Annotated in this window: 59 protein-coding genes and 1 tRNA gene (1 of these 60 cut by a window edge); 18 read left to right on the top strand and 42 right to left on the bottom strand. The window is 51.9% G+C overall.

Annotation, left to right across the window (positions count from 1 at the left end; all coding sequences use genetic code 11):
* The first annotated feature begins 407 nt into the window (after positions 1-407).
* Positions 408-932, top strand: a complete 525-nt coding sequence (gene mog / locus PSE_RS05385; protein WP_008552317.1) for a molybdopterin adenylyltransferase — start codon at positions 408-410, stop codon at positions 930-932.
* Between the two features lie 5 nt (positions 933-937).
* On the opposite strand, the gene PSE_RS05380 is transcribed toward mog, so the two are convergent.
* Complete coding sequence (locus PSE_RS05380; protein ID WP_008552290.1) at positions 938-1,522, bottom strand: nitroreductase; 585 nt, start codon at positions 1,520-1,522, stop codon at positions 938-940.
* A gap of 211 nt (positions 1,523-1,733) precedes the next feature.
* Here PSE_RS05380 and PSE_RS05375 point away from each other — a divergent pair, with 211 nt between their 5' ends.
* Entirely contained in the window at positions 1,734-2,954 is a 1,221-nt protein-coding gene (locus PSE_RS05375; protein ID WP_014283920.1) for a dipeptidase, read from the top strand.
* A gap of 72 nt (positions 2,955-3,026) precedes the next feature.
* On the opposite strand, the gene PSE_RS05370 is transcribed toward PSE_RS05375, so the two are convergent.
* The 4 genes from PSE_RS05370 to PSE_RS05355 form a co-directional block, all read right to left on the bottom strand.
* Positions 3,027-3,103: transfer RNA gene (locus PSE_RS05370), tRNA-Arg, on the bottom strand.
* 191 nt (positions 3,104-3,294) lie between these two features.
* Positions 3,295-4,821, bottom strand: a complete 1,527-nt coding sequence (locus tag PSE_RS05365) for a HAMP domain-containing sensor histidine kinase (protein ID WP_008552367.1) — start codon at positions 4,819-4,821, stop codon at positions 3,295-3,297.
* Between the two features lie 151 nt (positions 4,822-4,972).
* Positions 4,973-6,418, bottom strand: a complete 1,446-nt coding sequence (locus PSE_RS05360) for an NAD(P)/FAD-dependent oxidoreductase (RefSeq protein WP_014283919.1) — start codon at positions 6,416-6,418, stop codon at positions 4,973-4,975.
* A gap of 40 nt (positions 6,419-6,458) precedes the next feature.
* Positions 6,459-7,235, bottom strand: coding sequence for a TVP38/TMEM64 family protein (locus tag PSE_RS05355; RefSeq protein WP_008552392.1), 777 nt, complete (start codon positions 7,233-7,235; stop codon positions 6,459-6,461).
* Between the two features lie 443 nt (positions 7,236-7,678).
* On the opposite strand from PSE_RS05355, the gene rpmH reads away from it, so the two are divergent.
* The 10 genes from rpmH to PSE_RS05310 all read left to right on the top strand — a co-directional run bounded on the left by rpmH (position 7,679) and on the right by PSE_RS05310 (position 16,716).
* The gene (gene rpmH, locus PSE_RS26915) at positions 7,679-7,813 is read left to right on the top strand and encodes a 50S ribosomal protein L34 (protein WP_014283918.1); all 135 of its coding nucleotides are present in this window, start codon (positions 7,679-7,681) and stop codon (positions 7,811-7,813) included.
* Between the two features lie 62 nt (positions 7,814-7,875).
* Positions 7,876-8,280: a ribonuclease P protein component gene (rnpA, locus tag PSE_RS05350; protein ID WP_208609119.1), complete on the top strand. Its 405-nt coding sequence runs from the start codon at positions 7,876-7,878 to the stop codon at positions 8,278-8,280.
* A 49-nt stretch (positions 8,281-8,329) separates the two neighbouring features.
* Entirely contained in the window at positions 8,330-10,141 is a 1,812-nt protein-coding gene (yidC, locus tag PSE_RS05345; protein WP_014283917.1) for a membrane protein insertase YidC, read from the top strand.
* A gap of 159 nt (positions 10,142-10,300) precedes the next feature.
* Positions 10,301-10,951: a ribosome biogenesis GTP-binding protein YihA/YsxC gene (yihA, locus tag PSE_RS05340; protein WP_014283915.1), complete on the top strand. Its 651-nt coding sequence runs from the start codon at positions 10,301-10,303 to the stop codon at positions 10,949-10,951.
* Between the two features lie 284 nt (positions 10,952-11,235).
* Complete coding sequence (locus PSE_RS05335; RefSeq protein WP_014283914.1) at positions 11,236-12,162, top strand: EAL domain-containing protein; 927 nt, start codon at positions 11,236-11,238, stop codon at positions 12,160-12,162.
* Between the two features lie 146 nt (positions 12,163-12,308).
* Complete coding sequence (argB, locus tag PSE_RS05330) at positions 12,309-13,196, top strand: acetylglutamate kinase (RefSeq protein ID WP_037038074.1); 888 nt, start codon at positions 12,309-12,311, stop codon at positions 13,194-13,196.
* Between the two features lie 114 nt (positions 13,197-13,310).
* Positions 13,311-14,009: a pyrimidine 5'-nucleotidase gene (locus tag PSE_RS05325; RefSeq protein ID WP_014283911.1), complete on the top strand. Its 699-nt coding sequence runs from the start codon at positions 13,311-13,313 to the stop codon at positions 14,007-14,009.
* Between the two features lie 191 nt (positions 14,010-14,200).
* Complete coding sequence (locus PSE_RS05320; RefSeq protein ID WP_008552397.1) at positions 14,201-15,094, top strand: LysR substrate-binding domain-containing protein; 894 nt, start codon at positions 14,201-14,203, stop codon at positions 15,092-15,094.
* A 110-nt stretch (positions 15,095-15,204) separates the two neighbouring features.
* Positions 15,205-16,056 carry a 2,3,4,5-tetrahydropyridine-2,6-dicarboxylate N-succinyltransferase gene (dapD, locus tag PSE_RS05315; RefSeq protein WP_008552399.1) on the top strand — a complete coding sequence of 284 codons (852 nt, stop codon included), beginning with the start codon at positions 15,205-15,207 and terminating at the stop codon, positions 16,054-16,056.
* Between the two features lie 201 nt (positions 16,057-16,257).
* Positions 16,258-16,716 (top strand): DUF4265 domain-containing protein, encoded by a 459-nt coding sequence (locus PSE_RS05310; protein ID WP_008552477.1) that lies wholly within the window; start codon positions 16,258-16,260, stop codon positions 16,714-16,716.
* A 628-nt stretch (positions 16,717-17,344) separates the two neighbouring features.
* Here the strand turns inward: PSE_RS05310 and PSE_RS05305 are convergent.
* From PSE_RS05305 to PSE_RS05260, 10 genes are all read right to left on the bottom strand, one after another.
* Entirely contained in the window at positions 17,345-17,962 is a 618-nt protein-coding gene (locus PSE_RS05305) for an HAD family phosphatase (protein WP_014283910.1), read from the bottom strand.
* Positions 17,963-18,067: 105 nt separating this feature from the next.
* Positions 18,068-18,538, bottom strand: a complete 471-nt coding sequence (locus PSE_RS05300; RefSeq protein ID WP_014283909.1) for a dienelactone hydrolase family protein — start codon at positions 18,536-18,538, stop codon at positions 18,068-18,070.
* Between the two features lie 204 nt (positions 18,539-18,742).
* Positions 18,743-19,924 (bottom strand): acetate/propionate family kinase, encoded by a 1,182-nt coding sequence (locus PSE_RS05295; RefSeq protein ID WP_014283908.1) that lies wholly within the window; start codon positions 19,922-19,924, stop codon positions 18,743-18,745.
* 24 nt (positions 19,925-19,948) lie between these two features.
* Positions 19,949-21,370 carry a bifunctional enoyl-CoA hydratase/phosphate acetyltransferase gene (locus PSE_RS05290; protein ID WP_008552449.1) on the bottom strand — a complete coding sequence of 474 codons (1,422 nt, stop codon included), beginning with the start codon at positions 21,368-21,370 and terminating at the stop codon, positions 19,949-19,951.
* 274 nt (positions 21,371-21,644) lie between these two features.
* On the bottom strand, positions 21,645-22,271 hold the full coding sequence (locus tag PSE_RS05285) for a TadE/TadG family type IV pilus assembly protein (protein ID WP_014283907.1): 627 nt from the start codon (positions 22,269-22,271) through the stop codon (positions 21,645-21,647).
* A 21-nt stretch (positions 22,272-22,292) separates the two neighbouring features.
* A complete protein-coding gene (locus PSE_RS05280; protein WP_014283906.1) occupies positions 22,293-22,874 on the bottom strand; it encodes a TadE/TadG family type IV pilus assembly protein in 582 nt (193 codons plus the stop codon).
* A 12-nt stretch (positions 22,875-22,886) separates the two neighbouring features.
* Positions 22,887-23,396, bottom strand: a complete 510-nt coding sequence (locus tag PSE_RS05275) for a pilus assembly protein N-terminal domain-containing protein (protein ID WP_208998093.1) — start codon at positions 23,394-23,396, stop codon at positions 22,887-22,889.
* 139 nt (positions 23,397-23,535) lie between these two features.
* On the bottom strand, positions 23,536-24,405 hold the full coding sequence (locus PSE_RS05270; RefSeq protein ID WP_014283904.1) for a C40 family peptidase: 870 nt from the start codon (positions 24,403-24,405) through the stop codon (positions 23,536-23,538).
* A 63-nt stretch (positions 24,406-24,468) separates the two neighbouring features.
* Complete coding sequence (locus PSE_RS05265) at positions 24,469-24,819, bottom strand: MarR family transcriptional regulator (protein ID WP_037038072.1); 351 nt, start codon at positions 24,817-24,819, stop codon at positions 24,469-24,471.
* A 111-nt stretch (positions 24,820-24,930) separates the two neighbouring features.
* Positions 24,931-26,313, bottom strand: a complete 1,383-nt coding sequence (locus PSE_RS05260) for a M17 family metallopeptidase (protein WP_014283903.1) — start codon at positions 26,311-26,313, stop codon at positions 24,931-24,933.
* Between the two features lie 212 nt (positions 26,314-26,525).
* Here PSE_RS05260 and PSE_RS05255 point away from each other — a divergent pair, with 212 nt between their 5' ends.
* Positions 26,526-27,308, top strand: a complete 783-nt coding sequence (locus PSE_RS05255; protein WP_014283902.1) for a tetratricopeptide repeat protein — start codon at positions 26,526-26,528, stop codon at positions 27,306-27,308.
* Position 27,309: 1 nt separating this feature from the next.
* Here the strand turns inward: PSE_RS05255 and PSE_RS05250 are convergent, their stop codons facing one another.
* The 13 genes from PSE_RS05250 to PSE_RS05195 all read right to left on the bottom strand — a co-directional run bounded on the left by PSE_RS05250 (position 27,310) and on the right by PSE_RS05195 (position 40,016).
* Positions 27,310-28,284, bottom strand: coding sequence for a type II secretion system F family protein (locus tag PSE_RS05250; RefSeq protein WP_041768010.1), 975 nt, complete (start codon positions 28,282-28,284; stop codon positions 27,310-27,312).
* Positions 28,285-28,295: 11 nt separating this feature from the next.
* Entirely contained in the window at positions 28,296-29,315 is a 1,020-nt protein-coding gene (locus tag PSE_RS05245; RefSeq protein ID WP_041768009.1) for a type II secretion system F family protein, read from the bottom strand.
* Positions 29,308-30,789 carry a CpaF family protein gene (locus PSE_RS05240; RefSeq protein ID WP_014283899.1) on the bottom strand — a complete coding sequence of 494 codons (1,482 nt, stop codon included), beginning with the start codon at positions 30,787-30,789 and terminating at the stop codon, positions 29,308-29,310. Before PSE_RS05240 ends, PSE_RS05245 begins: the two co-directional genes overlap by 8 nt.
* Positions 30,790-30,818: 29 nt before the next feature.
* Positions 30,819-32,099 (bottom strand): AAA family ATPase, encoded by a 1,281-nt coding sequence (locus PSE_RS05235; RefSeq protein WP_014283898.1) that lies wholly within the window; start codon positions 32,097-32,099, stop codon positions 30,819-30,821.
* Positions 32,100-32,110: 11 nt separating this feature from the next.
* Positions 32,111-32,845 carry a CpaD family pilus assembly protein gene (locus PSE_RS26910; protein WP_083841549.1) on the bottom strand — a complete coding sequence of 245 codons (735 nt, stop codon included), beginning with the start codon at positions 32,843-32,845 and terminating at the stop codon, positions 32,111-32,113.
* A gap of 10 nt (positions 32,846-32,855) precedes the next feature.
* Positions 32,856-34,226 (bottom strand): type II and III secretion system protein family protein, encoded by a 1,371-nt coding sequence (locus PSE_RS05230; RefSeq protein ID WP_014283895.1) that lies wholly within the window; start codon positions 34,224-34,226, stop codon positions 32,856-32,858.
* 91 nt (positions 34,227-34,317) lie between these two features.
* Complete coding sequence (cpaB, locus tag PSE_RS05225; protein WP_014283894.1) at positions 34,318-35,097, bottom strand: Flp pilus assembly protein CpaB; 780 nt, start codon at positions 35,095-35,097, stop codon at positions 34,318-34,320.
* Positions 35,098-35,327: 230 nt separating this feature from the next.
* Positions 35,328-35,840, bottom strand: a complete 513-nt coding sequence (locus PSE_RS05220; protein WP_014283893.1) for a prepilin peptidase — start codon at positions 35,838-35,840, stop codon at positions 35,328-35,330.
* A 108-nt stretch (positions 35,841-35,948) separates the two neighbouring features.
* Positions 35,949-36,164, bottom strand: coding sequence for a Flp family type IVb pilin (locus tag PSE_RS05215; protein WP_014283892.1), 216 nt, complete (start codon positions 36,162-36,164; stop codon positions 35,949-35,951).
* A 131-nt stretch (positions 36,165-36,295) separates the two neighbouring features.
* On the bottom strand, positions 36,296-37,240 hold the full coding sequence (locus PSE_RS05210) for a glyoxylate/hydroxypyruvate reductase A (protein ID WP_041768888.1): 945 nt from the start codon (positions 37,238-37,240) through the stop codon (positions 36,296-36,298).
* Positions 37,241-37,332: 92 nt separating this feature from the next.
* Positions 37,333-38,328 (bottom strand): carbon-nitrogen hydrolase family protein, encoded by a 996-nt coding sequence (locus PSE_RS05205; protein WP_014283890.1) that lies wholly within the window; start codon positions 38,326-38,328, stop codon positions 37,333-37,335.
* 223 nt (positions 38,329-38,551) lie between these two features.
* Complete coding sequence (locus tag PSE_RS05200; protein ID WP_014283889.1) at positions 38,552-39,550, bottom strand: carbon-nitrogen hydrolase family protein; 999 nt, start codon at positions 39,548-39,550, stop codon at positions 38,552-38,554.
* Between the two features lie 10 nt (positions 39,551-39,560).
* Positions 39,561-40,016, bottom strand: a complete 456-nt coding sequence (locus PSE_RS05195) for a VOC family protein (protein ID WP_014283888.1) — start codon at positions 40,014-40,016, stop codon at positions 39,561-39,563.
* Positions 40,017-40,156: 140 nt separating this feature from the next.
* On the opposite strand from PSE_RS05195, the gene PSE_RS05190 reads away from it, so the two are divergent.
* Positions 40,157-41,074, top strand: a complete 918-nt coding sequence (locus PSE_RS05190; protein WP_014283887.1) for a LysR substrate-binding domain-containing protein — start codon at positions 40,157-40,159, stop codon at positions 41,072-41,074.
* A gap of 3 nt (positions 41,075-41,077) precedes the next feature.
* Here the strand turns inward: PSE_RS05190 and PSE_RS05185 are convergent, their stop codons facing one another.
* On the bottom strand, positions 41,078-42,301 hold the full coding sequence (locus PSE_RS05185; protein WP_208998091.1) for a DNA recombination protein RmuC: 1,224 nt from the start codon (positions 42,299-42,301) through the stop codon (positions 41,078-41,080).
* Between the two features lie 231 nt (positions 42,302-42,532).
* Between PSE_RS05185 and def the strand changes: the two genes are divergently transcribed.
* The 4 genes from def (at position 42,533) to truA (ending at position 45,756) form a co-directional block, all read left to right on the top strand.
* Positions 42,533-43,060: a peptide deformylase gene (gene def, locus PSE_RS05180; RefSeq protein WP_014283885.1), complete on the top strand. Its 528-nt coding sequence runs from the start codon at positions 42,533-42,535 to the stop codon at positions 43,058-43,060.
* Positions 43,061-43,242: 182 nt separating this feature from the next.
* A complete protein-coding gene (fmt, locus tag PSE_RS05175) occupies positions 43,243-44,181 on the top strand; it encodes a methionyl-tRNA formyltransferase (RefSeq protein ID WP_041768886.1) in 939 nt (312 codons plus the stop codon).
* A 55-nt stretch (positions 44,182-44,236) separates the two neighbouring features.
* Complete coding sequence (locus PSE_RS05170) at positions 44,237-44,776, top strand: GNAT family N-acetyltransferase (protein WP_014283882.1); 540 nt, start codon at positions 44,237-44,239, stop codon at positions 44,774-44,776.
* Positions 44,777-44,925: 149 nt separating this feature from the next.
* Positions 44,926-45,756 (top strand): tRNA pseudouridine(38-40) synthase TruA, encoded by an 831-nt coding sequence (truA, locus tag PSE_RS05165; RefSeq protein WP_014283881.1) that lies wholly within the window; start codon positions 44,926-44,928, stop codon positions 45,754-45,756.
* A 61-nt stretch (positions 45,757-45,817) separates the two neighbouring features.
* Here truA and PSE_RS05160 read toward each other — a convergent pair whose 3' ends face one another.
* The 13 genes from PSE_RS05160 to PSE_RS05100 form a co-directional block, all read right to left on the bottom strand.
* Positions 45,818-46,639 carry a DUF2189 domain-containing protein gene (locus tag PSE_RS05160; RefSeq protein WP_008552355.1) on the bottom strand — a complete coding sequence of 274 codons (822 nt, stop codon included), beginning with the start codon at positions 46,637-46,639 and terminating at the stop codon, positions 45,818-45,820.
* Between the two features lie 94 nt (positions 46,640-46,733).
* Positions 46,734-47,342, bottom strand: coding sequence for a hypothetical protein (locus PSE_RS05155; protein WP_014283880.1), 609 nt, complete (start codon positions 47,340-47,342; stop codon positions 46,734-46,736).
* 24 nt (positions 47,343-47,366) lie between these two features.
* On the bottom strand, positions 47,367-48,536 hold the full coding sequence (dapE, locus tag PSE_RS05150) for a succinyl-diaminopimelate desuccinylase (protein WP_014283879.1): 1,170 nt from the start codon (positions 48,534-48,536) through the stop codon (positions 47,367-47,369).
* 102 nt (positions 48,537-48,638) lie between these two features.
* A complete protein-coding gene (locus tag PSE_RS05145; RefSeq protein WP_041768007.1) occupies positions 48,639-49,076 on the bottom strand; it encodes a DUF805 domain-containing protein in 438 nt (145 codons plus the stop codon).
* 250 nt (positions 49,077-49,326) lie between these two features.
* Complete coding sequence (locus PSE_RS05140; RefSeq protein ID WP_014283876.1) at positions 49,327-50,376, bottom strand: histone deacetylase family protein; 1,050 nt, start codon at positions 50,374-50,376, stop codon at positions 49,327-49,329.
* A 46-nt stretch (positions 50,377-50,422) separates the two neighbouring features.
* Positions 50,423-51,415, bottom strand: coding sequence for an aldose epimerase family protein (locus PSE_RS05135; RefSeq protein WP_014283875.1), 993 nt, complete (start codon positions 51,413-51,415; stop codon positions 50,423-50,425).
* A gap of 145 nt (positions 51,416-51,560) precedes the next feature.
* On the bottom strand, positions 51,561-52,070 hold the full coding sequence (locus PSE_RS05130) for a TIGR02281 family clan AA aspartic protease (RefSeq protein ID WP_208609125.1): 510 nt from the start codon (positions 52,068-52,070) through the stop codon (positions 51,561-51,563).
* Positions 52,071-52,234: 164 nt separating this feature from the next.
* A complete protein-coding gene (locus PSE_RS05125; RefSeq protein ID WP_008552456.1) occupies positions 52,235-52,897 on the bottom strand; it encodes a phosphoribosylanthranilate isomerase in 663 nt (220 codons plus the stop codon).
* A 169-nt stretch (positions 52,898-53,066) separates the two neighbouring features.
* Positions 53,067-53,696: a uracil phosphoribosyltransferase gene (gene upp / locus PSE_RS05120; RefSeq protein WP_008552496.1), complete on the bottom strand. Its 630-nt coding sequence runs from the start codon at positions 53,694-53,696 to the stop codon at positions 53,067-53,069.
* A gap of 128 nt (positions 53,697-53,824) precedes the next feature.
* Positions 53,825-55,087, bottom strand: a complete 1,263-nt coding sequence (locus tag PSE_RS05115; RefSeq protein ID WP_014283874.1) for a DUF1688 family protein — start codon at positions 55,085-55,087, stop codon at positions 53,825-53,827.
* Between the two features lie 213 nt (positions 55,088-55,300).
* Positions 55,301-56,302 (bottom strand): adenosine deaminase, encoded by a 1,002-nt coding sequence (locus PSE_RS05110; protein ID WP_008552500.1) that lies wholly within the window; start codon positions 56,300-56,302, stop codon positions 55,301-55,303.
* A gap of 3 nt (positions 56,303-56,305) precedes the next feature.
* The gene (locus tag PSE_RS05105; RefSeq protein WP_014283873.1) at positions 56,306-57,181 is read right to left on the bottom strand and encodes a phytanoyl-CoA dioxygenase family protein; all 876 of its coding nucleotides are present in this window, start codon (positions 57,179-57,181) and stop codon (positions 56,306-56,308) included.
* Positions 57,182-57,329: 148 nt separating this feature from the next.
* Positions 57,330-57,338: the 3' end of a phosphopentomutase gene (locus tag PSE_RS05100; RefSeq protein WP_014283872.1), read on the bottom strand. 1,212 nt of this gene lie beyond the right edge of the window; 9 of the gene's 1,221 nt are visible here — the last part of the coding sequence; its start codon lies off the right edge, out of view — the gene reads right to left on this strand; it ends in the stop codon at positions 57,330-57,332.

Here is a 57,338-nt window from a genome sequence, read left to right as displayed (position 1 = left end):
ATACATGTCTGAAACATCCCGGTGCATTGATGTTGTAAGCTGAGAGTGTTCAAGAATAACTGCACCTGACTTTACCCAAAGTTAGTGCCTGACCTGCAAGAGACCATTACTGTTACGGGTAAAATGCATCTCAATCTGTTGCAGCTTCTCCCCCCGGATTACGTAGATTACATCCTAAAAACTTCAGTAATGACGGGATAGTAACGTTTAAACAAAGAAGCGTCAGTCTATCAAAATACACAGTGAGAAACACGGGAGCACTCGTAGAACCTTTCAGATAACAGCTGTGTTTTCTACGCGAGACAAAGAATAAGAGGACAAGGAAATCGGAGGCTAATAAATGTTTGAATGCAAGCATTTCCCCCCTTACTCTCTCAGGAAATCACCTGTGTTTATGAGAGATATCCATGAAGATTGCAGCTGTTACCATCTCTGATCGCGCCAGTGACGGCACCTATGAAGATAAAAGTGGCCCAGCTATTCTGGCTTACCTTGAGAATGCTGTTACCAGCCCATGGGAGCCGATCCATAAGATCATTCCAGATGGAATCGAAAGCGTCAGTACGACTTTGAAGCAGCTGGCTGACGAAGATGGTGTTGACCTGATCCTCACCACCGGCGGCACTGGCCCCTCTCCCCGCGACCTCACGCCTGAGGCCATGGAACTGGTTATGGAGAAAGAGCTGCGTGGCTTTGGTGAACTGATGCGTCAGTTGTCTCTGAAAGAGGTTCCAACTGCAATTCTTTCCCGCCAGACTGCTGGTATTCGCGGTAAGAGCCTGATCATCAACTTGCCAGGCAAGCCAGCCAGCATCAAAACCTGTCTTGATGCGGTTTTTCAGGCTGTTCCTTATTGTCTGGACCTGATTGGCGCAGGCCGCATTGAAACAGATCCAGACGTGATCGTAGCCTTCCGCCCGAAGGCGAAGTAAGAGCCTTACATCGGCATCCAGGTTGAATGGAGTTCCTGAGGTTCTTGTCTTCCCTTGGCTGGTCGTGTCTCATCGACCTTGCCGAGCGAGATAAAGCAGAGGAACTCTTCATTTTCCGAGAGGCCCAATCCTTTATGGAATGCAGGAGAACGCGCGCTGTCACCACTGGTGATCCGCGATGCATAACCCATAGCATGCGCGACCAGCACCATATTCTGCAAAGCTGTACCAGCTGAGAGCATTTGCTCATATTTGGGAATGCGGGTCTCATCGGAACCGTGAAAACACCCTACCAAAACGAGAAGCACTGGTCCTTTATGCGCTTTTTCCCTTGCGCGGGTTAGCGCTTCTTCGGTTGGTGTTGCCTGCGTTTCTTCGACGGCTTTTACAAAAAGCTCACCCAGATCATTGCGAGCGTCTGTCGGGATTTCCAAAATTCGGAAGGGATGCAGATGGCCGTGGTCCGGCGCTGCTGCGGCGGCTTCAACTATCAGCTTCATCTCTTCTCTGCTCGGCCCTGGAGCTTTCATCTGCTTCAGTGAGGCCGATGTGCGTGAGCGGATAATCTCGACTAGTTGTTGAGCGTTCATGATGACGCCTCTCGCCTTTAACTATTTATAGAACCGATGAAATTTGCATTCATACTACGCAGATGAACTGTCAGCCTACAAGAAGATAAGCATACCGCCTGCACTTTCAGCACCGCAGATCTGAGTTAGCCTGGCTGGACAAATACGCAATTCACCTTAAGGTAAACCGATATTTCCCAGTCAGTGACTGCAAACATATTGGGTGCGTATTATGGGTGTCTCTTATTTAAAGGTTGGTTTAGGAGCTATTGTTGTTATTGCCGCTGCAGGTTACGGCATCATTCGATCTGGCTATGTTGCTGAGTACGTCGACAACTCACGAAACATCGTCACTGCTCACCAGCCTTTTTCCATAGGTGAAGACGCCCAGGCTTTGCATTCCAAACTTCGGGTTGCTGATCTGCATAATGATGTTCTTTTGTGGGGCAGAGACATCACAAAAGCCTCTGAAACCGGGCATTCTGATCTTCCTCGCTTCGATAGAGGTAATGTTGGTGTGCAGGTGTTCACGAGCGTAACCAAGTCTCCTCGGGGACAAAACTATAAGAACAACAGCTCCGACGCCTTTGACAACATTACGCTCTTGGGCCTTGTACAAGGTTGGCCAACAGATGCTTTGAATGAACTCTCCCGACGGGCCCTCCTCCAAGCCGCACGCCTTTACGCACTAGAGAAAAGCCATCCAGATAAAGTCAAAGTCATTCACAACAGAAAAGAACTGGAAACGGTTCTAGAAGCTCGTGAAAATGGCTCCAAAGTGATGGCGGGCATTTTAGGCACTGAGGGTGGTCACGCGCTGGATGGCGACCTCAACAATGTAAACCGGCTCTATGATGGTGGACTGCGCCTCATGGGCTTGCATCACTTCTTCGATAACAAGCTAGGAGGCTCGCTGCATGGTCTCTCAAAGGGAGGACTGACGGACTTCGGTCAAGACGTGGTGCGCCTTATGGAAGAGAAAGAGATGATCATTGATCTCGCCCATTCCTCTCCGGCAGTCATTGCGGATGTGCTGGCGATGAGTACACGGCCTGTCATTGTCTCACATACCGGCGTGAAAGGCGCTTGTAACACTCCAAGGAACCTTACTGATGATCAGGTGAGAGCTGTCGCGGCCAAGAATGGATTAATCGGCATCGGTTTTTGGGCAGCCGCCGCCTGCGACATCAGCCCCAAAGGTGTTGCTAAGTCTATCGCATACGCTGTCTCTATCGCTGGTATCGATCACGTAGCCCTGGGTTCTGACTTCGATGGCTCTGTTACGACGGCTTTTGATGCTTCAGAAATTGCAGTGGTAACGCAGGAACTTTTGAACCTCGGCTTCTCTGAGGACCAGATTGCAGCTGTGATGGGTGAGAATGCCATCAGATTCTTTTTGGAAAATCTTCCACAAGGAGAACGCGGTGAAGAAACGCTTGCCTCAAGCGATTGAAGGCAAAAGCATTTTAATACGTACAGTTCACCTGTTGGATGAAGCGGTCTAATTTTTCGGTAGAGAGAAAAATGGCGCACCGGGGAGGATTCGAACCCCCGACCCCCAGATTCGTAGTCTGGTGCTCTATCCAGCTGAGCTACCGGTGCAGGCCGTGTTCCCTGCGGAACGGGGGTCTATGTAGCCGCCTTCCCCGACCTTGGCAAGCGCTTTAGAGAAGTTTTTTGAAGGGAATTTGCGTTTTGGGGATAACAATTTCTGACTATCAGAACAAAGACGTAGGGCATTGCACCCTAAACGTGAGAAAAGCTGCACTTGCAGGGTGCAGCTTTTCCAGAATTTAGCCCTTGCTGCTGTCAGCCGGGAATAGTCTCGTAACTTTTTCAGCAGCTTGCACACCATGTTTGTATGGAAGCTGTATTTTAAAGCAGGCCCCAGTGGTCACATCTTTTTCCAATGTGATCTTTCCGCCATGGGCCACAACGATCTCTGCTGCGATCGCCAGACCCAATCCAGTGCCGCCAACCTTGCCTGAAGTCTGGAAGGCTTTGAAGAGGCCCTCTTGTGCCTTGGCAGGTATGCCCGGCCCTGTGTCTGACACATAGATAGAGAGCATGTCCTCTTCTACTTCAGAGTGGATCTCGATCCGACACACGACCTCAGATGCACCTTTAGATGCTTCCATTGCCTGCACTGAATTTCGACAGAGATTGAGAAGGACACGGAAGATCTGTTCCGGGTCAGCTTCCAGCTCCTGCGTCTCCGGCACATTCACATGCATCTCAATACCCTTGGAGTAACTGGAGAGGCCAAGAACCTCCTCCACATCGCGCAGGACAGATGCAAGACGGATAACACGTAGTTCTGGCGCAGCCTCCTGAACCTTGCCGTAGGAAAGCACTGCGCTAGTGTAGCTGGCGGCCCGATCAAGGGTAGCCAGAATTTTCGGAGCCACACGCTGCACAGTTGGATCAGGCAGCATTTCCAGGCGCTCCAGGAACAGCTGTGCAGATGCCAGCAAGTTGCGCATGTCGTGGTTGATCTTGGAGACTGCCAAACCCAATGCAGCCATACGGCGCTGCTGGTTCAGAGTTTGGTTCAGAGACTTCTGCATGGACTGCAGCTGGATCTCAGCTTCACCCAGCTCGTCAGAGCGTCCGCTTGGCTTGATGATCTCACGTGCATTTTCCGGAGATTCAGCAAAGCGCATCATGGAACCGGTCAAGCGCTGCAAAGGACGCAGCAGTAAGGAGCGGATGGATAGATAAACAAGTGCTGCCGTCAAACAGGAGATGATGAGAGACAGTTGCAGAATGTTCAGAGCGTATTTCTGCAAGTCGTCACGCAGCAAGGATGCCGGGAAGACCATATCCACGCGTCCACCGGAGCGCATATCAATGTCGCCAATCACACGGATCTGGCCTGTGCGGGTTCCGGTCAGGAACTGAAGGCTACATCCAATAGCGTCCCAAGGGGAATCCCGTGTCATATCGATCGTCTTGGTGATGTTCATTTGAGAACTGTCCATCGCGATCAAATTGCGGCGTTCGCCAACTGCCAGAGAAATGGCCTGCGCGCCGGTTGCTTCAAGCAGCTCATGCTGAACCTGAGGAGACAGGGTCTCACTTTCAGACAGCAAGGTTGCCGCTACACCACCAACCGCCAGACGGTCACGAAGCCAGGTGTTTCGATAATTTGCAATTGAAGGGACAAAAATAAGAACTTCACTGAGCATGACGAACAGGATCGTCAGCACCAGAAGTTTGCCAGAGAGGCCCATGCCACCGCGGAATAATTTGCGGCGTTTGCCTTTCGGAGATTCATCCGAGTTCAGCTTTTTCGGCGTGACCTCTGTTTCAGAGGTCACTCTCCCATTATTTTGAGCCATCCACCTACCTGATGAGTTGGTACACAATGATCGTGCAGCGCAGATTGTTGTTACGCGCTATGCCTTACTCATTTTTAGCAGATGACGTGTGCCAAGCAACACACTTCTCTCACAGCCGATCACAAGTGCGTCATCCGAACTTTCTCAGAAGCGCCAGAATTCTGCGAACCCAAGGATTTTTAGGGGCATCCGCATAATACGTAAGTGCAGCCCTGCGAATTGCCTCATTTAGTGTTGGGTACGGGAAGACAACACCGAGGAGCGCGCCGACTTTCAGCTTCTGCGAGATCATGAGAGCCAGCAGGCCGATCTGCTCACCAGCACCGGGACCAACAATGGATGCACCAACAAGCTGGCCTTTGCCGTTTGTCAATAGCTTGACCTGACCTTCGCCTTTACCTTCTGCCAGAGCTCTATCGTTTCCTGAGAACTCAGCTGCAAGGACTTTCAGCTTGTCACCAAACTGCTCACGCGCTTGCTGCTCAGAGAGACCAACCTGACCGATTTCCGGTTCAGTGTAGGTCACAGCAGGCATGGTGATGCTGTTGTGGTTGATTGGCATACGGAACAGGATGGAGCGGATGACCAGCGATGCATGCGCACCTGCAGCGTGGGTGAACTGTGCACCACCTGCAACATCACCAATCGCATAGACTTTGCGGTTGGTTGTGCGCAGGCCATCATCTGTCTTGATGCCTTTGCGGGTGTACTCAATGCCAGCAGCTTCCAGACCTAAGGAAGAGACATTTGGTGCACGACCAGCCGCTATCAGAAGATGTGTGCCTTCAACAGTGCCTTCAGCCTCATCATCCACCTTGATGGAGACTTTGACACCACTATCAGTGCGTTCAACAGCATTGACCTTGGTGTTGGCAAGGATCTCAACGCCCTCAGCTTCCATCTTGCGAATGACTTGAGCAGCGTGATCCGAATCTGTCACCGCCAACGGGCGCAGTGCTTCGATGACGGTTACGCGACTTCCGAGGCGGCGATGCGCCTGAGCCATTTCCATGCCGATTGGACCTGCACCAATAATAATGAGGTGCTCAGGGCGTTCTGTCAGTTCAAAAAGGTTTTCGTTGGTCAGGTATGGCGTGTTTTCGATGCCCGGGATAGGAGGAACGGCAGCACTGGACCCAGTGGCAACCACATAGCGACGCGCTTTTATGAGTTTTTCGCCGACTTTTACTGTATCGGAAGAGACAAACTCACCTGCTCCCTGAATGACATTCACACCTAGCCCTTCAAAGCGCTCTACAGAGTCATGAGGGGCAATAGTCGCGATGACATCATGGACGTGGTCATTCACTTTAGAGAAATCAATCTCAGGCACCTGTGCGCCTACGCCGAACTTTTCGGAGGAACGGAAAGTCGCCGCCGCTTTGCCTGCTGCGATGATTGCTTTGGATGGAACGCAGCCGTAGTTGAGGCAGTCACCACCCATTTTGCCTTTTTCGATCAGAACAACATCCACGCCGAAGGCTGCTGCAGCAGCGGCGACGGAGAGGCCGCCCGAGCCGGCGCCAATTACACAGATGTCCGGGGTCAAAGTTTTTGCATTATTGTTATTGGTCATCGAGAAAGTCCGTAATTTCGAAATTGATCTTGTCTGAGAATTATTTGCCGCGGAAGCGCTGAATGATTGGTGGGATGAGCGCAACCAAGCCAAGCGCTGCAAATGCCCAGATCAATTCAGGTGTGATTAGTGCAGAGATCTCCACTTCACATGTCCCTGCTGCAGAACAACCCGGGTTCGCCTGTTCCTGCGCGAGGATCACACTGTCCAGACCAGCTCCAACGAAGGCATATGCGAAGGTGCCTGGGATAATGCCCACGAATGTCGCGATGAGATATGTGGTCAGCGGCACGTGGAACAGCGCTGGTGCGATGTTGACCAGCCAGAATGGGAAGACTGGTGTCAGACGCAGGAAGAGAAGGTAGCTAAACGCATTCTTGCGGAAACCTTCGGACATTTTATCAAGGAACGGCCCTGCTCTTTCTTTTAGTGTCGCACCAACAGAGGTTTTTGCTGCGATGAAGAGTAGTGCGGCACCAATGGTTGCCGCTACAACAGTGAGCAATCCACCAAAGAACCAACCAAATAGGAAACCACCAGCAATCGTCAGCAGAGATGCGCCCGGGAAGGACAGCGCAACTGCAAGCGTGTAGACCACGAAGTAAATGAGTGGGGTCAGGACCGGGTACTCAGCGAGATAATTTGCCAGCAACTGCTGATTTTTGATCAGGTTGCTGATCGTAATCTGCTGATGCCAACCCTGAGAGATGCCATAGGCGGACACGGCAAGGATAACAAATAGCAGTCCCCAGCGTTTGATGAAGCCGAGGGCTCCGTCAGCTGATGACTTGTTATCGTTGTGTTCCGTGATTCCCATGTGCTTTTCCTTAGGTGGTTTCAGGGTTCAGACCGATAAGAACCGAAACCTCTGTGTTCTTAGCCAATCTAAACCGAATAAGTTACTATGTTTTTTGCAGGCCAACTGCCTAACGAATTGATGCGTTAGAATTTTCATACAATCAGAAAGACCTCCGGTGTTATCACAGGTTCGTGCATTGCCCGTAGTTTCACTGAGTTTTGAATGGGGGGTAACACCTGTACACGCTCGCGTGAGGGAATAAAGAGTCAGGATATCGCAGATTCCAGCACAGCAATTATTGACTTGAAGGGCTCACGCTAATATAAGCGCCGACGAATAGGAGTGCGTGTCCCATGCGCAAGGTCCTGTAACTTGAATAAAGTCGCGGTGACTTCGGGGACAAGACGCACAATCCAAATTAACGTTTAAGTTGGAGCCAATGGCTCTGCTAGGGTAATAAAATGAAGCGTACTTTCCAACCGAGCAACCTTGTTCGCAAGCGTCGCCACGGCTTCCGGGCACGTATGGCAACCAAAAATGGCCGCCAGGTTCTGGCACGTCGTCGTGCTAAGGGTCGTAAGCGTCTTAGCGCTTAATCGCGACGTTGCGCGGCGGCATTCACTTCATAAACATTGAACACAAGTTCCGCCGCAAAAACATGAAAACACTCAAAAAGCGCTCCGAGTTTCTTACCGTTGCAAAAGGCGGAAGGACAGCTCGGCGTGCTTTTGTGCTTCAAGCGGCTAAAACCCGCAGTGATGGCGCCCCTCGGATGGGTTACACGGTCACCAAGAAAACCGGGAACTCAGTTGAGCGCAGTCGTATAAAGCGCCGACTACGAGCCGCTGTCGCATCTCTCGATTTGGATATTGCCCAGACTGGCGCCGACTATGTACTGGTTGGCCGGAGAGCAGCGCTTTCCCAGCCCTTCGAAGATCTTCTGAAAGATCTCAAAGGCAGTGTGAAGAATGCGTTCAAGCCTCGTAAATCTCGCCCTATCCGATCAAAACCGAATTCGCTGGCAAATTCTAAACCTCCACATGATAAAGTGCAGGCGGACTGACCAGTGATGAATGTTTATTCCACCCTTTTGAAAATGAGTGATCCAGTCGATGAACGATAATCGCAATATGATCGTAGCGATCGTCCTGTCGCTGGTTGTGCTATTGGGCTGGCAATATTTTATTGCCGGACCACAGTTAGAAGCTCAGCAGGAAGCGCAACAGGCGCAGCTGGCAAACGATGCACAACAAGCCGGTTCCAGCTCCCCCGTTGCACTGCCTGAAGGTGCATCCGGCCAGGTGACTGCCCCAGGAACCGAAAGCGGAACCGCTGCGCAATCATTCGTCAGTCGCGAACAGGCACTGGCTGCATCTCCTCGTCTGACCATTGATACCCCTAGCCTCTCCGGTTCCGTAAACCTGAAAGGCGCGAAGCTGGATGACCTTCGCCTGAAGGGCTACCGTCAGACCATCGCCAAGGACAGCGAAACCGTTGTTCTGTTCTCACCAAAAGGCAGCCCTGCTCCTTACTATGCAGAACATGGCTGGGTTGCAGACCCGGGTGTACAGATCAAGCTTCCAAACGCTGAAACCGTCTGGACTGCAGAGACTTCCGGCAACCTGACCCCATCTTCCCCAATCGTCCTGAGCTGGGACAATGGCGAAGGTCTGGTGTTCAAGCGTACCTTCTCTGTCGACGAGAACTACATGTTCACTGTCGATCAGGAAGTACAGAACAACTCCGGTCAGAACGTTCAGCTGTACCCATATGGCCTGATCGCACGTAACGGTGAGCCTGAAACCGCTGGCTTCTTCGTTCTGCACGAAGGCCTTATTGGCGTGATTGGCGACGAAGGCCTGCAGGAAATCAACTACTCTGATCTGATTGATGACGGCAGCATTCGCCCAGGTCGCGCCAACATGGGCTGGCTCGGGTTTACCGATAAGTACTGGGCGGCGACTCTGATCCCAACTCCGGGCACAGAATTCCAGCCGAACTTCTCTTACAACGCACGTACTCAGAACTTCCAGAGTGACTATCTCGGCAGCGCAACACAGGTTGTTGACGGCGCGAAGATCACCAACTCTTCCCTGCTCTATGCAGGTGCGAAGATTACCAGTCTGATTGATGGCTATCAGAATTCCTACGATATCCTGAACTTCGACCTGATGATCGACTGGGGTTGGTTCTACTTCCTGACCAAGCCGATGTTCTGGACCATTGACTGGCTCTACTCTCTGGTTGGCAACTTCGGTATCGCGATCCTGCTCGTGACCGTGATTGTGAAAGCAATCTTCTTCCCGCTGGCTAACAAATCCTACGTCTCCATGAGCCGTATGAAGCTTGTTCAGCCGAAGATGACTGAAATCCGCGAGAAGTATAAGGACGACAAGCAGAAGCAGCAGCAGGCCATGATGGAGCTGTATAAGACTGAGAAGATCAATCCGTTGGCAGGTTGTTTGCCAATGCTGATCCAGATCCCGGTCTTCTTCTCGCTCTATAAGGTTCTGTTCGTCACCATCGAGATGCGCCATGCACCATTCTTTGGATGGATTCAGGATCTTTCTGCTCCAGACCCAACCACCATCTTCAACCTGTTTGGTCTGATCCCTTGGGATCCACCAACATTCCTGATGATTGGTGTATGGCCTCTGATCATGGGTATCACCATGTTCCTGCAGATGAAGATGAACCCAGCACCAGCTGAACCTGCACAGCAGATGATCTTTAACTGGATGCCAGTGATCTTCACCTTCATGTTGGCGACCTTCCCAGCTGGTCTTGTGATCTACTGGGCTTGGAACAACACCCTCTCTGTTTTGCAGCAAGGTGTTATCATGCGTCGTCAGGGCGTAAAGCTTGAGTTGTTTGACAACCTGAAAGCGACTTTCAAGCGCAAGCCTAAGGAAGAGAGCAAGTAAGCTTTCTCAGATGACAGAGATTGAAAACGCGGTCTTAGGGCCGCGTTTTTTCGTTGAATGACCGTTGTTATTGGCAGAGTTCTGGTGTGCCGGACATAAAGGCAAAGCATTGCAAAACACCACTCGACCAAATCGAGATTGCAGGTTAAAAGGCAAGGCATGAGCTCAGAAAAAGAATATTCAGCAGAACAACTGGAGGCGGGACGCCTTCTGTTTGCACGTCCTTGGGAATTCATTACCAGTGTGAAAGAGATGCATCAGCTTCCAGTGCTTGATGGCATTGAGATCGCCTTTGCTGGTCGTTCCAACGTTGGTAAGTCCAGCCTGATCAACAAGCTCACTGGCAAGAAGGCGTTGGCTCGTACGTCCAACACGCCGGGCCGTACGCAGATGCTGAACTTCTTTGGTACTGAGCACTCCATGCTCAAGATTGTCGACATGCCTGGCTACGGTTACGCGGAAGCGCCGAAGGGTATGGTGGATGCATGGACCTCACTAATTTTTGATTACCTGCGTGGTCGAAGCACCTTGCGTCGTGTTTTTTCACTGATCGACTCACGTCACGGCATCAAGAAGAACGATCTTGATGCTATGGCGATTCTGGACAAGGCTGCGGTTCCTTATCAGGTCGTGCTTACCAAAGCCGATAAACTGAAACCGGGCCAGCTTCAGCGCATGAAAGAAGAAACGCTGAAAGTGCTCGCAAAACGTCCTGCTGCACATCCGGAAGTCATTGCCACCTCTTCAGAAAAAGGACTCGGCATGGATGATCTACGCGCAGAGATCGCTCAACTGGTCAGCTACGGCTAACGATTTCAAGGTGCAGGGCTCATAATTCTCTGTACCTTTTCTATCTTGGACGGCGGTCCTGCAAACATATCCGACTGCCCTTGTCCATCCTGCAATTTGTTGAAAATCCCTTGTTCTCACGTTTTGCTGCCTTTTCCCCAAGCGCCCTTAACCTCTTCTTGACCTTGGGTCAATTTACCCCCCGAATATAGACAGACCGTCGTCGAAGGGGAGGTCGTCGAATGTCTGGAAAAGACAAACAAGATCACAATCACAGTGCTGCTGCGAAGAAAAGGGGATGAGGTATGTGCGCAACTCCATCCCTCCGTCACCATTGGGCGCTCGTACCTGAGCATGCAATTACCAATGCACTGACTTATACGTGGCGTTTCATTCATACTCTGCCGACATTGTTGCTGGCAGGTCTGAACTTCAAGAAGTGGTACAAGGCCCGGCAGTTTGGCCCTAACCCGCTGGAGCGTTCTCTCATTTCCGCCTACCTGCGTGATGAGTTTGTGTTGCACTATCAACCAATCGTACGTGTGACCGATCGCAAGCTCGTTGGCGCTGAAGCTCTGATCAGATGGGAGCATCCAGAGAGTGGCCTTCTGCCCCCTTCCCGTTTCATCACCACATTGTGCCGGAGCTGCCTTGGTAAAGACGTGGGCTATTGGGTGATCCGTGAAGCGTGTAAGGCACGCAGCGGGTGGAGCAATCTGGTTGATCCGAACTTCAAGATCTCCGTAAATATCTGCGGGCGGATGTTTGTTGACCAATACATCGTCTCCCGCATTCAAAAGATTTTACAGGACACTGGCACACCCGGGCATTTCTTAGAGCTTGAAGTGACGGAACGGATTGATCTGGACCGTGCACCGCATGCCATTGAGAACATGCGTCAGCTGCAGGAACTGGGTATCTCTGTGGCGTTTGATGACTTTGGCACTGGCTTTGCCTCCATGAAGCATCTGCTGGATTGCCCGGTTGACCGGATCAAGATCGACCGCAGTTTTATGTCTGGCGTGCCAAACTCTGCCGTTCATAGCACCGCCTGCGCTCACCTCATCGAGCTTGCTCATCTGCTCGACATGGAAGTGACCGCAGAGGGCGTTGAAACCGAAGAGCAAATGAAGCTCTTGGAGAGCAGCGGCTGCACCAATGCGCAGGGCTACTTATTCTCTGCACCTGCCGGAGAAGATGGTTTTGCGGATTATCTGCGTGAGAGGCATTAGACAATTTCCTCTTTTACTTGAGTAAATCCACGCAGGCGGGGATGACTGAACATTTGTGACGTGATCATAATGCGGTTATATACTTCACACGCAGTCCGTGTGATTTGCGTATCAATCCATTGTCCTCTCCAGGTGTACAAATCGCTATGAGTTTCTCGGAATCCAGTAATCGTGCGCACGTCATTGCCCAAGCTCTTCCTTATATGCAGCGCTATGATGACCGACGTGTTGTTGTAAAGTACGGCGGCAATGCCATGGGAGATGACTCCCTTTCCCGCGCTTTTGCCCGAGACATTACTCTGCTGCGCCAGTCTGGTGTGCATCCTGTTGTTGTTCACGGTGGAGGTCCTCAGATTGGTTCCATGCTGGATCGGCTGAACATCAAGAGCGAGTTCAAAGGCGGCCTGCGTGTTACTGACCAGGCAACCGTTGAAGTGGTTGAGATGGTTCTGGCAGGCTCCATCAACAAAGGCATTGTTGCGGACATCAACCGTGAAGGTGGCCGTGCTATTGGTCTTTGCGGCAAGGATGGTGACATGGTCACTGCCCGTAAGCTGCACCGCAAACATCGTGACCCAGATTCCAAGATTGAAGAAATTCTTGATCTTGGTTTCGTTGGCGAGCCTGAGGCGGTGAATGCCAAAGTGCTTGAGCTGATCCTTGAGCGTGATCTCATTCCTGTTGTTGCTCCTGTAGCTCCGGGGCGTGATGGTGCGACCTACAACATCAACGCTGACACCTTTGCCGGTGCGATTGCGGGTTCCTTGAACGCCAAACGCCTGTTGTTTCTTACCGATGTGCCGGGCGTTCTGGATAAAGACGGCAAGCTGATCAAGCAGCTGACCCGTGCTGGTGCCCGTGCTTTGATTGAAGACGGCACCATCTCCGGCGGTATGATCCCGAAAGTTGAGACCTGCCTTGAAGCCCTTGATCAGGGCGTGGAAGGCGTGGTGATTGTTGACGGCAAAGTCGCTCACGCGGTTCTTCTGGAACTCTTCACCGACCACGGTGCAGGTACTCTTATCGTACCTTAATGGCAGCTTCAGAGAGGCGAATAATGATCGCCTCTCTTGCTATCCTTATTCTTTCCTGTTTTGCTTGGTATCAAACAACACTTATCGGCATTGCTGATAGCTGAACGGATAAGCATGACCAATTCCCCATTTGCCAGCGTTGAAAGCTGGATTTTTGATCTGGACAATACTCTCTATCCTCATCACTCAAATCTGTTCGATCAGATCGATCAGAAGATGTCTGAGTTTGTTCAAAAGCTCACCGGTAAACCTGCTGAGCAGGCCAGAGAGCTGCAGATTTCCTATTACAAAGAGTACGGAACCACCCTTCGCGGGTTGATGCTGGAGCACAACATCGAGCCTGATGAGTTCCTTGAGTATGTTCACGACATCGACCACTCTGTTTTGCAGCCAAACCCAATACTTGCCGATGCAATCAACCAATTGCCGGGCAAGTGTTACATCCTGACCAACGGGACGCGGAAGCACGCAGAGTCTGTGGCGAACCGGTTGGGTATCACGCACCATTTCGAAGACATCTTCGGCATTATGGAAGCAGATCTGATCCCGAAGCCTGCGGAAGAGACTTACCAGCGTTTCTTGGTAAAGAATGGCATTCTTCCTAAGAAAGCAGCCATGTTTGAGGATCTCTCCCGCAATCTGGTGGTTCCAAACTCCCTCGGTATGCGCACTGTGCTTGTGGTTCCTGATGGAACACGCGAGGTTTTCCGCGAAGATTGGGAGCTTTCCAGTGGCTCAGAGCCGCATGTGGACTTTGTGACGGACCATCTGGATGGGTTCCTGCACAATATCCTAGGCGAACTCAAGAATTAGGCTAAATACCTCCAAACACGATAGTGCTTCCGATTTGCAACTTAAACTCCAGTAGGGGCAGTTTTGACCAAAAACTGCAAATTTTGCGCATAATAAGGCCCAAACAGAAAAAATATCACGACTGGCTAGACGAATGCCTTTTTTCCCTTTATTGAGATTAATTCAAGAACTCATAAGGAAGGGCATTCGTCATGGTTTCACTGCGCGCGCTACATGCATTTTCACTGCTGGCTAAACACGGCCGAGCAGCTCGTGCCGCAGAGGATCTTGGCGTTACACCATCGGCCCTGACGCACTTGCTCCGATCATTGGAGAACGAGCTTGGCGCCGCACTGGTTATTCGTGATGGCCGCGGCCTTGCGCTGACTGAAGAAGGCCAACGCCTATCTTCCAATCTCGGCAATTCCTTTGACCAGATTGAGCATGCAGTGGAGGCTTTCCGCCGCAGAAGCCGTACAGAACTGCGCATTTCTACCCTTTCTACAGTTGCGACGCGCTGGCTTATTCCGCGCCTGCCGGACTTTCAGGAGAAACATCCGGATATTGAGCTGCTGATCTCGACCAGTATGCGCGTCGTGGACCTTGATCGAGAGTCCTATGATTGCGCAATCCGGCTGGGGGATGGGGCCTGGCCCCATGTAGAGCGGCATCAGCTCTGGCAAGAAGATCTGGTTGTCGCGTTTGCTCCTCAGTTGAGTAACGGTGATCCAAACCCGGACATCAAGCTGCTGGACAAGCTGAAGCTGCTGCACACCTCCTCCAGACGTGAAGATTGGCCTCGCTGGCTCAATGGCACTGGTCTGCCGCATCCTGATCAGACATCCGGTGCGATGTTTGAGAGCCGCAACATGGCTATTCAGGCGGCTGTTGCTGGTATGGGCGCGATTGCAATCGACACCCGCTTTGTTGAACAGGAAGTGGCTGCAGGCCATCTAGTTGTTCCTGACTGGCCTCGCCTATCGCTGGAAAGCGGCTATTGGTTTGTACGAAATGCGAACCGTCCGCTGACCCGTCCGGTTGCTTCTTTCCATAAATGGCTCATGGAACAATCCCAGCAGCCATTCAAGGCACCTGAAACAACCTAAATCGATAGATGAGACAACCGGAAGTCTGAGAGTATTGACTTCTGGTTGGTGCTTGCGTACCCCTCGGTAGCTCTAATTCGTAACCCATTAATTGTGAGAGTCTGCCGCCAATGAGCCAGATTGATCTTGCGGCCCTAGAGGCCACCATCAACGCTGCATTTGATGACCGTGATAACATCAGCACCGACACCACTGGTGACGTGCGTGATGCAGTTAACACCGCGCTAAATCTTATGGATCACGGCAAGCTGCGCGTTGCGGATAAAACCTCTGGCGACTGGGTGGTCAATCAGTGGGCCAAGAAAGCAGTTCTGCTCTCTTTCCGCCTGAACCCAATGCAGATCATCAAAGGTGGTCCAGACGACGCTCCTTGGTGGGATAAAGTTCCTTCCAAGTTTGATGGCTGGGGTGCTATCGACTTTGAAGAAGCTGGTTTCCGTGCTGTTCCTGGTTCCATCGTTCGTCGCTCCGCATTCGTCGGCAAGTCCGCTGTTCTGATGCCTTCCTTCGTGAACCTTGGTGCGTTTGTTGATGAAGGCACAATGGTTGATACATGGGTGACTGTTGGTTCCTGTGCGCAGATCGGTAAAAACGTTCACCTTTCCGGCGGCGTTGGCATCGGTGGTGTTCTTGAGCCGCTTCAGGCTGGCCCGGTTATCATTGAAGACAACTGCTTCATCGGTGCTCGTTCTGAGGTTGTTGAAGGCGTTATCGTTCGTGAAGGTGCCGTACTCTCCATGGGCGTGTTCATCTCCGCGACGACCAAAATTGTAGACCGCACCACCGGTGAAATCTTCTACGGTGAAGTGCCTGCGTACTCTGTTGTTGTTCCGGGCTCCATGCCAGGCAAGCCGCTTCCAGACGGTACTCCAGGTCCAAACCTGGGCTGTGCTGTTATCGTGAAGCGCGTTGATGCACAGACCCGTGCGAAAACTTCAGTGAACGATCTGCTGCGCGACTAAGAATTCTGATCAGTTTTGATCAATCAAAGCCGGGGCAAACGCTCCGGCTTTTTTCATGGCTATTTCCTTCAAATTTCCTCTGTTCTGCAGCTGGGCTTAACCTAAATTGCAGCCCGGTTACGCTATGAACACATTCCCTCAAGATGTCGGTTGCTTCGCCCGAACGCATGAGTATATTGCGCTTAGATTTTGTGAGGCCCCATGAATAAGAACAGCAATCTGCACAAACTGGTTTTCCCGCTGGATCCGCATGACTGGCACGGCATTGAAAGTGAAACTGTGTGGGTACGCTCGCTCGGTGGCAATCGCTATAAGCTGGAGAACACTCCGTTCTTTGCTTGCGGCGTGGCCAATGGTGATGAGCTGCTGGCAAATCGCGAAAAAGGGCAGCTGGTCTTTGACAAGGTGGCCAAGGCTTCCGGTCACTCCACCTACCGCATCATGGTGGAAGAGACGACACAGCCAGACGAGTTCTCCAAGCAGTGGGCCAAGCTTGAGAAGCTGGGCTGCACCTGTGAGGACATTGATGCTGACCCACCACTCTTCAGCGTGGACATTCCTGCCAGCGTGGATATCCACGTTGCCTACGCTATTTTGGAGGAAGGTGAAGGCCTGGGCATCTGGGCGTTTGAAGAAGGCCACTGCGGCCATCAGATCTAAATCCTCACTCAGCGCTGTCTGAAAAGAAACACGAATATCACCGCATGGCTCTCCGTGCGGTGTTTGTGTTTGAGGACCCCGTTTCAACGGGTGGAGCAAGGCGAACAGGCTCTGCCTGCGCTACTTGTTAGAAATGTTTCTTCGGCATTGGCTGTTCGCCTCGCCCGGGCCTTTTATCATGAACACGCGGGCTCCCTCTCGAACAGACGCGACAGGCACGTTTGCACATCACAGATGCACTTCCATGCCTTTGACAGTTTCCTGTCACCACCGGACGCCCTTCGGAACGACCCCAAGCTCCCTACTACCACTGTGGTCTCAATAGGGTATGGCGCTTCACCGGACCTCCCGACACGATACGTTACCTCATGCCGGTAGCCCAACCCCGCCCACGCCACGGAATGGACGGTCCACTCCTGCCCGAATGCGTGGGCACGAGAGATAGGATAGGGCGGATTTTGGGAAGGGGGATAAGTTTTTTAGGTGAAGTTCAGTTGCGTTTTGACTTAGTCCACCGCTGTCATCCCGCATAGGATGCGGGATCTAGCGCAACGGTCGCTGATGTTTCAGCAAGATGCTCTGGATCCCGGGTCTCAGCTACGCTTCGCCCGGGATGACGTCATTGTTCTTATACCGGCAGGCCGAGCTGTTTCAGTTCTGAGCGGAGTTTGTCTGCCTCGGAGAAGTGGAGCGCTTTCATGCCGACGCCCTGAGCTGCCTCAACGTTTTTGAGTGTGTCATCGATGAAGACAAGTTTGGAGGCTTCGAGCTGGTTTCTTTCCAGCAGCACGTTGTAGATCGCCGCATCAGGCTTCAAAAGTTGCTCATCACCAGAGATTACGGTATCGATGAAGCTGTCAGCCAGGAACGGGAACAGACGCTTTGCGTCCTCGAACTTCTCGCTGGAGAAGTTTGTGATGGCATACAAGGAGACGCCTTTTTCCTTCAGCTCGCTCAGAAGCGCAACGTTAGCTTCGATCGCGCCATCGAGCATTTCTTCCCAACGCTCGTAGTAGGCTTTGATCCACTCTTCATACTGCGGGAACTTTGCCAGACGCTCATCAATGGCTTCGCTCCAAGGGCGACCTCTGTCCTGCTCCAGATTCCAGTCGTAAGGGCAAACTTCATTCAGAAAATGTTCGCGCTCTGAAGCATCCGGGATGAGGTCCTTGTATAGGTTCTCCGGATCCCAAGCGATCAGAACATTGCCGATATCAAACACGACAGCAGTAACTGGTGAGGACATGCGCCCCTCCTCTCGAAGCAATATATATCTTGGTCTTGTAGTATTGGTTCAGACGTGAGGATGCAATGCGTGGGACTACAAAATGGCAGCTGTAAGGCGCAAGCCTTATGCCTCAGCCAGAAGTGGCAGCGCTGGCTTCATATCACTTTTTGAGATGTAACTGGCAACCTGCTCGCCCATGCCGAACCCACAAATGGACACATCAACCGGCTCCACCTCTTCAACGTTTCCCAACAGTTGAAGACCTGAGTGAACGTTCGCCATCAGCTCTTGCTTGTGATCCGTCTTCAGGATCTCTTCAACAAGCGGCTGGGCTTCTTCTCTGGTCTTTGGGGCCTTGCCACCAAACAGATCCGGAAGAAACACTGCGTAGCCTTCTTCTGCGATTTTCGCGGCCTGAAGGATCGCCTCTTCAGTCAATCCACCCCAATCATGAAAGAGCACGAGGGCCTGAAGTTTCTTATCTGTCTTGGGAACGATAATGTACGCCAGGTTTCGTTGATGGTATTCCACCAGACGCAACTCAGCGGCTTGCAGAGATGCCGGAAGTGCCAATGTGGTTGCAGCAATGATCATAGGAATGCCAGAGTATTTGAAGTTATGTATAATTGAGATGCACGCCTCAATATATAACTTAATTTGATAATTCAACCACTGTAAACATGATTGGGCAACTATCCCGTCTGCTCTTGTACGTATAGGCAAGCAAAAAAGAAGCCGCCCTTTTCGTATAAGAAAAGGGCGGCCAAAACGCTGTGATCAACACCACTTTTGGGTCGATTATGCCTCGCAGATTGCGCGAGTCTGGCGTGCAATCATTGCTTCTTCATTGGTTGGGATCGCCATAACCTTAACCTTGGAAGAAGCTGTAGAAATTGTGATTGCTTCCTTCGCACGAGCCTTGTTTGCTTCCTCATCGATTTCTACGCCGAGGAACTCAAGACCCTTACAAACGCCTGCGCGTGTCTGGGATGAGTTTTCACCGATACCACCGGTGAAGACGATCGCATCCAGACCGCCCATCACTGCGACCAGTGCGCCAAGCTCACGCTTGATGCGGTTGTCGTAGTAGTCGAGCGCGCGTTTCGCGTCCGGGCTGTCGGAGTTTTCCAGATCGCGCATGTCCTGCGAGATGCCGGAGAGGCCCTTCATACCGGATTCCTTGTTCAGCAGGTTCGCAACTTCTTTTGCGGACATACCTTTGTTTTCAATCAGGTAGAAGATGACGCCCGGATCGATCAGACCAGAACGGGTGCCCATTGCCAGGCCATCAACCGGGGTGAAGCCCATGGTGGTGGTGACAGACTTGCCGTTTTCGATCGCACACATGGATGCACCGTTGCCGAGGTGAGCCACAACGACTTTGCCGTTGGCGACTTCTGGAGCAACGTTGTGCAGCTCTTCCGCGATGTAGTGGAAGGACTGGCCGTGCATGCCGTAACGACGAATGCCTTCATCGTAGTACTTGGTTGGGATCGCGTAGGCTTCGTTCTTGAACTCCTGGGTGCGGTGGAACGCGGTGTCGAAACACGCAACGTTCGGCTTGCCCGGGAATGCCGCTTTCGCACCAGCGATACCTGCAAGGTTATGCGGGTTATGCAGAGGTGCGAGTGGGTTGAACGTTTCCAGTTCTGCAGCAACTTCTTCAGTTACCAGCACAGGTGCAGAGTACTTGGAAGAACCATGAACTACGCGGTGGCCGATGGCGTCCACTTCAAGGTTTGGATCAAACTCTTTCAGCAGAGCAAGGATCACCTGCAGTGCGGTGTTGTGGTTCTGAGCTTCTTCTTCAGAAAGCGCACGATCCATGATCGTTACGCCTTCAGCAGATTTGCCCTTAATCCAGGCAGAGGCACCCAGACCATCGATCTGGCCGGAAAGCACACTTTCTTCGCCTTTGAACAGCTGGAATTTGATGGAGGAAGAACCAGCGTTCAGAACAAGAATTGTTTCGATTGTCATTATTATATTCTCAGCTATCCCGAATTACTCTGCAGCTTCTGCCAGATCCTGCTCACCGTTGAATGCTTCGCCAGTACGCAGGTAGTAATCGTACATGGAAGCCAGAGCACAGGATACGAGGCGCGCACGATCATTGTCTGCGCGGCTGGTGAGGATGATCGGAACGCGAGCACCGGTTACGAGACCAGCTGTTTCCGCATGCGCGAGGAAGGTCAGCTCTTTCACAACCATGTTGCCAGCTTCAAGGTTTGGCACGATCAGCACTTCTGCGCGGCCAGCAACAACGGACTCAATGCCTTTGGTGCGAGCAGCTTCAAGGTCAATCGCGTTATCCATTGCCAGTGGGCCGTCAACGATACCGCCTTTGATCTGACCACGATCAGCCATCTTGGACAGCACAGCTGCGTCGATGGTGGATGGGATCGCTGGGTTAACGGTTTCCAGAGCGGACAGGATACCAACTTTTGGAGGCTGAATGCCGATAGAGCGTGCAACGTCGATCGCGTTCTGAGTGATGTCCACTTTGGCCATCAGGTCCGGTGCAATGTTGATTGCCGCGTCAGATACGATCAGCGGTGTTTCGCGGCCTGGTACGTCCATTACGAATGCGTGGGACAGACGACGCTTAGTGCGCAGACCACCTTCACGCTTCACAACGTGGCGCAGCAGGTCGTCGGTGTGCAGGTGACCCTTCATGACGGAGCGAACGCGGCCTTCGTGAACCAGCGCAACAGCTTTTGCAGCTGCGGAGCCTTCGTCAGGTGTGTCGATCAGCTCGTAGCCGGAGATGTCCGCGCCAATCTTGTCAGCAGCTGCCTGAATACGCTTTTCAGGACCACAGAGGATTGGAATGATCAGGCCAGCCTGAGCTGCCATGACTGCACCACCGAGGGAGTTAGCATCGTCCGGGCAGACAACAGAAGTCGGGATCGCTGGCAGCTGGGATGCTGTTGCAACGAGACGATCAAAGTGCTGGTGGCGCTTCATCAGCAGGCCTGGCAGCTCTTCTGCATCGTAAGAGATGGACTTTGTTGGTGCTTCTACTTGAGCTTCACCTTCAGCAACCAGAGTGCCATCATCAACCTTCACGCTTGTTGCAAGGCGGATGATGTTGTTTGGAAGCTTTTCAAGAACGGTGACGGTAACGTCGAGAACCTGATCCACTTTCACCTTATTGTGGAAGGACAGGGTCTGATCACGGTACACGCAGCCTGGACCTGGGAGGTAGTTGCCGACGACAGCTGAGATCAGAGTAGCGCCCCACATGAACGGTGCGGATGGGCCATCTTTCTTCTCAATGCCTTCCCACTGTGCATTTGGCAGGTGCAGAGGATTGATGTTGCCAGACGCGTGCGCAAATACGTAAAGGTCATTTGCTGTACAGATGCGGGAGCGAGTGACGGAGTCGCCGACCTGGATTTGGTCATAGGTCCGATTAGTAGCCATTGATAGCCTCTTTTCATTTTCCACGTATCACTCCTGTCCGAGCTCAAGAGAAATTACGATAGGGCTCTTGAGGGGAGGACTCTGCCATACTATCGCAGCTCTGTGACTGTTCAGCGATACGTGCGTTAAATTCTTCGCCAAGCTTGGGGGGCTTATTCAACATTTGAGCTAACAAATCTATCGGTAAAGATCACAAAACAGCAGATTTTGGCGATCTGCGAAGTTATGACACATCAATCTTTAGATTACAGCGCTAAATCTTACGTAGTTACTCTTATAATGGAGGCCACGTTGCGCAATGATCATTATACTCGACACACGAGACTCTTCTTGGAAGAAGCACAAAGCTATCACTCAAAGGTAATGACAGGAACTTACCGCTATCATTGTCCTCTGAAACCATTTGATACAAACTACTTAAAGCCGAGCCTAAGATGAACTTATATTCAAACCGGGATGTTGAGACAACGTAGTAACGACCATTAATGAGCATCTTACTGGTGAATGAAACACCATCTGGCTCTGAGCCTTGTGGCCATGGTGGCGCGCTTTTTCCATTCTCCCAACTCCAGACCACTTGTGGGCGACCGTTTCTGATCAGGACCATTCCAATTTTGATATCAATGTCTACATCTTCAAAAGGTGTCATCTGATGTTCAATAGCTTTATTGATATCATCCATCCCATCCGTCACATCATCCGAACGAGCAATCAAATCAGCAATCGCGGCGCCAGCTTTACTTACTCGCCTGTCATAAGAAACTGCCGTTGTAAGTTCGACCATACCAAGAAAAATGAATACTAACATGGGCATGACGATCGCGAACTCAATTGCTGCAACGCCATTTTTGCTGAGACAAAACGATCTGAAAGCACTGTAAATATTTGGATGTGGGTTCATAAACTTCACCAATCCAGCTAGTTAGAAAGGTTCATTTCTAAAAATCTCTGTTGCTACGAGAATACGACTACCACCTTCGGCCTGACCAAAAAGGCTCACCATTGTGGAAGTAATCATTGGCCATGCGCAAACGACCTGCACAATAACAACATCGCTCGCCTCTCCGGGATCCCAGTTCTGCTCCATGACAACTGCACCATCCTCAACCAAAGGCTGGTATTCACGAATATCGCCAAAATCCTCAAATGCCTCTACGTCAACAAAAATTCTATCTTCGATGGCTTTTAAAAGGCCCGCCCCATTTTCCAGAATAACGTTTTTGAACTTTGTCTTGTTATACTCGCCATTCTGTTGAGCTAAATGAACTTGTCCTGTTCTAATTTGTCGCGCAGCTTCCGCAACAGCATTGTCCAGTACAACCTCGACTAGCATAGAGAGGCCTAGCTCTAGGATTGCCAATACGATCCCAAACAAAACCGGAGCAATCAATGCAAACTCAATTGCCGTCACTCCGCGGTAATCCGATAGAAAACGCTTAGAGTTTCTTTTTTCGGAACGTTTACGAGACCCAACTAGCTTGCCGTAGTGCTGCATGTTGTACATGAGAGCTTCCCGCTATTGAGTATTGCTCGCTACGGTTCCGTCTTCAGCCAGTTTATTGCGCAAACTGATTGAAGACGCGACATCATCTGTTTTCTTCTTATTATCACCCAAGCGCAGGACTTCGTGGCAGTCGGGGTTGCAGGAGTAGGTGAAGCGGCTGTTGTTGCGTTGGATGGCGACGTAGCCGGCCATTTCGGCGGTTACGGTGATAAGCTCTTCAACGACTGGCTCGGAGGCATCGTTGAGCACAACAAGGTTGGTGGTGCCGTATGATTTGCCGGTGATGACGATTGTCAGGCGGTCGTGGACTGTAACGTCAGCAATACTTGGGTTGCCGAGGATGATGGTTTCGGCTGGCTCTTCAAGACGAAAGACTTTCGCCTGATCTGCCACCACTTCCACATCTGCATAGGCTGGTGCGATTGAAGTTGCGGAGATGCCCGCAATCATCGCAGTCAAGATTGCACCAGAGGCAATCTTTGGCAAACGATCTGAGACCTGTTCTTGCAGCTTCCAAAACACGGCAAACCCCACCGAATAACTGTTAAATTTTACAAGTTATTTGTGCGATAATTTTAGTGAACGAAAACCTAATTTGCGTGTTTTGACGGGTCAGATATGCTGATAATGCGCTTTATGGTTAAGTGTGAGTAAACAGCCCTCAGGCCAACCGTTTTACTGAAGTCAGTGCACCAAACTCGTTCTCACCGATGCGTTTCAAAGCGGCCTGCAAGTTCTCATAGGCGACAGTCATGGTGAAGCCATTGGCATGCAACAGAGTTTCGGGATTGGCCATAACACCGACATGCCCTTTCCAGAACATGAGATCTCCACGTTGCAAGGCTGGTAGGCCGTTTGAGAGATCCAGATGCTCGCCGAGCATGGCTTCCTGCATGTCTGCATCTCGGGGAGCTTTTACACCGCCGGTTTGCAAGGAGAGCTGAATCAATCCAGAGCAGTCCAGCCCAAGCGAAGAGCGTCCGCCCCAAAGGTAAGGTGCTCCCAGCATTGCTTCCGCGGCTTCAACCCAATCGGTGGCGTTATGATCACGCTCGACCAAGTGCTTGTTCACCACGAAGGAACCATCTGCCAGCTTGGCGAACTCTAGCCCCCGTGTCGTTTCATGGCCAACAACGCGCAGGAGAGACCCCATCGAAATCTGTCCCAGAACAGGGCGTTTCATCTCTGCTTCCGGATATCTGTAGGTGCGCAGGGCAGCAACTCTGTGAGTTGCAGTTCCACTAGTGCCAAGTGCGCTGGTTGGCAGCCAGCCAACGTATCCATCAGTCGCAAGCTGGCCCCAGGACCAACCATCTGATGTACTCTCGAAAACCTGAAAGGTTTCGCCGAAGTTCACTTCAGTGTCGATCCCGCAAGAAAGCTCTGGTCTTGCGCGCAGCTCAACTTTATCTACTGTTACTGAGAACTCAGTCCCGTCAACAAAACGCTCAGCGTCCACCTGACCGCGATAGGCGGCGGAGGCGAGGTCTGGTCGTACCGGATGTAAACGGCGGTCGAGTTGAGCAGTCATGAAGAGCCCCTTCCAAACAGTGTCCTGTAGTCATACCTGACTATCAGAGGACATGCATCCCGATTATCGCGGAAGATCCTGCGCTTTTTCAGAAACGAGATCGCCCAGTTGCTCCAGATAGAGCGCACCAGCAACAGTGCGGGTGACGACGACGTTGCGGCGATCATTTTCATCACGCTTTCTGGAAAGCAGCTTGTTTGCGCCCAGAGTATCCAGAGCACGCGTGATGGCAGGTTTTGTTACCCCAAGCTTTTGCGCCAATCCACGCACGGTATGGGGTGGAGGCTCAAGATATACGGTTAAAAGAATAGACATTTGACGAGCAGTCAAATCCTGATCTGCCGCGCGCACCAATTCCAACACTACATCATGCCATAGCTTAAGCGCCTGCGACGGGCGGATCTCTACGGGCATATTTATTCGTCCTAATCCCTATTGCAGGCTAAAACCTAGCCTGCAAATTATTTCGGGACCCTTACCAGATTGAGGTATTGAGTATTTTTGACGGTGTAATCCGTATAGACCTTAGCCGAAGCGGGTCTTCAGCATATCAAAAAGTGCCCGGATTGCCTGAGCTTCTCCGCCATGGGTTCTGAAATCTTTCTCGATTGGTGTCCAACCGTAGATATCAAAATGCACCCAGCTTCCAGCATTCTCAACGAATCTCTGCAGGAACAAAGCTGCTGTTACGGAGCCTGCAAAGCCTGCACCGCTGGTGTTGATGTTTGCCAGATCCGCTGTTTTGGAAGTGATGTACTTTTTGTATGGCTTCCACAGTGGCATGCGCCATAACGGATCGTTCACCGCCTCACTATGAACTGCGATTGTCTCTGCCAGCTCTTCATCATCGGTGTAGTAAGGAGGCAGGTCGGGACCAAGGGCGACACGCGCTGCGCCGGTCAGCGTTGCCATATCGATGATCAGTTCCGGGCTTTCCTCATCCGCCAATGCCAGCGCATCTGCCAGTACAAGACGACCTTCTGCATCGGTGTTGCCGATCTCAACAGAAAGGCCTTTGCGGCTTGTGAAAATATCGGATGGACGGAAGGCACGGCCTGAGATTGCGTTTTCGACAGCAGGCACAATCACGCGCAAACGGATCGGCAGCTCTGCTTTCATGATCATGGCTGCGAGGCCCAACACATTAGCTGCACCGCCCATGTCTTTCTTCATGAGGATCATGCCAGCAGCTGGTTTCACATCCAGACCGCCACTGTCGAAAATCACGCCTTTACCAACTAGAGTAATCTTGGGGTCAGTGTCCTTCCCCCAAGTGGCGTCAATCAGGCGGGGCGCTCTGTCACTGCCATTACCGACTGCATACACCAGCGGGAACTCGTTCTCTAGCACATCGCCCATGATGACCTTTGCGTTTCCGCCGTGGTCTTCAAACAGCTGAGAAGCAGCTGCAGCTAGCTCTTCCGGGCCCATATCGTTAGCAGGCGTGTTGATGAGGTCTTTCGCCAGACGCGTGCCAGCAAGAACCGGTGCCAGCTCTTCAAGAATGCCAGCTTCAGAAATAACCAGCTGCGCTTTTGCGGCAGGTACTTTTTTGTAGGCATCAAACCGATAAGCTGCCAGAGAGAAGCCAAGCGCAATACCGGCATGGTCCTCAAAGCCTTTGGAAAGTTCAAAAGCACCAGCAGGCAACTTCTTGTTCAGCGTTGCGCCGGTTTCCAAAGCGTCCTTCTGACCGCTGCCATACCCAAACAGAACGGTTGCGATTTCACCAGCTTCATTCGGCATAACAAGCGTATCACCAAATGCAGCCTCGAACTCCTGCGCTTTTGCCCAAGCCTGCGCCACTGGACCTGCAGCTTCGAGGTGCGCTTCCAACTCGCTGGTCGAGAGTGCGACCACTGGAATTGGATTGACTGTTTCTTCTGCAGAAATTAACGGACCGTGCACCGGGAGCTCCATTTTTAAGATGTGAGAAATCTATGATCTGTCCAGAATGGGCAGCGTTGAGGCAACCTAACCACGTTACCGGTTCTGTGCAAGACAGAGAGCAGCTCCCTCCCCTGCCTCACAGGGAACGCGCACCACGTGAGTTAACCAGAAATTAGGGTTAATATTTCATTTTCAAACAATATTTGAATTGCTTCGTTGCTGAGGGTTCCATGGCCGTATTTGACCGCACACACAAAACCAAGATGTCTACTGGCATTTTCAAAAGTGCGACAGCTGTCTCATTGCTGTTGGCTTGCGGGATTGCGCTTTCTGGCTGTGCAACGAACAAACCTCGGGCACAAGCTTCTGTTTCCCAAAGCCAGCAGTTAAAGCCGGGCTCACAGGAAATGCAGAAAGCACTCGCCTATTGGGGTGGAGCTTATTCCAAGGATCAGAAGAACCCACGCACAATCCTGAACTATGCAGCGGCCCTTCGCATTGATGGCCAAGGCCAACAAGCAGAAGCAATCTTGCGCCGTGGTGTTATCGCCAATGCTGAGAACAAAACCATTGCCGCCAGCTACGGCAAGGTGCTTGCAGAAAACGGCAAACTGCAGGAAGCGCTGAACGTCATCGATAACGCTTTTGACCCTGCACAGCCAAACTGGAAAATGCTCTCAGCCAAAGCAGCCATTCTGGATCAGCTGGGAGAAACCAAGCAGGCACGCACCACTTATCAGCAAGCGCTCAAGATCTCCCCGAATGAGCCATCTGTGCTGAACAATCTGGGAATGTCTTATCTGCTGGCCGGGGATCTACGTAACGCTGAAACCGCTCTGCGCTCTGCTCTCGACACAGGCCGCGCTGGCAGCCAGGTCCGCCAAAACCTCGCCCTCACCCTCGGTCTCCAAGGCCGCTTCGATGAGGCCGTCCGCGTCGCACAATCCGACATTGCCCCCCGCCAGGCCGCCGAAAACGTGGCGTACCTGAAGACAATGCTCGGGAAGGCGTGAGTTAGAAGGTTTGCATCACCTGAATTGCTGCTGGCGCAATAATCACCACAAACAATGCTGGCATAAAAAACATCATCATGGGCACAGTAAGTCTTGGCGGCAATGCGGCTGCTTTACGCTCAGCTTCCTGCATTCTTGCTTGACGGTTTTCGTCGGACAACACTCGCAAAGCTGAGCCAATTGGCGTGCCGTATTTTTCGGCCTGCATTAGGGCAACTACCACATCCTTAACGCCATCAAGGCCTGTCCGATCTGCCAGATTTTGATAAGCTTTTCTTCGTTCATCCAAAAACGACAACTCGGCAGTTGCTAAAATAAGCTCTTCTGCCAATGCAGTTGACTGTGTCCCAACTTCCTCAGCGACCTTCTTAAACGCTGCTTCAATCGACATGCCAGATTCAACACAGATCAGCATTAGATCCATCGCATCGGGCCAAGCTAATCTAATTGAGTCTTGCCGTCTAGCGACTTGGTTCTGAACATAAATGCTCGGAGCATAAAAACCCACCACAGCAGCGAGTAGCGACAATAGAAGGACGCCTCCAACTGAAGCATCAACCTTTAACACAATCTGAAGATAGAAAAATGTGAGCGCAAAAAAGGAAACTGGAAGTACAATCTGCAAAAACAGATAGGTGTATAGCGGAGAAGCTCCCCGATACCCTGCCATTTTAAGTTTGTTAATAACGTTATCATTCGAAAGTATCTTCTTCAGATCGTATTTATCAACGAACTCACGTACACTCTCTTTCGGACTGCTGCGCAGAGCAACACGTTCATTTTCTTTCTGATTAGCCAGCCGATTTCTCTCGCGCGCACGAATTTCCTCGCGTTCTAAAGCGACTGACTTCATTCGAGTTTTCAAATTATCTCGTTCAAACAAAGGCATTAGCAATGCGTAGAAAGTCCCCGAAACGGCTAAGAGCGTCAAGACCACAACAAACACATTGCTATTTTCAAATTCGGATAGCCCCATAGCTGTGCTCCTTAGATCCTAAAATCAATCATTTTCCGCATAACTAAGATACCTATGGTCATCCAAACCAAAGCAAATCCAACCAGAATTAAGCCAATCTCGGTATCAATAAGATAACGAATGTAATCAGGTGCTACCACCGAAAGCATCAGGGTGACGAGAAACGGAAGCGAGCCGATGATTGCTGCTGATGTTTTCGCTTCCTGACTAACAGCCCTGATTTTCCCTTTCATTTCTTTACGTTGGCGTAATGTCTTTGATAGATTGCCAAGGGCTTCCGACAGGCTACCTCCTGCCTGCGCCTGAATCGTGACAACGATAGCTAGAAAGTTAGTTTCCTGAAGAGGTACTCTTTTAGGAATGTAATGAATAGCTTCAGACAAAGGCATACCCATATGCATCTTGTCTAGTACGTGTGAGAACTCAGCACCGACGGGGTCTTTGGATTCTGTAGCTGCGATTTGTAAACAATCACCAAGAGGCATGCCTGATTTCACGCCACGAACGATAATATCTACCGCGTTTGGAAACTCATCGAGGAATTTGTCAAAACGCTTCTTGCGCCTCCTGGAAATGTACAAACGAGGCAATCCAAACGTTCCAACAAAAAGCAAAGCAAGCGCGATCCAGATTGGTTGCCCTAAGAACAAGCTGGAAAAAAAGATAATCAGTCCGCATAATACTGAAATAATATAGTACTTGGGTTTCGACCAAGATAAGCCCGCCTGTGCAATCCAGTCCGCAAATATCGGCTTATCAGCATTTTTCTTTTTGGCAGCTTGAGCTGCTTCCATAGCCTTTAGCTGATCTTGGACAGTTTTACGACGAGCAGAAACGTCTATTTTTTGAGAGCGTCCATTGACTTGAGAACTGCTCTTCTGAACAAAACCCTCTTTTCGCTTGCCCAACTTATCCTTTGAGAACAGCGGTGCCAGCAAAGTGAAGGTAACGCCGACGACGCTTATCATTATCAGTGCTGTAATCAGATAATCAGCCAGAGGAGACGCGAGAAAGCTATCTAGGTTAGCCATGCAGTCCTCCTGAGATGTCTGAGGCGTCGAGGGCGCGGGCCAGGCGTTCTTCTTCGTTGAAGTATCTTGCTCTATCCCAGAAGAGTGGGCGGCCGATGCCTGTTGAACGGTGCTGACCTACGATCTTGCCGTTCGCATCTTCACCAGTGATGTCGTAGGTGAAGAGATCCTGAGTGGTGATGACATCGCCTTCCATACCAACAACTTCGGTGATGTGTGTGATGCGGCGCGAACCGTCTCTGAGGCGGGCAGCCTGCACGATCACATCAATGGAGCCAACGATAATCTCGCGTACCGTCTTGGATGGGAGCGAGAAACCACCCAATGCGATCATGGATTCAATACGTTTCAAGCATTCGCGTGGGGAGTTGGAGTGGATTGTGCCCATAGAACCATCGTGACCGGTGTTCATGGCCTGAAGCAAATCGAACACTTCCGGGCCACGTACCTCACCCACGATAATACGTTCAGGACGCATACGCAGACAGTTCTTGACGAGATCACGCATGGTAATCTCCCCCTCACCTTCCAGATTTGGGGGTCTGGTTTCTAGGCGCACAACATGAGGCTGCTGAAGCTGAAGTTCCGCACTATCTTCGCAGGTAATGATGCGTTCAGTGCTATCGATGTAACGTGTCAAACAGTTCAGGAGTGTGGTTTTACCGGAGCCCGTACCGCCCGAGATAACGGTGTTACAGCGGACGCGTCCGATAATCTCCAGAATTTCGGCACCTTCTGGCGAGATGGAACCAAAGCTCACCAGCTGATCCAGCGTAAGTTTGTCTTTCTTAAACTTACGAATTGTGAGGGCAGGCCCATCCAAGGATAGCGGTGGTGCGATCACGTTTACACGAGATCCATCAGGCAAACGGGCGTCACAGATTGGGCTGGATTCATCAACACGGCGGCCAACCTGCGATACGATACGTTGGCAGATATTCATCAGCTGGCGATTATCACGGAACTGAATGCCAGTCTGCTCCACCATGCCGTCTGTTTCGATGTAAACGGTATTTGCGCCGTTCACCATGATATCCGCAATATCATCACGTGCCAGCAACGGTTCTAGCGGACCATATCCCAGAACGTCGTTACAGATATCTTCGAGCAGGTCTTCCTGCTCGGCGATGGACATGACGAGGTTTTTGAGGGCGATGATGTCGTTGACGACATCGCGGATCTCATCGCGCGCATCGTCCTGCTCCAGACGGCTCAGCTGCGAGAGATCGATCGCTTCAACCAGCGCATTGAAGATGGAGGCCTTAGTCGCATAATACTCCTGAGTTCGTTTGTTCTCAGGAGCACTTTCCTTCGGCTTCTCAGGCTGCTTCTCAATTACCGGTTGGGTTGGCTTTATCTTGTTCGGCGTTTCCTGAACAACAGGCTTTGTTGTCTGCGCCTGTACCGCTGGGTTTACAGGAGCAGACTTTGGTTTTTTGGTTCCAAATTCACCGTTGCCACGTCTACCAAACATATTCTAACGCCTTTAAATCAGCCCAAGGACTATTTACGGACTTTTTTCATTAGGGATGCGAAGAGTGATTTGCTCTTCTGGTTCATCTCAGCCTTGCCAGTCACTTTCGCTGCAATCTCTTCAAACAGACCAGCCACTGCATGCCGACTATCAAACTCAGCAATCATCTGACCATTGTTGGAAGCTGTGCCAAACAGCGCTGGCTCAAATGGCATGGATGCCAAAGAGACAACATCCAGCGCGCTGCTGAACTCATCCGGCTTGATTTCAGGTCGTTTTGGGATGCCGACTTTGTTCAAGACCAGATAAGGCTTTGCATCGTTCGGGCGCAGCTGACCAATGCTGTCAACGAGGTTCTTAGCGTTGCGCAGGTTCGCCAGATCAGGCTCCGCAACAATCAGAACTTCATCGACATGCGCAAGGATATGACGCACCCAACCGTTCCACGTATGAGGCAAATCGAGCACAACTGTTGGCGTGCCCTTCTGCATCACTTCAATGACTTGATCGAACTTGTCAGTTTCAAAATCATAGGTTTGATCGAGCGTTGCAGGAGCTGCGAGCAGGCTCAGGCGGTCATTGCACTTTGAAAGCAGACGATCGAGCAATGTGTCATCCAGACGCTCTGGTGAAGCAACAGCTTCCATCACGCCTTGCAGAGGGTCTTGGTTGAAGTCCAGACCGGCGGTTCCAAAAGGCAGATCCAGATCTGCAATCGCAACATCGTTGTCCAAGGTTTTGGCGATGGACCAGGAGAGGTTGTGCGCAACAGAAGAAGCACCACACCCACCCTTTGCACCGATCACAGCGATCGTACGACCAAACGGCTCGGCTTCCGTATCTGAATAAAACTGACCAATCGTATTGATGATCTGCGCGATATCGACTGGCCCGACAATATACTCGCCAACACCACGCTGAATGAGCGCGCGATAGAGGTTCACATCGTTCACACGACCGATAACGAGCACATTCGTTCCAGCATCACAAACTTCAGCAAGCTGATCCAGCTCTTCAACCATCTCTTGAGGACTGGAGAGAGATTCAACGATTAATAAGTTAGGTGTCGCAGCACTTTGGAAGGTTTCAACAGCTGCAAGAATGCCTCCCTGATGCACCATCGTATGTGTTTTAGACATTCGACGATCAATGCTTGAGTTCTGAATAGTTTCTGCTGTTCTGGAATCTACGCAGAAAGCTTGAACAGAAATACGAGGGATGCTGACAAACTTAAACTCAGAAGTTGAAAGTTGACCAACAGCTCCATCGTCAAACGTTGTACCTATATCGGACTGTGCAAAATCGCTCATAGTTTATCTCGTTAATTCTGCGCAACGGATGATACATTTGTTCCAACACCGGCTCCATACTGCCCTGCAGTCAGGTCTCCAGTGCGATTGTTAGCCAAAATTTCGTTGGTTCTTGCTGGATCGTTTGGCCCCAATGGTCTAGGACGTAATAGATCATTGGGATTATCAACCATAGCTGCAAGGTTTGCTTGTGACGCACATCCAAAGTTGTAATAGTCCCGATTCTGACTGTCGCTGCTCATTGCATCGGGCCAATCACCACAGTTACGAACAACACCTTTTATTCTCATAAATGAGAGGCGCACAGGAGCGGACGCAGCCATATCGGAAACAGCATAACTTCTCATAATTATGCGATCGTGGCTCACACCACCGTTCTTAAGAGCTTCTCGAATTTGAGGAGAAACAGTTCGAACTGCCGCTTCATTTGCAGATCCAGATGGAACCAGAACTTCAACAATTCCATTTCCATTAACTTTCGCTTCTTGGCCAAATGCAGCAACAGCAGTTTTTGTTGCTCCATTTAAGTTACGAAGTTCACCAGATACCGGAATATCAAAATTCTCAGGAGCTTCGGTCACAATTATGGGATGTCTTTTTCTATAATCGAAGTCAGCAATAGAATGCTGTTCAACATACGAAGGCTGAGATTTGCATGCAGCAACCCATAAACCCAAGCCCAAAACCCAAAGAGTTTTCTTGAAAGCAACGCTACAGTTCGTGGTAGCAGACGTTTGTACATTCATCGAACTCGCCTCACTCGTAAATGTAGCCAATCTTGCCATGATAATTCCCTTTCACAGGAGCATCTGTTCCCCTGTAAATCCGGCTCAACTGGTTTAGGAATACTGTTGACTGATCACTTGGAGCTGCAAAATTGTCATCAGGGCGCACCACTTTTGAACGCGCAATTGGTCTTACAACATAAGGAGTTACAAAGATTACGAGTTCGGTTTGACGATTGATGTAATCTCGGCTCTTAAACATTGTGCCCAGAATTGGAATATTCTTTAGCCCGGGTATACCATCAATTTCCTGGCCATAGTTATGCTTCAGAAGCCCTGCCATCACGAGCGTTCCGCCAGATGGCAGCTCTAAGGTAGATTCTGCTCTGCGAACCTTAAGTGCAGAGACAGAGATAGCACCTGCAATGTTTACCGCACCTTCCGAACTAAGCTCACTTACTTCAGTTTTAACCCGAAGTTTGATGCGCCCTTCAGACAGAACTACCGGAGTAAAGTCTAGACCAACACCGAATGGCTTAAACTCCAAGCTAACTTTGTTGTCTTCGTAAGCGACAGGAATCGGAAATTCACCCCCTGCTAAGAAGCTGGCATTTTCACCTGAAACGGCCACCAAGGTTGGCTCTGCAAGGGTGCGCATAACTCCATCACGCTCCAACGCTTTAACAGTTGGCGTAATTGTGTTGCCACCAAACGCGTACTTGGCAGTTAATGAGCCAGCATTTACAACAGAAGGGTTGATGTTATAGCCAGGGGATGTATTAAAATTAAGATCCAATGCACCAATAGCAATTGATCCCTGAAGACTGACGCCTAACTGTTTAATAGTTGTCCGATCGACTTCTGCTACTGTCACTTTCAGCTGGACTTGGTCTTTTTCAGCAACAGCAATCGTGTTGACAATTTTCGAGTCCTGACCATCTACAAACTTCAATGCTATATCATAAGCCTGCTGTGCTTCTAGCGGAGACACGGCTGTCCCTGACAGAACTATGCTCTTATTAACAATGTCCGCATGAATTGATGAGTTAGGTAGCAAGCGCGCAAGCATTTCAACAAGATCAGATGGATCAGGTTGAACATTCAGATTAAACGATGCCAGCTGTTTACCGCCGTTCCCAAACAGAACAAGAGAAGCCTGTCCGGCTAAGTTCCCAAAGACAAAGACACGATTTCTTGTTCGAACAACTGCATCTGCAATCTTTGGATTCGAAACCAGCACATCACGGACTTCTTCGTTTGTGTTCAGAACAATAGATCTTCCTTCACCCACATTCAGCTGGCGGACTTTGCCGCTGTGTTGGGAGGTGACTTCTACTGTGGCTTCGAAGTTGGTTTGGGCTGTGGCGAGTTGTGGAGCAGCGACTGTCAGTGTTAGCGCCATGAACAGGTTTAGGAGAGCTCCGCTGAAACGGGATTTCTGCGGTAAACTTCTCGCCGAACGAGTGTGTCGATGAAAAACCATAGTTTACCTACTAATTTCCGTTAACAGACTGGGAGGCAATCCCGTACTTCACAAACTTCACACCACCTTTCACGCGTGGTGGTTGCTTCACACCATCTTTTGAGTCCGCTGCGCTGCGCAGTGACAGCGAGAGCGTTCCCATTTGAGTGGCGCGTGCGATCGTCTCGGCTTCGTGAGGCAAGAGTTCCAGCGTGGCAGTTTGATCGGGTGACATGGCCTTTTCGCTGTTCTCTGACGCTGTCGTGGTGTCGATGGCGAGCACCTTGATATTCTCGAGCAGCGTTTCGCTGATGAAGCCTTCATCGCGTTTCTTGGCCTGCATGCTGATCAGCACGTCAACTTTGTCGCCTGGAAGAATGAAACCACCCGCCGTGGAAACCGCATCCACCGGCACAGCAACCGCGCGTTTTCCTTTTGGGAGGATCGCAGCAAGGAAGCCTTTGTCGGTATTGATCAGACGTTCTGCGCGGATTGGTTCGCCGCTGAACATTGCAGCTTTGATGATTTGGCCAAGGAACTCTTCGTCCGCCTGAGGACTAGAGCTTCTCAGGATCACGCCGTCAGATACAGATTCTTCCGGCCATTTGGCCCAGCTCAGATCACCCTCTGTGAGAGCGGTGCCGACTTTGAGATCCTGTGCGGCGACAAGAATTTCCAGAGAAGGTATTTCCTGTTCCTGCACAACGATGGTTTGTGCCGGCTCCCGGGAACCAGAAGACAGGTTTAGCCAAGCGGCCAATCCACCGGCGCTTAAAGCGATAATTAAAACTAATAATCTGGAGGCCTTCATGTGGCACCCACCCTCTAAGAGATTTGGCTAAGCAGCATTCGTTAACCCTAATTTGAGCAAAAATTGTCAAGACATAGTTAATATTCCGTAACAACACTACATTTGCAATTTTTACTTATGTGCATAGAGTCAATTTGGGAATATCTATGAATAGCAACAGGTTAGCCCTAGTGAAAACACACTAGTTCCAAACATTAATACTTTGTTTAGATTAATTGCTCGCGATATGCTCACAAAGTTGGAATCTGCGAGAACCAGAGGGTGTTCGGATACACCTGAATTCCTGCTATCGCGATGGCTATTCCATAGGGAACGCCGGACTTTTTATCGTGCAGTTTCAGCAACCACGCCTGCCCGTGCATGAATTGCGGGAAGTACGGCACCTTGCGCAATGCTAGGATGACCAGCGTTAATGCCCCGCCATAGATGCTGGTGAGCAGGATGAAGTCCAGCATGTTCATGGACAGACCCAGCCAGAGTGAAATTGCGGCAAGAAATTTAACATCACCACCGCCCATCACACCCAGAGCAAACAACCCGAAGCCAATGACCATGACGCCGAAGCCTAATGCGAAGCTCATGCCCACTTGTTGGAGTGGCAGCTGCAGCAGGAAGGCCATGGCGACAAATGCAATAACAAGAAGCAAGTTGAGTTTGTTCGGGATTGTCATGGTGAAGAGATCAAAGAAAGCAGCAACTGCAAGCAGCAATGGAAATATGATCAATAGTCCATTTGCAATCATGTCGTGATCTCCCCCACAAATACCGTACTATGGTTTTGCAAGGGCAAATCCAAACAGGAGCTTAACGACTGATATTTTTATCTCCTGAAACCTCATTTATTTACAAATTTAATTGTTTGGTTTCACGAGCTCCCACAGCTGTAGATCACGCTCAGCTTCACCGGTCTGAGCCTTGTTACTGGCTGGAATAAAGGCAGAGTTGGTAAGTGTAGGAGCAGACACCATGGCAAGGATGGCCAGAGCAATGAGGCCAGAGATAAGCCCGAACTCAATTGTCGCACTGCCCAGTTCTCGCTGGAACAAACCTCGCAGGATGGAGAGCATCAGATCACAACTTTATTGTTATAGTTGTGTGTGATGCTACTCCTTGCAGCTAAACCTTAGATTGACTGAGGCACTCAACTTGTTTGGGTTTTCGGGCTTTCCCGCTAAGGTTTCATCAAGAAATGATCCGTTTAGTAGCCGACTTCCAAGTCTACGAGGTTCTCCAAGGCCTCCCCACTCTCAAAGCCTTTGATTTGCTTTACCACGTATTCGGAGAGCGCCTGCGGGTCGCTTTCGGCGGCAACATGTGGGGTGATGATGCAGTTTTTCTGTTTCCAGAGCGGGCTTTCTTCCGGCAGCGGCTCAATAGCAAACACATCAAGACTTGCGCCTTTGAGTGCTCCAGACGTCAAAGCTGCGTCAATCGCGACTTCATCCTGCGTCGCACCGCGACCTGCGTTGATGTAGACAGGACCACCAAGCGCTCCATTTTGCGATAACATGGCAAGTCGGTCTGCGTTGATCAGTTTATGCGTTGCTGGCGTGGATGGCAGCAGGTTGACCAGAAGATCCGTGCGGTTCAGGAATGCTTCCAGCTGGTCTTCACCGGCAAAGCTTTCAATGCCTTCAGCCGTTTTTGATGTGCGGGACCAACCTGCGACGTTGAAACCGAGTGATTTGAGCGCTTTGGCGGAATCCAAACCCAGCTCACCAAGCCCCAGGATGCCGACACGAACATCTTTTGCGGCCCATTGCCTGTGGCCGTGCCACACACCAGCTTCTTGTTGAGCTGCGTACGTCATGTGTTGGCGGTGGTGGAGTAATGTTTGGAAGACAACCCACTCGGTCATACGACTGGTCAGGTCCGGATCAACGATGCGCACGAGTGGAAGCTGCGGCAGCTCTGGCAGAGATGTGAGATGGTCAACACCTGCGCCCAATGAGAAGATCACCTTCAGGTTTGGCAGAGCAGCAAAAACAGCTGGGTCTGGCTTCCATGCAAGCAGATACTCTGCTTTTTCCGGCTCGGAGACACCGCCATTCCAGCCTTCGATCTTTCGGTTGGGCAGGAGTGCTTGTAGCCGGTCGATCCACTCAGCTTCGTTGAAGTTTTTGAGAGATAAGACCAGGTTCATGAGGCACTCCATTTCCAAGTGTGTTTCTTCCGAGGATCAGCAAGCAATCTTCGGCACTGCGCGGTCATATATCAATTGCGCAGTTCGTTTTATTAAGAGTCGACAAAATCAGCAAGCTGCTGACGTTTTCGGTCGACAACCAATCGGGTTACATCCGGTCGGCTGTAGTGACCGGTTGGGTCGAAGAGTTGGCGCTCGGCACGGACCATGGCGTGATCCAATTCTGCGGTGATCAGGAGCTCCCTGCCCACTTGCGGTTCCACAATCCATGAGCCATCCGGCGCTGCGATGCAGGAACCGCCATCAGCGAGGAACTCACTGCTGCCTTCAAGGATTTCAGCGAGTTCCGGCGTATCCTCCGGAAAATCTGAAGCCCGCATGAGGCCGGAGACAGAGAGTGTGTAGCTTCTGCTTTCCTTTGCCACGAAGCGGGTTGGATCTTCCGTGTTTCGCAAACCACCCGGCCAGACGGCCACATGCAAATCTTCCCCTTGCGCATAGAGGGCAACGCGGGACAGCGGCATCCAGTTCTCTGCGCAGTTGAGGCCCCCAACGGTGAACCGGCCCAGTGGATGCACACGCAAGCCGTTGCCATCACCCGGTGCCCATGCAAGGCGTTCTGCATAGCTTGGTTGCAGCTTGCGGTGGACTGATCCGATCTCTCCGTTTTGATCAATGTAGACCAGTGTGCAGTAGAGGCTATGACCACTTCTGTTCGCAGCGCGCTCCATCACGCCGAGGTAGACGGACATGCTGTGTTTCTTCGCCATGGCGCAGACTGCATCGAGGTGGCCTTCCTCAATGACGACGCCCTGATCCAGAAATCGCGCATACATGGCTTTTTGCTTTGGGTCGTTGAACCGCGCTCCATCTGTCCGTTCAATCCAGAAGGGATACCCCGGCACAAGTGTTTCGCCAAAGGCCACGAGTTGGCAGCCCTGTTTGCCGGCCAACTCCACCGCATCCAGCACCTTTTGCAAGGTCGCTTCTCGCTTCAGCCAGACCGGTGCGATTTGCGCGAGGGCCACTTTGATTTTGTCTGATGCGGATGGGTTTTCCGATGTATGCGTAACTTCCAAAATTTCCATGGCTTAATACTCAGTATGCAAGGTGAAGATCACAAAGAGGCTCGGCAGGGCTGCAAAATCTAATGTCGTTTGAATGACAAGGTTTTGCCGTTCCAGTTCTTAATCTTACTATGAGGCAGGTTGATCTGTAGCGGGTCGCATCTCTCAACTTCACTGAAATTTTTGAGAGAAAAACCGGTCTACTTTACGTCCTGCCTCATTCTTTGTTCCTGAGTATTTAGTTTCATTCAGCGTCGATAAAATCAGCCAGTTGCTGTCGTTTGCGATCGACGACCAAACGAGTCACGTCCGGGCGGCTGTAGTGGCCGGTTGGGTCGAAGTTCTGGCGCTCCCCGCGCACGACTGCATGATCCAGTTCAGCAGTGATCAGCACTTCTTTGCCGACCTGAGGTTCAACCACCCAGGAGCCATCCGGTGCGGAGATGCAAGAGCCGCCGTTTGCGAGGAAATCATTGCTGTTTTCCAGAATTTCGGCGAGTTCCAGTGTGTCTTCCGGGAAGTCTGATGGACGCATGAGGCCGGATACTGAAATCACATAGCTTCTGCTTTCCTTCGCGACAAAGCGGGTTGTGTCTTCTGTGTTGTGAAGTCCGCCCGGCCAGACAGCAACGTGGAGGTCTTCGCCCTGCGCATACAGAGCAGCGCGGGACAGAGGCATCCAGTTTTCGAAGCAGTTGAGGCCACCAACAGTGAAGCGGCCCAGCGGATGCACGCGCAGGCCGTTGCCATCGCCCGGAGCCCAAGCAAGGCGCTCTTCGTAAGTTGGTTGCAGCTTGCGGTGAGAAGAGCCGATTTTGCCGTTTTGGTCGATGTAAACCAGTGAGCAGTAGAGGCTGTGGCCGCTTCTGTTGGCCGCGCGCTCCATCACACCGAGATACACAGCGATGCTGTATTTCTTCGCGATTGCGCAGATGCCATCGAGATGGCCGTCTTCGATCACAACGCCTTGCTCAAGGTACTCGGCGTAAATTGCTTTTTGCTTCGGGTCGTTGAAGCGGGCACCGTCGGTGCGCTCAATCCAGAACGGGTAACCCGGCACCAGAGCTTCGCCAAAGGTGACGAGCTGGCAGCCTTGTTTGCCTGCGAGTTCTACCGCATCTGCCACTTTTTGCAGTGTTGCTTCGCGCTTCAGCCAGACCGGAGCGATCTGGGCGAGAGCGACTTTGATTTTATCAGATGCGGCAGGGTTTTGTGTTGTATGTGTTGCTTCTAAAATTTCCATGGGGTTCTACTCAGGTTGCGAAAATGTCAGAGTCACTGGCGAAAGCTTTGAACTCAAGAGCATTGCCCGAGGGATCTTTGATAAAGAAAGTTCCCTGCTCTCCCGGCTGGCCCTGAAACCTGATCTTAGGTTCGAGCAGCCATTCAATGCCTTCATGCGCTTTCAGGCGATCTGCCAAAGCCAACCATTCATCCATTGGCAAAACAACGCCAAAGTGAGGAACAGGGACAGCATCGCCATCAACTACGCCAGTGACTCCGATTGGAATTTGCGACTTGTCGCGAAGGTGGGCGGACATCTGGTGGCCGAACAGGTCAAAATCAACCCATTTGCCTTCCAGCTCACGGCCTTGTTTGCACCCCAGCACGCCCATGTAGAACGCTTTGGTCTGCTCCAGATCATCAATTGGAAATGCCAGATGGAATGGATGCGCCATGATCAGCCTCACCTTACTTTCAAACTTCATTACGCATTCAGATGAGAGAAGCGGAAGCACTATCTGAAGTACGTTCTATACCTAAAACTCATGTTGGAGTTGTTTTAAACTGCCCCAAACCTCATGAATAGGCCAATGACAGTCACATAGACATGAATTAAACTCATAGTATGAGCCGACATAATCTTTCGATCACCTCTCAAATCCTGTCTGTGCTGCCGGTTTTTGATGCTGCTGCGCGCCATGGCAGCTTTACACGGGCGGCCAGAGAGCTAGGCATTACACAGGGGGCTGTTTCGCGGCGTATTCAGAGTCTGGAGGAGCAGCTTGGGCTTGTTCTGTTTTCCCGGCAGGGGAAGACACTAGCGCTGACGCAGGACGGATTGCTGCTCAGCCAGAAAGCGAAGAATGCGCTGAAGTTGGTTGAAGATCTGGAGCATGAGCTCAAAGGCTCGGTCTCTGGTCAGCTGCGCATTGGCACTTTGCCGTCTCTGGCTAACCTTTGGCTGATGCAGAGGATCAAAGGTTTCACAGAGGCCTTTCCTGCGATCAGCATTGATCTTGTGACGATCCCAGCGGATTTTTCTGCTGGGCACAAAGACCCCGTCAACTGGGACCCTTCCAGCGTGGATGTGGCGCTTACTGTTGGGCGGGGCAGCTGGTCTGCGCTGGAGAGCCATCACATCTGCGATGAAGAGATGGTTTTGGTGTGCAGCCAAAACCTTCTGGGTGATACGCAACCGGAGTGCCTGCAAGGTGTCCTTGGTTTGCCGAGGCTCATCCATTCCACTCGCCTTGGCAGTTGGGAGTTTTGGGCGGAGGCGCATAAGCTTTCCAGCTATCTGCCGGGAGACACCTCCCTCTCCTTTGAGCACTTCTTTATGGTGTTGGAGGCGGCACGTCAGGGGCTTGGGCTTGCTCTGCTCCCCTCCCTCCTGATTGAGAAAGATCTGGCAGATGGCACTTTGATAGAGCCACTTTCCGCTCGTCATGTGACGGGGAATGCTTATTACATGGTGGGAAGCTCTGCTGCGTGGCGGCGTCCGGCAGTGGCGGCACTGCGTGACCACCTCGCACAGGTTTCCTAGAGCCTATCTGCGGTCAAACTGAAAGGGCGATGGGAGTTCATCGTCAGCCAGATGAGTTGTTTGTGGTGCTTGTGAAGCAGAGGATGTAACCGGCTCACTCGCTTTGCCGCCCAGTTGCATCTCGTCAATCTTACGGGCACGATTGCTGATCTTATCACCAGAGATCATGATCTGGTCCAGATCCTTGTTGGTTTGGGCGAAGTGGTTTTGCAGTTTGGAGACGCGCTCGGTCAGTCTGCCAACATCCAGCAGCAACTTACCGACTTCCGCCTGAATGAGATGTGCCTGTTCGCGCATGCGGGCGTCGCGCAGTACGGACTGGATCACCTGAACGGCCAGAACCAGCAGGGATGGAGAGACGATCACCACACGCAGACGGTGAGCTTTCTGTGTAAGGTCCGGAAAGCCCTCGTGGATTTCGGCGAAGAGGCTTTCAGATGGCACGAACATAAGCGCTGTGTCCTGCGTTTCGCCCGGCAGCAGGTACTTGCCCGCGATATCTTCAAGGTGTTTAGAGATATCTTTTCGGAAACGGTTGGCTGCATCTTTCAGTTCTGGCTTGGTCTCCGCATCCTTGATGGCCGCAAAAGCCTCTAATGGGAACTTGGCATCAACCACCAGAGGCGGTGCACCCGTTGGCATATGGATCAGGCAGTCGGGGCGAGAGCGGTTGGAGAGTGTGCCCTGAAAGGTGAAGCTGGTTGGAGGCAGAGCATCGTCAATGATGGCCTCCATACGACCTTGTCCAAATGCGCCGCGAGACTGCTTGTCGTTCAGCACCATTTGCAGGTCAGTCACCTGCCCGGCCAGCTCACCCATGGTTTTGTTGGCTTTGTCGAGCAGGGCCATTCGCTCCTGCAGCCCCGTCAGGCTGGCATGGGTTTGGCGGTGGGTTTCCAGAACAGAGGCGCCCAGCGTTTTGCCGAGGCCATCCAGACGGTCATTCACCACACGCATCAGGTCTGACTGGCGGGAGCCAAACACCTCTGCCATGGTTTGCATGCGGCCGGTCATCTCGCTTTGAGAGCGCACCAGTTCCGCCAGAGCTGCTTCTGTATCCGCAGCCTGCTTTTGCTCCAGCGCCGATGTAACGCGCACCCTGTTCAATTTTGCGCGTAAACCCATGATCCAGATGAGCAGCAGCAAGAACAAAAGACCGCCACCAATAATGGCTGCCTGAATGTATGAGAGGGTGAATGCACCGTATGTGAAGACTGTCTGTTCCATGAAACAAACATAGAACACTTTGCAAGCCCGCGATACCTCTCAGCTTTCTTGGATGCACTGCAACCCACATCCTTCAATTGATGGGGAGCCCTCTTAAAAACCTCTAGCCAAAAGCCTATAGTCAACGACTTGGCAAAGTTCCTATAAGAGGATATGAAGCCAGAACATCAATGTCAGCCGGCCTCATGTTGAGCAGACAGCTTTGCAACGAGAACAACTTCAAAAGTAATTATGACGATTCGCGAGATTAAATTTGTCCCGGAAGCCTGCCTTCGTGAGAAGTGTGCTCCGATTGAAGACATCAACGACGAAATCAGAACACTTGCCGACGACATGCTGCAGACCATGTATGACGCGCCGGGCATTGGCCTTGCTGCGAGCCAGATTGGTGTGATGAAGCGCATGTTCGTTCTGGATGTTGCAGAGCGCGAAAGCGAAGAAGACGATAGCGTCGAAAAAGAACCGATGGTTTTCATCAATCCTGAGATCACCTGGTCTTCTGAAGAGAAGAACACCTATCAGGAAGGCTGTCTTTCCATTCCTGGTGTTTATGAGGATGTTGAGCGCCCTGCTGAGGTTCGTGTCTCCTTCCTCAACATCGAAGGTGAGAAGCAGGAAATTGAAGCTGGCGGCCTGCTGGCAACCTGCATTCAACACGAGCTGGACCACCTGAACGGCGTATTGTTCATTGACTATCTGTCTCGCCTGAAGCGTGACCGGATCGTCAAGAAGATGATCAAGCAGCAGAAGCAAGCCTGATCCATCTGGCAATGCAATCAGATTAAGCGGCCTTCAGCGGAGGCCGCTTTTTTATTGCGTTCCTCCTAACGGTAAGAGGGTCTGTTTCCCACGCATCTTTGCTGGAAAACCAGTTTCCACTTGCTGGAGATAGGCTATAAAGCAGCAACACAAAAATTACAGCAGGCAGGTCAGCTATGTCATTGCGCGTCATCTTCATGGGTACTCCCGATTTTTCCGTCCCAACTCTGATTGAGATTGTTGGGCAAGGTTGGGATGTGGTTGCCTGTTACTCGCAGCCACCACGCAAAGCCGGACGCGGCATGGAGCTGAAGAAGACACCCGTGCACGAAGCCGCTGAGAGCCTCGGCATTCCTGTTTTCACACCAACTTCTCTGAAGAGCGAAGAAGAGCAGGAGCGGTTCCGTTCTTTTGAAGCAGATGTGGCTGTTGTGGTGGCCTATGGCCTGCTGCTGCCGAAAGCCATTCTGGAAGGTACCGAGTACGGCTGCCTGAATGGTCACGCGTCTTTGCTGCCACGCTGGCGCGGTGCTGCGCCGATCAACCGTGCGATTATGGCGGGTGATAAAGCCTCTGGCATTCAGGTGATGCAGATGGAAGAAGGGCTGGATACTGGTCCTGTGTGCATGTCTGAAACCGTTGCGATCACTGAGGACATGACCGCTGGCGAACTGCATGATCGCCTTTCTGGCCTTGGTGGTGACCTGATGCTGCGCGCGCTTTCTGCGCTGTCTCGTGGTGGTTTGGGTTCTACGCCTCAGTCTGAGGATGGTGTGACTTACGCCAAGAAGATCCAGAAAAGCGAAACCCGCATTGACTGGTCCCTGCCAGCAGAGCAGGTGCACAACCATATTCGCGGCCTTTCTCCTTTCCCAGGTGCTTGGTGTGAGATGGAGCTGGGTGGCAAGAGCGCCGAGCGTGTGAAGATCCTGCGCAGCAGCCTTGCTGAAGGTTCTGGCACTGCTGGTGAGGTTCTGGTTGCAGAAGAAAGCACGCTGACCATTGCGTGCGGTTCTGGTGCGATCAAGCTGGTTCAGGTTCAGCGGGCAGGCAAAAAGGCTATGTCTACCGATGAATTTTTACGCGGCTCTAAGCTTAGTGCTGGAGACAAGGTTTCCTGACCCTATTTAATCAGATAGGCTTTTCTTAAGAGACACAAAAACACACGGAGGCGACATGGTTGAAGTCCAACAGTTTGGAGTGGATCAGGTTGATCTCCGTGGGCCTGAAAAGAAAGATGAGCCTGCGATCCTGTCGCTGCTGGTTCGGGCATTTGGGCAAAGCAATGAGGGCCGGCTGGTTGAGCGGCTTCGTGGTTGCGGTGCACTGGTTCTGGAACGCATTGCGACGGATACTGATGGCAATCTTCTCGGTCACCTCGCGTTCTCACGGGTGACCGGCACCGGTGAAGGTCACCGGCTGAAGATCAGCTGCCTTGCACCGGTTTGCGTAGAGCCAGCTGCCAAGAATAAAGGAGTTGGCACAAAGCTTATACAGGCGGCATTGGATGAGTTGCAGGGGCTGGGTGAGGATCTCGTCCTCGTACTTGGTGCGCCGGACTACTTCAACCGTTTTGGCTTTGACAGTGAGTTGGCGAAGAAGGTGCAAGGGCCGTATGCCGGGCCTATCTTCATGGCGCTGCCGTTTACTCAGGCGGGGCGTGAGGAGCTTCCTGTTGAAGTGACGTATGCCACGCCGTTTCAGGAGTTTGAGTAGGTTCCGTTCCAGCCTTGTCACGAGGTCTGGTCTTGCTCATTCAAATCTGATAGTACAGCGCGAAATTTCCGATGCATCCTGCGGGCGATTGCCTGTGCAACAGTGCACGGGCTGAACAGCCTGCCGCTTAACCTTTGCAAAGAACAAGAATGCCGCGCTACAAAATTACCATTGATTATGACGGACGCCCTTTCGTTGGCTGGCAGCGTCAGGACAACGGCCCAACAGTTCAGGGTGTGATTGAGCGCGCGATCAAGTCTTTCACGGGTGAGACAGTGACCATTGGCGGCGCTGGCCGCACAGACTCTGGTGTTCATGCAACAGGTCAGGTGGCGCATCTGGATCTTTCCAAGGACTGGCCAGCAGAAACCGTCAAGAATGCGCTGAACTTTCATGCGCAGCCAGACCCTGTTGCTATTTTGGACTGTGAGAAGGCTGGTCTTGGCTTTGACGCTCGGTTTTCTGCCATCCGCCGTCATTACCGTTACAAGATTGCCAACCGTCTTGAGCCTCTGACGCATGACCGTGGTCTGGCCTGGTACGTGAAGCCCGAGCTGGATGCGGAAGCCATGAATGAAGCGGCACAAATGCTGCTGGGGCATCACGATTTCACGACATTCCGCCATACGCGGTGTCAGGCGAAGAGCCCATGGAAGACCATGGAGCGCATTTGCGTTTATCGCCAAGGTTATCACGTGTTTCTGGAATGCAGCTCACGCTCGTTCCTGCACAATCAAGTTCGCTCTATGGTGGGTAGTCTGCGTCTTGTGGGCGAAGGTCGCTGGACCAAGGATGATCTGAAAGCTGCGTTGGAAGCGTGTGACCGCAAGGCCTGTGGACCTGTTGCGGTTCCTGAAGGGCTTTACCTCACTCAGGTGGACTATCGCACGCCAGAAGAGGATGAAGCCTCTTTCCTCGCCTATCAGGATAGCCTGAAGAACGTTGGTGCTGATGAAGCACCAGCGGATGAAGAAGAATAAGTTCTCTATCCGTAAAACCTAAAGAAGGAAACCGGAGGCCGTCCTCCTCCGGTTTGCCGATTTATTTTGCGTCTTCGAAGGTCACCACACGCTTGTAAAGGTGCCATGTGGTGTGACCCAGCACTGGCAGTGTGACCAACAGGCCGATAAACGCTGGGATCATAGAGACCATCAGGATTGCCGTGATGAGCAGTCCCCACCCAACCATGACCACAGGGCTTCCAGTCACGACCTTCACACTCGTGATCATTGCAGTGACAAAGTCCAGTTCCGTATCCAACAGGATCGGAAAAGAGACTACGCTGACAGCAAACAGCAGGACCGCAAAGAACGCCCCTACAAGATGGCCCGCCGCAAGGAACAGGAGCCCGTCTGAGGTTTCAAAGATCGTCTGCGCGAACTGCACAAATGTGCCGTAGCCTTGCATCCCTAAGAAGAGGGCCAGCAGCAGGTGGACCTTAAACATCCATAGGAACTGGATGAAAATTACCACAAAGGCCATCCAGGCGATCTCACCACGGCGTTGCTCCCACATCAGGGTGAACAGACCGCTCATACGTGGTGTTTCCCCTGCCTGTAGCCGTCTGGAGACTTCATAGAGCCCAAGCGCTGCAAATGGGCCAAGCAGCAGGAAGCCGCAGGCCAGCGGGTAGCTGATGTAGCTCATGTCCACCCAGAACGAGAGCAATGTGACCAGTATTCCGCCGATCATAAAGAATGCGCCGAAGGTTAAGCCAATAACCGGCGTTTTCACAAAGTCCAGAATTCCAAGCTTCAGGGAGCTTGTTATATCCTCCAAAGTAACCTGACGAACTATTGGTTTCGCCAGCTTGTTCTGCGGGTTTTGCGCACCCGCAGGTACAGTCAGATGATTGTCTGACATCCGTCCCTCCCAATTTTCCTCCACGTCAAGTGTGCGCGGAAACTCAGGTGAGCGCTACCGAAAATTTAAAGGGGCAAGCGAAAAACTGGCTTGATCAGGCAAACAGCCGGTCAAACGAGGCGCTGATCAGGATGGAAAGGACCAGATCCAGCACGACAAGACCGATAGAGATGGAGAATGTGCACCCGCCAACAATACGGGCGATCTGGAATCGGTACCACAGCACCCAGCCGACAATCGGGAATGTCAGCATGATCAGCAAAGCAGATGGGATCAGCCCCGCCAGATAGAACAGATTGAGGAACGTCTGCGGTAACAGAATAAGCAGTGTGCTCCAGTTTCTGACAATGATGTAGGGGCCGTAGTTGCGTCCCAGACCCAGTGATCCAGCCAGAAGACCGACGACGATCGGAAAGGCAATCCAATCCACGAACAGCGAGATGGTTTTGCCGGTGTAGAACTGAGCACCAGTTGCAACAACTTCCGTCGCATCAGGCCCCATAGCGGCCTGATGTTCAAGCATCAAAGCCTGCTCGGAGATCAGGGACAGGAAGTAAAAGGGCAGCAGCAGGAAGATGACCAGAAAGGAGCGCCAGAAGCCGTCTGCAGATAGATCAAACTGCTGCACCGCTTCTGCCTCTCCCTTCATGATCCTCCAGGATGCAATACAGGACTGGCGAATTTCCTGAATGCCAAGAGCCATCACACCATCCTGTTCCTAATCAACTCAAGCCTGAAAGTAGTCTTGCAGGAAGCGGAGGTAGATATCGGCGAGTTGCTCGATATCTGCCACTGCGACGTGCTCATCGACCTTGTGCATGGTCTGACCGACGAGGCCGAACTCAACTACAGCACAGTAATTCTTGATGAAGCGTGCATCTGAGGTACCGCCACCAGTAGACAGCTCTGGTGTACGGCCTGTGACTGTCTTGATGGAGTTGGACAGGGTCTGGATCAGCGCTTCATCATGGGTCAGGAAGCTGTCTGTTGCTTCCTTGGCGTATTCAATGCTCCAATCAAGCCCCTCAGGTGCTGCGTCGCTCAGAAGCTTGGTGACGTGCTCGCTCAGAGATTTGACGGACCACTGATCGTTAAAGCGAATGTTGAACTTCGCCATTACATGCGCTGGAATAACGTTGGTGGCTGTGTTGCCAACGTCGACGGTGGTGATTTCCAGATTGGATGGCTGGAAGCGCTCGTTGCCTTTGTCCAGTTCCACTTCAGAGACTGCACTCAGCAGTTTGAGCATGTTTGGTACAGGGTTGTCTGCCAGATGCTGATAGGCAACGTGGCCCTGTGTGCCGTTGACCTTGATTGTGCCGGTCAGGGAGCCGCGGCGGCCCACTTTGATGGCATCACCCAGAGCATCCGGGTTGGTTGGTTCGCCCACGATACAGGCATCAAACTCATGCCCCTGCTCTTTTGCCCACTCCAGCAGTTTTACAGTGCCGTTGATGGCAGGGCCTTCTTCATCACCGGTGATGAGGAAGGAAATCTGGCCCGGAATTCCGTCTGGATGCGCTTTCACATAGTCCAGAGCGGCTGCTGCAAACGCAGCAACACCGCCTTTCATATCTGCCGTTCCACGTCCGTGCAGCATGCCATCTGCGATGGTGCCGTCGAACGGGCCATGGGTCCATGCGGCTTCGTCGCCCACTGGCACAACATCAGTGTGTCCCGCAAAAACGAAATGCGGTTTGCCTGTGCCGACGGTAGCGAACAGGTTCTCGACGTCTGGTGTATCTTCATCGGTGAAGGTGACACGGGAAACGTCAAAACCAGCGCCTGCAAGCAGGTTTTCGAGCGTGGAAAGAGCACCGCCTTCAGCTGGGGTGACACTTGGACAGCGGATAAGGTCGCGGCAGATCTGTACCGCAGGAGAAAGCGTATCAGTCATGCTCCGAGATTTAGCTGTGCTGTGCCAGCTGGTCAATCACGAGTTGCCAGCACTTCGTGAATTTCACTGGCCTATAACACCGCAAAATCTCAATAGAGATGCTTACTTTTTGGGTTTGATCGGGCGGCTGTTGGACGTTGGGCCGTATCTGTTCGGGCCTTCCTCGCTTTTCAGGAAGCCAACGACGATTGGCACAAGCAGATTGAGGAAAGGCAGGAACAAGGTCAGCGCCACGAACCCTGTGATTCCACGATCCTGCAGACGCTTGATTACAAGCATAAACACCATAAAGTTTGTCAGGAGTATCAGCGGAAACAACAGCGGGTTTGTTGCCAACATATCGTTGTAAACCTGCGCCAGTGTGAGGTCTGCCGCATCACTTTCGTTGTAAGTCAGCGAGCCTGCTGTCACACTCACAGCAATGTACATCACACAGAAGATCAACGCGATTGCGAGCCAGTATACGCCTTTGGAGATTCGTCCAAACGGGTTGAAAAACAACCAAAACAGGTTTGTTTTTGGGCTATTTTGCTCTGGCATTATCTGATCACTTAAAGCAGCTGCCTTATCGTTAAGCGGCTGGGCTGCTTTAATCCCTCATGTTCTTGCGTGTTGTTATCCGAAAACCGTTCCCCACCTTACGGGAATACGCTTTAAGAAATTTCAGTTCGCAAGGATGTACGCATAATGAGAGCTGCTTTCAAGAGGGAGGCAGCCGCAAGACACAAGTGGCGGGGAAGATAATCTCCCGCCACGGTACAAAATGCATATTTCAGAGCATGTTAGCCTGTCAGGAACCGACAGTCACAGTATCGAGATATCCGCTGAGTGCCTTGGTGCAGTTGGTGCCCAAATCTCCGACAGCATAACCGCCTTCCATCACGAACAGTGTTGGTTTGCCCAGTCTGGCGATGCGGGCGCCTATTCTGGAGAAGTCATCTGTCTTCAGTTTGAACTTGGAGATCGGGTCTTTCTCATAGGGATCCATGCCAAGGGAGACAATGATTACGTCCGGCGCAAACTTCTCGATGCTTCGGCAAGCATCTTCCATGGCTTCAGCCCACTCTACCCAGGAGGTTCCATGTGGGAGTGGGTAGTTGTGATTGTACCCTGCTCCTTCTTTCAGGCCACGCTCGTTGGCATGGCCCAGATAGTAGGGAAACTCCACTTTCGGATCTGCATGGATGGACAGGAACTGAACATCGGCCCGGTCATAGAAGATCGCCTGGGTTCCATTGCCGTGGTGGTAGTCCACGTCGAAAATCGTGACCTTGCCAACGCCCTGATCGCGAAGATGCTGGGCTGCAATGGCGGCGTTGTTCAGGAAGCAGTAACCGCCATAGAGGCGGCGGTGGGCGTGGTGTCCCGGCGGGCGGCAGAGCGCGAATGCGGAGTTGTCACCGGAGAGGAGCAGGTCCGCCCCGGTCAAAGCAGTTTCCGCACTCTTGCGCGCTGCAGTCCATGTGTGAGCCCCCATCGGAGTACCGGCATCAAACGAATAGAAACCGAGCTTGCCATCAATCTGATCAGGGACGATATCGTGTCTGAGGCCATGGACTGGCCAGACAAACGGGAAGACTTCCTCTTCAGTACGCCCTTCTGCCAGCCACAGCTGCCAGAAATCCAGCAGGAACGTGACATAGTCCGCGTCATGGACTTTAAGGATCGGGTCCAGAGAAAAATCGTTGGGAGCAAAAACCTCTCCGAACTGCGCTTTCTTGATGTGCTCAAGAACGATTTCGGCGCGAGAGGGTATCTCGTTGGCAGGTACCAGTTTCCCATCCGAGATTTCTTTGGTCGGGGCATGCAACAGCTGATCAGGCGAAAAGATAGTCTTCACTGTTATCGTCCTTTACAACGCCTGATGTGCTACTCTCCTCAGCACATCAGATGAAACGGTATTCTGTTATTTGCAGGTAGTGCTCAGTTGGTTGAAGCGTGGAACACGCAAACTCCTCGTGGTTTGGGCTATCAGGCCAGCATTGGGGCTCAAGGCACAAGCCAGCACGTGGGCCATACATTTTGCCGTTAAAGCCCGGAACAGGTGTGTTCAGCGAGCTGCCATCGTAAAACTGAATGCCCGGCTCGGTTGACCAGACTTCCATCTTAATTTGAGTTTCAGGCTCAAACACGACAGCGGACAGCTCTGGCTTTTCCAGACGGAACTGGCGAAGGCAGAAGTTGTTGTCAAAACGGTTGTCCTGCTCATCCTGCACCTGGCGCATTTCGCGGAAATCGTAAGCGGTGCCAGCCACATCGAGGATTTCGCCGGTTGGGATCAGCTCATCGGAAACTGGCAGATAAGAGCGGGCCGGGATCATGATCTGGTGTTTTGTCACGTCTTCATGATCACCCAGATTGAAATAGCTGTGGTGCGCAGGGTTCAACAGGGTCGGCTTGTCTGTGGAGCCGGAAAACTCGATGCGCAGCGTGTTGTCTTTGGTGAGGGTATAGCGGCATGTGATCTGGACAGTGCCCGGATAGCCTTCTTCCCCATCCGGAGATTCCAAAGAGAGCAGAACGCTGTCTTCGCTGGCTTCTTCGATGGTCCAGATGCGGTGCGCAAACCCTGTATGCCCGCCGTGGAGATGGTGACGTCCGCCTTCATTGACGGAGAGTTGGAACTCGTCATTGCCGATTGAGAAGCAGCCGTTTGCAATGCGGTTGGCGCAGCGGCCTGCGGTGGCGCCCATGTGTGGAGAGTGAAGTTCGTAGTCGCGCAGATTGTCGAAGCCGAGCGTTAGGTCGCGGTCTCCCAGCTGCAGTCTGCGTACTGTGGCTCCGTAAGTGAGGATGCTTGCGGTCAGATCTCCGCCGTGCAGTGTCACTTCCTTCACAGTTTCCCGGTTTTCCAGCTCACCGAAATCACGAATAGCCACTGCTTTCCCTTTCAATTGCAGACCTGCCTCCCCCTCAGGTCGCCGTTACACTACCAACCTCCTATGAAACGAGAATTAGTACAAGCAAGACAAAAGGATACCGCCCTTTGCAGGGCTGCACGCAGCAGGATTTAGTTTTTTTTGCTTATCTTGGTGTAATCACAAGCTCTTTGTTGCCGAGCGTGATTTTGCCAAGCCTGTTCAACGCAGACATCCCTAAAAGCACCTGCGAGAGCGCTTCATCTTTAAGGATAAGACTTTTAACGTTGCGTATATGAATTGAACCCAAATAGAGATTTGAAATTGAGGCTGTTGCACCAGAGGTGATGCCGTTGGCTGTGCGCACTTCGACAGTGAAGTCTTCGTTGCGGACACGGATGCCAGCTTTACGGGCGATGCTGTAAGGAATAGCGAGCAGACTCGCGCCAGTATCGATCAAGGCCTCTGTCTTATGCCCATTGATCTTGATGGAGGCCATGAAGTGGCCATTGGCGGCTTTTCTGATCCGGGTCGTACGTTTGGTTGTCTTGGTCGGCTGGGCGTCAGGCTTAGGTTCGTGAACCTCAACAACACCCAGCAAACGCTCTTCCAGCACCTTTGGTACGATCAGTGCGGCGCAAACAACAACAACCATGACCCAGATATATCGTTGCACGTGCTCCCCCGCTCCCTTTGGGCAGCATAGCATCCCGGTCTTTCGCCGTGTTCAGAGATCGCTCAGCGTTTTGCCCATTACTTTTCATAGGTATACAGCCGAGCCGAAGAGAAAGGCAAGAATTCTAATTAAAAACCGAAGAATTCCGAAGATCTACCTAGTCATCAGGTACAGGCGATTGCAGCAGCAAATTCTGTCAGGCGAGTTCGGTTGAGGCGACCATTGACGCGGACCCCGCTACAGACATCGACACCGTATGGCTTCACGGTCTCAATCGCTTCAATGATGTTCTGCGGTGTAAGGCCTCCAGCGAGGAAGACAGGTACATCCAGCTTCTCAACAATATGGCGGCTCAGGTCCCAGTTGTGAGTTCGGCCTGTTCCACCCAGTTCATTCTCCGAGGGGCGACCGGAATCAAGCAGGACAGCATCAGCGACTCGGCCATATTCCTGTGCGATTTCAAAGGAGTATTCATCTTCCACATGAACGACCTGAACGATGCGCGTGCTTGCAGGGAGATCGAGGCGCAGTTCCTGATACTCACCGGGGTCAATCGGGCTGACGATCTGGACTGTGTTGGTTCCGCAGGTCAGCACGTGTTCTACGATTTCCCGTGCGGTCGTGCGGGATGTGAGGAGCCAGGTGGCGACGGCAGGGGGGATTTGCCGGGCGATATTGAGAATGAGATCATCCTCGATCACGCCGGGGCCGGAGGGCATGTGCGCGACAAGGCCGACAGCATCGGCACCACAAGCAACAGCTGTGGCTGCTTCGCCGGATGTTGAAATACAGCACACTTTCAGACGGGTACGAGCATTGTTTGGCATTCCATCATCCCCTTCTGCGTATCGCCTTTAAACGGCATGCACCTCATAAGGGACGAATACACAGTTTTGCGGTGCGTATCGTCTCCGGTATTTCTGTCTGTATTTCTTGAGTGTCCCTACAAGAAAAAAGCGCCAGACCTGAGGTCTGACGCTTATAAACCAAGAAAGTTTATTTTGTACCGTACATCCGGTCACCGGCGTCGCCCAGACCCGGTACGATGTAGCCTTTCTCGTTGAGCTTTTCATCGATAGATGCGGTGTAGATCGGCACATCCGGGTGCGCTTCGTTGAAGCGTGCGACACCTTCAGGAGCTGCCAGCAGACATACGAACACCATGTTCTTCGCGCCGCGCTTTTTCAGGCGCTCAACAGCGGAGATCGCGGAGTTTGCAGTTGCGAGCATTGGGTCAACAACGATCACCAGACGCTCGTCCAGTTCCTGTGGTGCCTTGAAGTAGTATTCAACTGCTTCCAGGGTCTTAGGATCACGGTAGAGACCGATGTGCGCAACACGAGCGGATGGGATCAGCTCCAGCATACCTTCCAGCAGGCCGTTACCAGCGCGCAGGATGGATGCAAAGCAGAGCTTTTTACCAGCCAGAACAGGTGCTTCCATTTCAGCGACAGGTGTGTCGATGGTCTGGGTGGTCATCTTCAGGTCGCGTGTTACTTCGTAGCACAGCAACAGAGAGATTTCACGCAGCAAGCGGCGGAAGTCCTGCGTCGGAGTTGTTTTTCTCCGCATGTGGGTCAGCTTATGCTGGACAAGCGGGTGTGCGATTACGGTTGCGCCGGACATCGTGTTCCTCTTTTTCAACCCTGTCGGGTCTTTTATGTGCACCTGCCGTTTGTCAGCATGTACATGGCAGTGCGTGTCTTATGTTCGGCACCCGATATGGACGGGTGCAATTGACTTCAGGTTATAGATCAAAAAACCGTTCCATCACTGATAATCATCAGGGGTGGAGATCCATCACCTCGTTTTTCAAGGGCAATCTGTCGTCCCGCTGCCCAGGAGCCACCTTCCAGCACACATGCCAGAGGAAGCTGGTCCCGAGAGACAGACAAATCTGCCCGAATCCAATCGGCGAGCTTATCGAGGAGAGCGATCGTCAGGGCTCTCCATTCAACAACCAACTCGCTACTTACTTCGTGCTTGTTCAAGGACTGTTGTGGGTCTTTCAGGCGCAGCACGCCTGTGTCCATAAACAGTCCGCCGTTGCGATACTCAGCAAGGCCGGTCAAACCATCAATGTTTGCCATCTCAATACCAGCCCACGAGAGAGGTTCAACTAAAGAATAGGCAATCCATTGAGAAAGTTTGTGAAGAGGCACCAGATTGTCAGTTTTATCCTGAGCTGTGACCTTTGAGTGGCGCCAGGTATCGCCCAGGATCACACCATCAATCTGCTCACGGTTGGGCCAGATCGGCCCCAGACCATCCAGAACCACTTCCAGAATACGCTCAGCGTCCAAAGGACCGCTCTGCCCTTCTTCATAGAGCACATCGAACAGCCCGCCCGGACGTGGCTCATCTTCCTTGCCAAACAGATCGTCACGGAGAGAGACGGCCTCCCCCAGACGGTTCAGCAAAGACAGCCTTCCATCCAGCCCAATGAGCTGGTTCTTGTCTGTGACTTGCAGACCTTCTGCGAGTTCGTCTTTGTCCAGACGGAACAATGTGACAGAATCTGCCCGGAGTGGGTCCAGCGGTTCATCGGAAAAGAAGCCGGCGGAGAACATGGCTAGCGAGCCGATTGCCAGACCTTCGGAGTGCCTGAACGTCTCGCCTGTGATAGCTTCGCGGTACGCCCAGTTTTCGCCAGCAGCAGCATCCAGCAGGGCTGAGACAATCGCTAGGTCAAAGGCAGCACGCCCCATGCCCTGCACGTCTGAAAAGCGGCGCGCACCGGCCAGCATGGCCCAACGGTCGATGCCACCGGTTTCAAAATGGCGCCAACGCGCATGAAACGGGATCTGCCTGTCAGGATAGCTGTTGTCGGTCGCTGCCAGCGTTCTGCGGGCTGCTTCTGCAAGGTGCGAGAGATCGACGGCAAAGTGCTCAAGTTCGCCCTGCAATCCCAGCTCCAAAAGCATGTGTGAGCGTTCACGTACAGCTTTTGCGTTGAGCAAGGACAAAGCCTGCGATGCTTGCATCTCCATCTTCGTCGTTTCCTGTCGTTTTGCCATGAGAGGCCCGAAAGCACTCGTGTTTCTGGTTTGCCGAAGTGGCCTTATGCAATATCAGCCCGAAGCCTAAATTGCCCCCGTGGCCTACACTATAAAGCCCGCACCTTTTTATGGAGGTACGGGCTTTTTTCAAGCTACGCTCTGAGGTTTTGAGCATAAGAAACCCGGCTATGCCAGTTTTCCCGCTTATGCACACTCAACTCAAGCAAAAACTCATGCTTCTTCAGTTAAAGTGTCCAAACGCTTTAGAAGAACAGCACGGGTTTCCTCATCCACGAACGCCGCTTCCAGCGCGTTCTTCGTGATGGATTTCTGGATGTCGCGAGTCCAACCAAACACACGAGAGGTTTCCACGTATTCGTGGCCCAGGGTCGTGTGGAAGAATGGCGGATCATCGGAGTTCAGGGTGATGCGGACACCAGCCTGACGCAGCATGTTCACCGGGTGGAAGCGCAGGTTGGAGTAAACACCGAGCGCGATGTTGGAGTGCGGGCACACCTCAAGGGTGATTTCCTCATCCACCAGACGCTGAACCAGTGCTTCATCTTCAACAGCGCGGACACCGTGACCAACACGAGTGATCTTCAGGTAATCCAGTGCATCACGAACGCTTTCGGCACCGCCAAACTCACCTGCGTGTGCGGTGAGGCCCAGACCTGCTTCGCGCGCCATTGCGAAGGCTTTCTCGAAGTCCTTTGCAGGGCCGATGCGCTCATCACCTGCCAGACCGAAACCGGTGACCATTGGGTGCGGGTTGTCGATGACGGCTTTGATCGCGCCTTCAACGGACTCAGCACCTTCATGGCGTACGCCAAGTGGGACAAGGCGGCCTTCGATGCCGGTGTCTGCTTTTGCGCGTTCAAGACCAGCGACAAGGCCTTCCAGATAGGACTGATAGCTCAGGCCAGCTTTGACAGCGTGGTCCGGGGAGATAAACACCTCCGCGTAGATCACGCCTTCAGCGGCCAGCATTTTGTAGTAGGTTTCAGCGAGTTCTGCGTAGTCGCCTGGGCGACGGAACAGGGATGCGGCTACATCGTACTGCTGAATGAAGGTGGTAAAATCATGCCAGCTGTAGGCTCCGTTGGTGTCGAACAGATCACCCAGATCTACATCATAGCGTTGAGCCAGCTTTCTTACGAGCGTTGGAGGTGCAGCACCTTCAATATGACAGTGCAGTTCAGCGCGTGGCACCACATTCTGCTTTGGTCTCATTTCTTAAAATCCGTGCATTGGCTTGTCTTTAGCCCGAACAATCCAGTTATCGTCCGACCACTTTGCTGTACCGTCTACCATATGAACTGCATAGGCGTGACGGGATTTGTCAGAGCGGTTCGGAGCTGACTTGTGCGGCACCAGTCCGTGAAGGATGACGAGAGTTCCTTTCGGGGCGACCAACGGTGCAGCGTCTTCCTCAGATTTTTCGAGTGGGGTTTCGTCTAGGGTTTCCATCACGAGGGCTTCGCCATTGTAATGGAAGCGTTTGCGCAGTGGCCCTTTGTGACCGCCTGGAACGCCATACAAACCACCATTGGTTTCATCCGCATCTTCCAAAGCGAACCAGAAGCCTGTGCAGGTCAACGGCGCTGTGTGGAGGAAAGTGGAGTCCTGATGGTTGTTTACTTCGCCACCAATGTGCGGTGGCTTGAAGATGTACATGGACTGCGCGAGCAACGGCTCTACCAGCCCAACATCTTTTGCAACACGTTCCATCTTGGGAGAACGTGAGAACTGTTCAAACACCGGGTCGTAGTCATGGAGGGCATGGCCCACCTTGTTTAACGCCTGATGCTTGTCCTTTGTCAGAGCACCATTCTCATCAAATGCCTCAGCCTCAAAGAAGAAACGGATCTTATCGCCGCTTTCGCGGAAGTAAGCGTCCTTCGCATGGGATTGGGCATTGGTTTCGAAAACGGACGCAACCGATGACGGGTCGAATTCGTCGATCAGTTGGTTCATGCGTGCTTTAAGCTGATCGCATTCTTCCGGAGATGCAAATCCTTCAAGAACGAGGAAGCCATCTTCTTCAAACGCCTTCTTCATCTCCGGCGTTAAGCTTCCATCTTGCTGTGCAGTAAACTTGCGAGCCTGCATGCTGCATTCCCCTCTAATGTAACACGACGGATGCCTCTCCCTGCATCCTTACCATTTGCAAATCATAGGCAATTCGGAAATATATCGCGGTACACTAAACCGGGCAAACGGAGCTTGCCCGGCTTATTTTCAAATATCCCGGCTGGATCTACAGAAA

This window comes from Pseudovibrio sp. FO-BEG1 (genome assembly GCF_000236645.1).
GTDB lineage: Bacteria > Pseudomonadota > Alphaproteobacteria > Rhizobiales > Stappiaceae > Pseudovibrio.
This window is presented reverse-complemented; position numbering and strand designations above follow the sequence as displayed.

Bases quoted from the DNA above. Each gene is read 5' to 3' on its own strand.
- rpmH (WP_014283918.1), top strand. From the start codon at position 7,679: ATGAAGCGTACTTTCCAACCGAGCAACCTTGTTCGCAAGCGTCGCCAC.
- yidC (WP_014283917.1), top strand. From the start codon at position 8,330: ATGAACGATAATCGCAATATGATCGTAGCGATCGTCCTGTCGCTGGTT.
- PSE_RS05355 (WP_008552392.1), bottom strand. From the start codon at position 7,235: ATGGGAATCACGGAACACAACGATAACAAGTCATCAGCTGACGGAGCC.
- PSE_RS05335 (WP_014283914.1), top strand. From the start codon at position 11,236: ATGTGCGCAACTCCATCCCTCCGTCACCATTGGGCGCTCGTACCTGAG.
- PSE_RS05285 (WP_014283907.1), bottom strand. From the start codon at position 22,271: ATGAACCCACATCCAAATATTTACAGTGCTTTCAGATCGTTTTGTCTC.
- PSE_RS05255 (WP_014283902.1), top strand. From the start codon at position 26,526: ATGGCCGTATTTGACCGCACACACAAAACCAAGATGTCTACTGGCATT.
- PSE_RS05280 (WP_014283906.1), bottom strand. From the start codon at position 22,874: ATGTACAACATGCAGCACTACGGCAAGCTAGTTGGGTCTCGTAAACGT.
- PSE_RS05300 (WP_014283909.1), bottom strand. From the start codon at position 18,538: ATGATCATTGCTGCAACCACATTGGCACTTCCGGCATCTCTGCAAGCC.
- PSE_RS05310 (WP_008552477.1), top strand. From the start codon at position 16,258: ATGAATAAGAACAGCAATCTGCACAAACTGGTTTTCCCGCTGGATCCG.
- truA (WP_014283881.1), top strand. From the start codon at position 44,926: ATGCCGCGCTACAAAATTACCATTGATTATGACGGACGCCCTTTCGTT.
- PSE_RS05190 (WP_014283887.1), top strand. From the start codon at position 40,157: ATGAGCCGACATAATCTTTCGATCACCTCTCAAATCCTGTCTGTGCTG.
- PSE_RS05375 (WP_014283920.1), top strand. From the start codon at position 1,734: ATGGGTGTCTCTTATTTAAAGGTTGGTTTAGGAGCTATTGTTGTTATT.
- PSE_RS05110 (WP_008552500.1), bottom strand. From the start codon at position 56,302: ATGAGACCAAAGCAGAATGTGGTGCCACGCGCTGAACTGCACTGTCAT.
- PSE_RS05295 (WP_014283908.1), bottom strand. From the start codon at position 19,924: ATGACAATCGAAACAATTCTTGTTCTGAACGCTGGTTCTTCCTCCATC.
- PSE_RS05380 (WP_008552290.1), bottom strand. From the start codon at position 1,522: ATGAACGCTCAACAACTAGTCGAGATTATCCGCTCACGCACATCGGCC.
- PSE_RS05155 (WP_014283880.1), bottom strand. From the start codon at position 47,342: ATGGCTCTTGGCATTCAGGAAATTCGCCAGTCCTGTATTGCATCCTGG.
- PSE_RS05160 (WP_008552355.1), bottom strand. From the start codon at position 46,639: ATGTCAGACAATCATCTGACTGTACCTGCGGGTGCGCAAAACCCGCAG.
- PSE_RS05240 (WP_014283899.1), bottom strand. From the start codon at position 30,789: ATGTTTGGTAGACGTGGCAACGGTGAATTTGGAACCAAAAAACCAAAG.
- PSE_RS05115 (WP_014283874.1), bottom strand. From the start codon at position 55,087: ATGGCAAAACGACAGGAAACGACGAAGATGGAGATGCAAGCATCGCAG.
- PSE_RS05360 (WP_014283919.1), bottom strand. From the start codon at position 6,418: ATGACCAATAACAATAATGCAAAAACTTTGACCCCGGACATCTGTGTA.
- PSE_RS05170 (WP_014283882.1), top strand. From the start codon at position 44,237: ATGGTTGAAGTCCAACAGTTTGGAGTGGATCAGGTTGATCTCCGTGGG.
- PSE_RS05125 (WP_008552456.1), bottom strand. From the start codon at position 52,897: ATGCCAAACAATGCTCGTACCCGTCTGAAAGTGTGCTGTATTTCAACA.
- PSE_RS05230 (WP_014283895.1), bottom strand. From the start codon at position 34,226: ATGGCGCTAACACTGACAGTCGCTGCTCCACAACTCGCCACAGCCCAA.
- PSE_RS05195 (WP_014283888.1), bottom strand. From the start codon at position 40,016: ATGAAGTTTGAAAGTAAGGTGAGGCTGATCATGGCGCATCCATTCCAT.
- PSE_RS05205 (WP_014283890.1), bottom strand. From the start codon at position 38,328: ATGGAAATTTTGGAAGTTACGCATACATCGGAAAACCCATCCGCATCA.
- PSE_RS05250 (WP_041768010.1), bottom strand. From the start codon at position 28,284: ATGGGGCTATCCGAATTTGAAAATAGCAATGTGTTTGTTGTGGTCTTG.
- dapE (WP_014283879.1), bottom strand. From the start codon at position 48,536: ATGACTGATACGCTTTCTCCTGCGGTACAGATCTGCCGCGACCTTATC.
- PSE_RS05215 (WP_014283892.1), bottom strand. From the start codon at position 36,164: ATGCTCTCCATCCTGCGAGGTTTGTTCCAGCGAGAACTGGGCAGTGCG.
- argB (WP_037038074.1), top strand. From the start codon at position 12,309: ATGAGTTTCTCGGAATCCAGTAATCGTGCGCACGTCATTGCCCAAGCT.
- def (WP_014283885.1), top strand. From the start codon at position 42,533: ATGACGATTCGCGAGATTAAATTTGTCCCGGAAGCCTGCCTTCGTGAG.
- PSE_RS05145 (WP_041768007.1), bottom strand. From the start codon at position 49,076: ATGCCAGAGCAAAATAGCCCAAAAACAAACCTGTTTTGGTTGTTTTTC.
- PSE_RS05210 (WP_041768888.1), bottom strand. From the start codon at position 37,240: ATGAACCTGGTCTTATCTCTCAAAAACTTCAACGAAGCTGAGTGGATC.
- PSE_RS05320 (WP_008552397.1), top strand. From the start codon at position 14,201: ATGGTTTCACTGCGCGCGCTACATGCATTTTCACTGCTGGCTAAACAC.
- upp (WP_008552496.1), bottom strand. From the start codon at position 53,696: ATGTCCGGCGCAACCGTAATCGCACACCCGCTTGTCCAGCATAAGCTG.
- PSE_RS05290 (WP_008552449.1), bottom strand. From the start codon at position 21,370: ATGGCTACTAATCGGACCTATGACCAAATCCAGGTCGGCGACTCCGTC.
- PSE_RS05185 (WP_208998091.1), bottom strand. From the start codon at position 42,301: ATGGAACAGACAGTCTTCACATACGGTGCATTCACCCTCTCATACATT.
- PSE_RS05245 (WP_041768009.1), bottom strand. From the start codon at position 29,315: ATGGCTAACCTAGATAGCTTTCTCGCGTCTCCTCTGGCTGATTATCTG.
- PSE_RS05105 (WP_014283873.1), bottom strand. From the start codon at position 57,181: ATGCAGGCTCGCAAGTTTACTGCACAGCAAGATGGAAGCTTAACGCCG.
- PSE_RS05270 (WP_014283904.1), bottom strand. From the start codon at position 24,405: ATGACTGCTCAACTCGACCGCCGTTTACATCCGGTACGACCAGACCTC.
- yihA (WP_014283915.1), top strand. From the start codon at position 10,301: ATGAGCTCAGAAAAAGAATATTCAGCAGAACAACTGGAGGCGGGACGC.
- PSE_RS05235 (WP_014283898.1), bottom strand. From the start codon at position 32,099: ATGAGCGATTTTGCACAGTCCGATATAGGTACAACGTTTGACGATGGA.
- mog (WP_008552317.1), top strand. From the start codon at position 408: ATGAAGATTGCAGCTGTTACCATCTCTGATCGCGCCAGTGACGGCACC.
- PSE_RS05200 (WP_014283889.1), bottom strand. From the start codon at position 39,550: ATGGAAATTTTAGAAGCAACACATACAACACAAAACCCTGCCGCATCT.
- PSE_RS05325 (WP_014283911.1), top strand. From the start codon at position 13,311: ATGACCAATTCCCCATTTGCCAGCGTTGAAAGCTGGATTTTTGATCTG.
- rnpA (WP_208609119.1), top strand. From the start codon at position 7,876: ATGAAAACACTCAAAAAGCGCTCCGAGTTTCTTACCGTTGCAAAAGGC.
- PSE_RS05305 (WP_014283910.1), bottom strand. From the start codon at position 17,962: ATGTCCTCACCAGTTACTGCTGTCGTGTTTGATATCGGCAATGTTCTG.
- PSE_RS26910 (WP_083841549.1), bottom strand. From the start codon at position 32,845: ATGAATGTACAAACGTCTGCTACCACGAACTGTAGCGTTGCTTTCAAG.
- dapD (WP_008552399.1), top strand. From the start codon at position 15,205: ATGAGCCAGATTGATCTTGCGGCCCTAGAGGCCACCATCAACGCTGCA.
- PSE_RS05265 (WP_037038072.1), bottom strand. From the start codon at position 24,819: ATGCCCGTAGAGATCCGCCCGTCGCAGGCGCTTAAGCTATGGCATGAT.
- cpaB (WP_014283894.1), bottom strand. From the start codon at position 35,097: ATGAAGGCCTCCAGATTATTAGTTTTAATTATCGCTTTAAGCGCCGGT.
- PSE_RS05220 (WP_014283893.1), bottom strand. From the start codon at position 35,840: ATGATTGCAAATGGACTATTGATCATATTTCCATTGCTGCTTGCAGTT.